Below are 57,671 nucleotides of genomic sequence, written 5' to 3'. Positions count from 1 at the left end.
CCGTCAACGAGGCACTGGAAGCGGAGTTTGAAAAGGCAGTAAAAGAATGAACGGGCTCTCGGCCATTTGTCCCTGTGCAGGCAGAGCATTTTGCTGTTTTTCACGGCTCCTGATTGGCTAAAATGTCGAAAATAATACCATATATTGACAATCCTGTAAAAATGCACTATACTGAACCCATCGAGGCAGACCACGAAGTCCTTGTATATAAAAATGTTCAACAGCATATTTGCGATATGCAATTCAACGCTGCTGCTGTTGCATTAAAAAGTTGAATTGCTATAAAACAGGTATTACAGGCACACGGCCTGTAATGATAAACATTATATGTTCGCGCATGTAGTGATTTATCTCACATAGTCTAGGGGCGAGGTTCCGCAAGGGACCTCGCCCTTGGGCTTTTTATAGGCGCTGGGCTATTGACATTGGAGAGCGATTCATCTATAATCGAGGTGCAGACCAGTCGAAGATGTATGGACTGGAAAATTATGGGAACTCCAAAACGCGAAAACTGCCCATTCTGAGATGCTCTAAAAGGCGAAAATAACGCCGAAATATAAGAAAAATGATGCATCTGCATTGTTTTCGAGAGAATGGATGAAAACGTCGGATTGCATCAGAATGCGTTAGAAAATGTCGGGCCGCCCGCCACAGCCTGAGAAGGCCGAAGCGGGCGGTCCGTTTTTATCTTTTGTATCCTTGCGCTTGACAATCCACGTACGGCTGTCTATAATAAAGATAGGGAAAGGCGCTGGCTGCACAGTGGTCAGCTCCCTCTCTCAGTGTCACATTTTGAGAAACATGACCGCCGGAGTTTGGAAGACTATGGGGGCGGTCATTTTTCTTGCCATTTTATTTTTTGATATAGTGTTTTGCGTGATGCATATCCCGAAAAAAGACTTGGGCGATCGTCCAAGTGATTTTGGCAGTGCCAAGGATGACAGTGGCCAGAAGGCCGAGCAGAGCAATAACAGTATTCAAAATTTCCATAGTGGAATCCTCCCTTAGATTTTCATGTAGAAACATTCGAACCGTCAGGAGGATGACAAAAAATTGAACTTCCTCCTGACGCGGCACAATGTGACGCGAGGGAGGGAGCATGACCGCTGCACTTGCAGGACAGCGCCTTTCTGCTAAGAGGATACCATAAAAACCGACAAAAAGCAACGCCGCGCGATGCATATCCGCGCGGCGCTGGAAGCAGAATTTGAAAAGCAGTATGATAACAGAAAAGCTCCGGGAACCAACAGATCCCCGGAGCTTTTGTATTATTTTTAAGGAAAATTACTGTTCGTTCTTGATTTTGGAAGCCGGCATCTTCTTCATGGCGGCAGAATCCAGAGCGTGGGGCAGCTGAGCGCCATAGGACTGGATGCTGTCCTGCAGCTCACCGTTCTTCATGTCGGAGAGGGCCTGTGCACGGAGGCTGTCCAGCGTGTCAGCGTCCAGCGGGTCGAGACGGACGAGCATCATCAGCGCATAGCTGGAATACTGCACGGCGGCGGCCTCGCCGGGCTTGAGGGCGCGGACGGCGTCGGCGGTGCCTTCCTCGGAGAAGGTGGAATCGATGTTGTCAGAACCCAGCAGGGCAGTGGAGAGGGAAGAAGCGTCGGAAGAGGGCTCACCGTCCAGCACAGCGTAGATGTCGGGCAGGGCAGCGGCGACGGCGGCGCTGAAAGCAGTGGTCTGGGCGCTGGCCCCATCGGGGATGGCAGCGTTGCAGCTCTCGGCGGCGGTCTGGGCCAGCTCGAGCATCTGGGCGCTCTGGGCGTCATCAGCAAAAGCGAAGGTGCTGGTGTTGTAGAGCGGAACGACCACATAGCGGATGTAGACCATTTCGTCCTCGAGGTGGCTGGTCAGCTCTGCGTCGGAGACGGGGGTCTCGCCGTCGGTGCCGTAGCACATCTCGAGCAGGTCGTTGCTCTTGATGAGGATGCGCTCGAACCGCTTGAGGGTGTCGAGGCCGATGCCGTTGGCCTTGTAGAGGTCGCCGTTCTGCTCCATCAGCTGGGAGGCGTAGCTGTCGGCCTGCATCTCCTCGTCGGGGGTCAGAACGCCGCCCAGCTCATCAAAACGGGTCTCGATGGCGGCGTAGGACTCGAGGTTCTCGAGGGTCTTCTGGGCCACATAGTCGCTGACCACGGCGGTCTCGCCGGTGGCGTCATCGACGGTGATGGTGGCCTTGAGGAAGCTGGACACCTTGGCGGCGTCCTGGTCGTCGGAAGCGAGGTCGGCGGCGGTCTGGTAGGCATCGAACTGGGCCAGCAGATAGAGGCCGGAAGAGATGTCCACGTTACCGATGGTGCCTACGGAATCCGGAGTGGAGAGGCTGCAGCCCACGAGGCCGACGGCCAGAGCGAGGGCGCAGACGAGCGCGATGAATTTCTTCTTCATAAGTGTACTCCTAGTGAAATTTATTTTTTGCCGGTGTTTTCTTCCGGCGGGGCAGCAAGGATGTCGGCCATCGCCTTGAGGATGCTTTGCAGCAGTTCCAGCGGCTTTTCGTCGGGTTGGAGAGTCACCGAGAGGTAGGGCTTGGTGCCGGCTCCTGCCGTCACCCGGCCATTGAAAGCGATGAGCAGGCCGCGTATCATGGCCACGTCCAGCGTCTCCACCTGTAACAGCAGGGTATCCTTCTTCTGGGTGACTTCATAGACGCCCACGGCGGCGGCCTGGACCCGCACCAGCGAGACGTTCACGAGGTCGCTGACGGAGGGCGGCGGGTCGCCGTAGCGGTCGATGAGTTCGTCCAGCACGTCGGCGGCATCCTCGGGGGTCTGGATGGCGGCGATGCGCTTGTAGGCCTCGATGCGGCCCGGGCCGTCGGCAATATACTTCTCCGGGATGAAGGCGTCCACCCGCAGGTCCACGAGGCATTCGCTCTTGTCCCGCTGGATGGGCTCGCCCTTGGCCCGGGCGATGGCCTGACCCAGCATCTTGACGTAAAGGTCATAGCCCACGGCCTCCATGTGGCCGTGCTGGCTGTGGCCCAGCAGACTGCCTGCGCCGCGAATTTGTAAGTCGCGCATGGCGATGCGGAAGCCGGAGCCGAAGGCTGTGAACTCCCGGATAGCCGAAAGCCGCTTCTGGGCGATGTCGGTGAGGGTCTTGTCCCGCCGGAAGGTGAAGTAGGCGTAGGCTTTCCGGCCCGAGCGGCCCACGCGGCCCCGGATCTGGTACAGCTGGGCCAGACCCATCCGGTCGGCGTCCTCGATGATGAGGGTGTTGCAGTTGCGCACATCAATGCCCGTCTCGATGAGGGTGGTGCAGACGAGGATGTCGATCTCGCCGTTCAGCAGATGCTGCCAGACAGGGTTCAGCTCTTCCTCGGTCATCTTGCCGTGGGCAATGCCCACCCGCGCCCCGGGTACCATCTGGCTGACGTGGGCGGCGCAGGACTCGATGTTGTCCACCCGGTTGTGCAGGTAGTAGACCTGACCGCCCCGGGCCAGCTCCTTTTTCATGGCTTCGGCAAGGATGACGTCATTGTACTCGAGCACGAATGTCTCCACCGGCTGGCGCTCGATGGGCGGCTGCTCGATGGTGGAGAGGTCGCGGATGCCGCTCATGGCCATGTTCAGGGTGCGGGGGATGGGGGTGGCCGAGAGGGTCAGCATGTCCACGCCGATGAAGTTCTCTTTCAGCTTCTCCTTGTGCTTGACGCCGAAACGCTGCTCCTCGTCGATGATGACAAGGCCCAGGTCGTGGAAGCGGACATCCTTGGAGAGGAGGCGGTGGGTGCCGATGACGATGTCCACGCTGCCGGCCTGCAGGCCCCGCAGGGTCTCTTTCTGCTGCTTGGCGGTGCGGAAGCGGGAGAGCAGCCCGACTTTCACCGGGAACGCCTCCATGCGGGAGATGATGCTGTTGTAGTGCTGCCACGCCAGCAGGGTGGTGGGGGCCAGAATGGCGCACTGCTTGCCGCCCATGACGCACTTGAAGGCCGCGCGGAAGGCGACCTCCGTTTTGCCGACGCCCACGTCGCCGCAGAGCAGGCGGTCCATAGGCCAGCCCTTTTCCATGTCCTTTTTGATCTCGGCGGTGGCGGTGAGCTGGTCGTCCGTCTCGTCGTACTCGAAGCGGGACTCGAAATCGCTCTGCCACTCGCCGTCGGCGGGGAAGGCGTAGCCTGTGGCCTGACGGCGGCGGGCGTAGAGCTCGATGAGCTCCTGGGCCATCTCTTCGGTGGCCTTTTTGACCTTGGCGCGGGTGCGCTGCCACTCGGTGCCGCCCAGCTTTGCAAGCTTCACCTTTTCCTCGTCGCCGGGGGCGGTGTAGCGGCTCAGCAGATCGAGCTGAGTCACCGGCACATACAGCACGTCGGAGCCGGAATACTGGATCTTCAGGTAATCTTTTATCGCGCCCTGCACCTCGAGACGCTGGATGCCCGCATACATGCCGATGCCGTGGCTCTGGTGAACCACATAGTCGCCGGGCTTGATGTCCGAGAGGCTGGACAGGGCGTTTTTGTTCTTCTTGCGCTTTTTGTTCTCGGCGGCCTCGTCGTCCAGACCGTGACGCCGGGACGAGATGACCGCCACGCGGGCGAACGGGAAGGTGCAGCCCGCCGTGAGGTGGCCGGGCAGTACCTGAACCAGACCTTTCGCGGGCCGGACGTCCCGGCTCATGCTGACGGCATAGCCCTTGTCAGCCAAATCGCGGGTGAGGGCCGCTGCACCCTTGGGCGTGCCGGCGAAAAGGGCCACGGCGTACCCCTGCTGGATCAGCGGGTCGAGGTCTTCCCGCAGGGAAGCGAGGTCGCCGCCCCAGTTGGGAGCCGCGAAGGCCTCGGCGTTGATGAGGTCTTTCAGCTTGAACTCGTTCATGCCCCGCAGGAAGTTCTCGCAGAGCAGGGTGCTCTGGTCCTGCGCCGCAATGGCGAGGTCGTCCATGGTCTGGTAGAGCACATCGAGACCGGGGCAGATGACGCCCTCCTCGAGCAGGCCGGTCAGCTCTTCGCTGCGGCGGAACTCGGTGGCTTTCTGGGCGTCCCGGATGCCGCCCACCTCGTCGAGGATGAAGATGGGGCTGCTCAGGTGGTCCAGCAGGGTGGCGGGCGTCTCGTACCGCAGACCGTAGTATTTGTCCATGGCCTCGGGCATGACGCCGCTGTCCAGCTGGGTGAGGTCGGCTTCCATGGCCTTTTCGAGGGCGGTGCGGCGCTTGCCGCGGGCTTTCTTCTGGGCGGCGCGGAGGGCCTCTGCCGTGTCGGCGGTGCTGCCGAACAGCACCTCACGGGCGGGAGAAAGATAGATCTTTTCCAGCGCACCGTCCCGCCGCTGGGTCAGCAGGTCGAAGGAGGCAAGGGAGTCTATCTCGTCGTCCCAGTACTCCACACGGGCGGGCTGGCGCATATCGGGGGCGTAGATGTCCACGATGTCGCCCCGGACGCTGAACTGTCCCGGGCCGTCCACCTGACTGCGCCGCACGTATCCGGCGGCGAAGAGCCGCTCCACCAGCGCTTCGCGGTTGTAGACCATGCCGGGCTTGAGGGTGAGGGTGTTCTTCTGGAACTCATCCTGCGGCACAGTGTATTGGAGCAGGGCCTCGGCGGGGACGCAGACGGCGTTCAGCCGTCCGCCCGCCAGCGCGCCCAGCACCGACAGACGCCGGTACTCGTACTCGCGGCCCGCGCCTTCGACGGGGCGGAGCATGAAGTCCCGGGGCGGGAACACCGCCGCCGAGAGCCCCAGCGTCTTGAGGTCGTCGGCAAAATGGGTGGCCTCGGCCTCGCCGGGGGTGACGACGCAGAGGATGCGGCCCGTGTCCTTCTGGAGCGCGGCGTAGAGCAATGCCCGGCCTGCCGGAGGCAGACCGAACAGCGCCGCCGGGCCGGGGGAGGCGAGGCTGGCCGCTGTCTTCTGGTATTCAGGGGTGTTTTTCAGGAGCGCTTCGTACATGGTGGACCTCCTTTCTGATGGGGTTAAACCTCTCCGTCACGGCTGACGCCGTGCCACCTCCCCTATCGAGGGGAGGCTTTGGCATACCGGAAAACTTTACCTCTTCGCCAGAGGCTCCCCTCGGTAGGGGAGCTGTCGAGCAAAGCGAGACTGAGAGGTTGCGTCAAGCGGAGCCTTACCCGTTATACTTGCTCTGCGCCAGACCCAGCTTGCCGTCCATGATGAGCTTTGCGGCGGCTGCGATGTCGGGGCAGCGGTCGGCGAGGGCCTTGGCGTCGTCGGGCGGGAACTTGCCCAGCACCCAGTCGGCCAAATCGTAGTCCGGGCGGGGCTTTGCGCCCACGCCGATGCGGATGCGGGGGAAGTTCTCGCCGCCGAGGCGGGCGATGATGCTCTTGAGGCCGTTGTGGCCGCCCGCAGAGCCGGAGGGCCGGATGCGCAGCTTGCCGGGATTCTGGGTGATGTCGTCGCACAGGACGATGACGTGGTCGGCAGGGATCTTGAAGAAGCCCGCCAGCGGGCCGATGGAGTCGCCCGAGAGGTTCATATAAGTCAGGGGCTTCAGGAGCACGACCTTGTGGCCGTCTACCTCGCCCTGCCCCCACAGGCCCTGAAACTTGGTCTTGGAGACGGAGATGCCCCACTTTCCGGCCAGATAGTCCAGCGCGGCAAAGCCTGTGTTGTGACGGGTGCCGTCGTATTTCGGCTCCGGATTGCCGAGGCCGGCAATGAGCCAGATGTCATTGGTGTTCATATGATATATTCTGCCTTTTTTACGTTGGATCTGTTTTCGAACAATATGTTATTATAACATACGCGCGCGCAAAAAGATACACAAAAAGCAAAAAAGCCGCCGTGCGGGCGGCACGGCGGCGTGGGGAGCGGGGGTCAGCCCTGCTCCTGTTCCAGTTTCTGCTTCTTTATAATGTACGCCTCCATTTTCGGTTCAGCCCAGCCATCGAGGTTGGTCTGACGCTCCCGGGCGATGCCAAGAGCCTGCGGGGGGACGTCCTTGGTGATGGTGCTGCCGGCGGCGGTGTAGGCCCCGTCGCCGATGGTGACGGGGGCGACAAGGTTGGTGTTGCAGCCGATGAAGCAGTAGTCGCCGATCTGAGTGCGGAACTTGTCCTTGCCGTCGTAGTTGCAGGTGACGGTGCCGCAGCCGAAGTTGCAGTACTTGCCCACATCGCTGTCGCCAATGTAGGTCAGGTGGCTGACGGTATTGCCCCGGGCGAAGTTGGAGTTTTTCGTCTCGACGTAAGCGCCCAGATGCACACCGTAGCCGGTGACGGTGTTGATGCGCACATGGGTGAAGGGACCGATATTGTTGTGGGGGCCGAGGTGGCTGCTGTAGACCTGACTGGCGTTGACGGTGGTGCCTTCGTCCACGGTGCTGTCCTCGATGAGGGTGTTGGGGCCGATGACGCAGCCTGCGCCGATGGTGGTCTTGCCGCGCAGGATGGTGCCTGCGAGGATGACGGCTCCCGGGGCAATGACCACTTCGGAGCCGATCTCCACATTGCGGCTGCGGATGTCCACGCCGTTTGCGATGTGGCGCAGCAGCATCTCTTCGCGCTGGGCCTCGGCAGCGTCGAGCTTTGCCTTTGCGGCAGCCAGTGCGGATGTATCAATATTCTGCATAGAGAAAAACCTCCTCCAAAACCGCCTCTCGCAGAAGCTGTGCAGACCCCTGCGGGAGAGGAAACGTTGTATCCAAGATAGAAGAAATTCGGAAAGATGGAAGACAAACAAGAACGGCAGCGAGTTTAATGGATAGAAAGTTGTATCCAACTGTCCAAAAACGGCATCAGAACTTGAAAATCCTCTTCAAATCTTTCCCATTTTATATTACCCAAAAAGTGAGTAAAATGCAAGGGTTTGCACAAAAAATATCAAACAAATTCGGTGATTTGCCCGATGGAATAGACGTGAAATTTTGGTATAATAGTTTAGCATTCACAGAGAAATGTTTATCGTATGACAAGACAGAGCAACGATAAGACCGCCGTGCTTCGCGCCAGCGGCTACCATTTGGGAGGTAAACACGCATGAGCAAAAAGTATCTGTACTACTTCAGCGAAGGCAACGATGCCTTTGGCGGCGACAAGGTCACCATGAAGAACATTCTGGGTGGCAAGGGCGCTGGTCTGGCTGAGATGACTGCAGCCGGTATGCCGGTGCCGCAGGGCTTCACCATCACCACCGAGGCCTGCACCCAGTACTACGCAGACGGCCGCCAGATCAACGACGAGATCACCGCTGACATCTTCGAGCATGTCAAGGGCCTCGAGAAGATCACCGGCAAGACCTTCGGCGACAACGAAAACCCGCTGCTGGTCTCCGTCCGTTCCGGCGCACGTCAGTCCATGCCCGGCATGATGGACACCATCCTGAACCTCGGCCTGAACGACGAGGCTGTCGAGGGTCTGGCCAAGAAGACCAACAACCCCCGCTTCGCATATGACTGCTACCGCCGCTTCGTGCAGATGTTCGCTGACGTCGTCATGATGGTCCCGAAGAGCCTGTTCGAGGTCGAGATCGACAAGATGAAGGAAGTCAAGGGCGTCAAGAACGACGTTGACCTGACTGCTGACGACCTGAAGGAACTGGTCGGCACCTTCAAGAAGATCTATGAGGACAACGAGGGCAAGCCCTTCCCCCAGGACCCCAAGGATCAGCTCATCGAGGCTGTCAAGGCCGTCTTCCGCAGTTGGGACAACCCCCGTGCAAACGTCTATCGTAAGATGAACGAGATCCCCTACGAGTGGGGCACCGCTGTCAACGTCCAGCAGATGGCTTTCGGTAACTCCGGCGACCGCTCCGGCACCGGCGTTGCATTCACCCGTGACCCCGCCACCGGCGCTAAGAAGCTGATGGGCGAGTACCTCATCAATGCACAGGGCGAGGACGTCGTTGCTGGTGTCCGCACTCCGTCTCCCATCAGCCACCTGCACGAGCAGATGCCTGAGGTCTACGACCAGTTCGTTGAGATCGCTACCCGTCTGGAGAACTACTTCCGCGATATGCAGGATATGGAGTTCACCATTGAGGACGGCCACCTGTATATGCTGCAGACCCGTAACGGCAAGCGTACCGCTCAGGCTGCTCTGCAGATCGCATGTGACCTGGTGGACGAGGGCATGATCACCGAGCAGGAGGCTGTCCTGCGCGTGGAGCCCAAGCAGCTGGATACCCTGCTGCATCCCCAGTTCGACGCAGCTGCCCTGAAGGCTGCTGAGGTCGTCGGCAAGGGTCTGGCAGCTTCTCCCGGTTCTGCCTGCGGCCAGATCGTCTTCACCGCCGAAGAGGCTGAGGAGATGGTCAAGTCCGGCAAGATGAAGAAGGTCGTTCTGGTCCGTCTGGAGACCTCTCCCGAGGACATCGTCGGTATGCAGGTGTCTCAGGGCATCCTGACCGTCCGCGGCGGCATGACCAGCCACGCAGCCGTTGTTGCTCGTGGTATGGGTACCTGCTGTGTCTCCGGCTGCGGCAACGACAACGACGTGAAGATCGACGAAGAGGCTAAGACCTTCGAGCTCAACGGCCACAAGTTCGTCGAGGGCGACTGGATCTCCATCGACGGCTCCACTGGTAACATCTACGGCGAGCAGGTCGCTACCGTCGCCGCCACTGGCAACAAGAACTTCAACCGCTTCATGGGCTGGGCAGACGCTGCTCGTCAGCTGCTGGTCATGACCAACGCCGATAACCCGCGCGACGCACAGCAGGCAGTTGACCTGGGTGCTGAGGGCATCGGCCTCTGCCGTACCGAGCATATGTTCTTTGCTGAGGACCGCATCAAGGCTGTCCGTGAGATGATCTGCGCACGTACCGTGGAAGAGCGCGAGGCTGCTCTGGCCAAGGTCGAGCCGTTCCAGCAGGGTGACTTCGAGGCGATGTACCGCATCATGGGTGAGCGCCCGATGACCATCCGTTATCTGGACCCGCCTCTCCACGAGTTCCTGCCCAGCAAGGACGAGGACATCAAGGAGCTGGCTGCCGACATGGGCATGACCTTCGATGACCTGAAGAACGTCGTTGCTTCTCTGCATGAGTTCAACCCCATGATGGGCCATCGTGGCTGCCGTCTGGCTGTCACCTACCCCGAGATCGCAGCAATGCAGACCCGCGCTGTTATCAAGGCAGCTCTGAACGTCTCTGCTGAGACCGGTTATATCATCACTCCGCACATCATGATCCCGCTGGTCGGCGAGGTCAAGGAGCTGAAGTTCGTCAAGGACGTTGTCGTCAAGGTCGCAGACGAGCTCATCAAGGCTTCCGGCGTTGACATGAAGTATCTGGTCGGTACCATGATCGAGATCCCCCGTGCAGCTCTGACTGCCGGCGAGATCGCCAAGGAGGCTGAGTTCTTCAGCTTCGGCACCAACGACCTGACCCAGATGACCTTCGGCTTCAGCCGTGACGATGCTGCCAAGTTCCTGGGCGCTTACTACGAGAACAAGATCTACGAGAGCGATCCGTTCCAGCATCTGGACCAGGTCGGTGTCGGCAAGCTGGTCAAGATGGCTGCACATGATGGCCGTGAGACCCGTCCCGACCTGGGTCTGGGCATCTGCGGCGAGCACGGCGGCGATCCTTCCAGCGTCGAGTTCTGCCACAATGTTGGTCTGGACTACGTCAGCTGCTCTCCCTTCCGTGTGCCTATCGCACGTCTGGCCGCTGCTCAGGCTGCGATCAAGAACCCCCGCAAGTAATTGCGTGAGAGCTTGAGAGAGCACCAATAAAGTATATGAACCGCCCCGGCTTCCGCAACAGGAAGCCGGGGCGGTTTTTTGCGCTCACGGAGGGGCAGATGAAAAAACGCAGTGTGAATATATACCATATAAAAATGAATATATGCTAAAATTTCGGGAAAATACTTGCATTTTCATTAAAATGGGTGTATTATGACACCTGCCGACGAAATGCCGACAATCAACAAGAGAGGGATCGATACTATTATGTCTTTGAAGAAGAAAATTGCTGCGGCTTTCATCGCCTGTGCGATGACACTTGCCGTTGTTCCTTCCGCCTTCGCCTGCACGGCACTCTATGTCGGCAGCGACCTCACCGAGGATGGCACCACCATGTTTGGCCGGATCGAGGATCTGGGCACTAACGATTACAACAAGCTGTTCAACATCAGCCCCGCCGGGAAGCACACCGCGGGCGAGGTGTACGAGGGCTGCTACGGCTTTACCTACACCTTCACCCACGACAGCTACCGCTACACCGCCCGCCGGGACGACAACGGTCTGGGTGTCTGCCCGGACTGCGACAGCACCCACGAGCACACCCCCTATGAGGAGGCTGGCACCAACGAGAAGGGCGTCATGGTCTCTGCCACCGAGTCTCTCTACGGCACCGACGCCGTGCTGAGCGTAGACCCCTATGTGGACAACGGCATTGAGGAAGCTGAGATCACCACGGTGCTGCTGAGCGAAGCTTCCACGGCCCGCGAGGGTGTTGCCCTGCTGACCTCCATCTATGACAACGCCGGTGCAGCCGGCGGCTCCGGCGTGTTCATTGCCGACCAGAATGAGACCTGGTTCGTGGAGAACCTGACGGGCCACACCTACCTTGCCCTGAAGCTCTCCTCCAGCGTGGTCTTCATGCAGCCCAACATCGCCGCTATGGGCAAGATCGATCTGGATGACACCGACAACGTGGTGGCCTCTGCCAACCTGATCTCCGTGGCCCAGAAAGCCGGTACCTTTGTGGGCGACGCCGCTGCCAATGTCATCGATCTGGATGCCTCCTACAACGGCGACATCGCATCGGACCGCATGGCAGCCGGCCTGAACTACCTGTACGGCACCGACACCTTTACGAAGGACAACTACAGCGAGACCGACTTTGCTATCAGCAACGTCGGCGAGAACGGTGCCATCGTCCCGGTCTACTCCAACATCCAGCTGACCAAGAAGTTCTCGGTGGAGGATTCCATCCACTTCTTTCAGACCGAGCCCATCGGCAAGACGGGCAATGTGGAGACTCATCTGTTCCAGGTGAGCGCTACCGGCGATCTGAACACCGCCATTACCGAGTGGACCGCTTTTGACGACGACGTGTACAACGCCTTCGTCCCTTACTATCCGATGCTGACCACCGACACCGCAGATGTCTACAAGGTCTCGGTCCACACGGTCACCCGCTCCGACGAGCAGCCCACCGAGGGCGTCTGGTATCAGGATGCCAAGGGCCGCTACTACACCTACCCGGACGACTGGACCGACTCCTTCTACGGCGTGCGTGACGCCCTCTCCAACCTGCTGACCTACGGCAGCAATGGCAATCAGGTCACCGCAAAAGATCGGGCAGCAGCTAAGGCCAGCTATGCCGCGCTCCAGCAGGAGATCATGGCCGACTACGCCGATATGAAGGCCGCCGTTGCCGCCGCCGACACGCTTGAGGCCAAGCAGGCTGCCGCCACCAACGCCAGCAATGCCATGAGCCAGAAGGTGTACAATACCACCCTGAAGATGTACAATAAGCTCCAGGCCAAGACGGCCGCCCGGGCATGGGTCAGCTCTCTGCTGCACTGAGGCTTTGCAGCGCCTGAGGCGTTTCCCATAAAACCGCAGCGCCCCCGGTTTCCATGACAGGAAGCCGGGGGCGGTTTGTGTATGACTGCTTCTTGCAAACGCCGCCCATTTGTTCTATATGACAAGGCAAAACTGCCGGAATTCTATTTGCAGGAAGAAAATTTGGAGAAGATCATTGCGGAGAGGGGGTAAAACACACTGGAAATTCACAAATAGCGTATCATCGTTACTCCGAACGCTCTGCAATTTTGGCACCCGCCCAGGCTGCAATCAAGAACCCGAGAGCGTAAGGATCTTGCAACGGCTCTCAGTTAAAAATCAAGTATAAAATAAGGCCCACCGTCAATTTTGGCGGTGGGCCTTGTTTGTTCATGTATGAGATGGATTGCGTTTAACACAGGGGCGCTTCCCAGAAGCATCACAGATACACCTCCACGGTCAGGTCGGTCCACGCTGCACGGCGGAACTGGTGGGGCATTTTGTTGGCTTTCCGGTAACGCTTGGCGGTTTCAAAGTCGATGGTGAAGGTGAGGATGGGCTTTTCCGATACAGCCATCAGATCGATCGATGATGCTTCTTCCCCACGTTCAAGATTGCAGAGATGGCGGTCACTGGTGTTCAGTTTTACAGCCAGTTCTTCCTGCGTCATGCCGTTGGCCTTGCGCAGGTGCTGGATATGTTTGCCAGTGGCGTAAGAATCAAAGTACATAAGCCAGCCCTCCGACCACAGAGCAGTGCAGCCAATCGCCGCACCACAGGGCCGGAGAACAGACAGACGATCGGCGGCAGCTTACTTGAGCGCCGGGGCTGGGTTTGTACTCGATCCATTTCTTTTTCAGGATTCTTCGTCCTTTCTTTGTCGATGATGGCAAGGTGGGCGGAGTATCGACCACTTCTCCATGACCTGCATCTGCTGGGGTGTAAGTACTACCGGGGCAGACTCACTTCCCTCTGCCTTTGCAAAAAACTCGGAAAGCGTGATCTGAAAAGCATTGCAGATCTTCACAAGCGAAGGAATGGACGGGATCGCAAAGGTCTAAAGTCCCCAAGCGTCCAACTTACAACAAAAATGAGACAGGCGACCCACCTTTCGGGAAGCCTGTCTCATTTTTCTGTTGGGGGCTATTTGCATTGCTGAGAAACAGCCCGGTTTGGAAACTCAGTGATCGAAGGAGAACGGGGGATCACTTAAAGGCTGATATCCTTTCCGCCATTGAGCTTGCTGAAGGCCAGCAGGGAAATGACGGTCAGGATGGTCATGATGGTGGACAATGCGGCTGCAGTGCCGTAGTTGCCGCGGATGACCTCAGTATAGATTGCTACTGTCAGGGTCTTGGTCTTGCCGGTATACAGGATGATTGCGGTAGACAGTTCACTGATCATGGTGACCCAGCTCAGGATAGCACCAGAGATGATGCCGGAAGCCATCATGGGAACCGTGATGCGGAAGAATGCCTTCATCTTGGAAGCGCCCAGCGAGATAGCAGCTTCCTCAATGCTCATGGGGATCTGCTGCAGGATGGCCACCGACGAGCGGATGGTATAGGGCAGACGCCGGATGATGAGGGCCACCACCATGATGAGCATGGTGCCGCTGATGAGGAGCGGGGGCTTATTGAAGCCGATGAGCAGCGCAATGCCAAGGACCGTGCCGGGCACGATGTAGGGGATCATCGAGAGGATGTCCACCACGTTGGTCAGGGCATTGCGGCGGCGCACCACCAGATAAGCGATGAGAACAGCCAGCAGCACGATGACGACCAGTGCCAGCAGGGGGATGATGATGGTATTCTGAATGCTGCGACCCAGCTTGCCGATGGCGGTCTGGTAGCTCTGCAGCGAGTAGCCGTCCACAAAGATCTTACCCTGCGTGTTCTTGAACGAGGTGTAGATGACGTAGGCCTGCGGCATGATGGCGATGCCCACTACAAGGTAGACGACCAGATGCACCAGAGCGTTGATGCCCTTGCGGGCCTCCCGCTCCTCCACGGGGTGCATACTGTTCAGAGCGAAGGCGTTCTTGTTGGAAACATACTTCTGGACGAGGAACACCAGCGTGGTGACGACGATAGCGATGACGGCGATAGCGGCTGCAAAGCCGTCGCTGCCGCCCACCTCGTTGATGAACTCAGTGTAAAGGACAACAGGGAAGGTACGGTAGCCCTCACCGATCAGCATCGGGGTGCCGAAGTCTGCAAAGGATCGCATGAACACCAGCAGAGCTGCAGCCAGCAGGGTGGGCATGATCAGAGGCACGACCACTTTGAAGAAGCAGACAACGCCAGAGCATCCGAGGTTCTCAGCCGCCTCGATGAGGGAGTTGTCGATATTCTTCAATGCACCCTTGGCGTAGAGGAACACCAGCGGGAACAGCTGGAGCGTCATGACCAGCACGATGCCGCCGAAGCCGTAGATGTCCGGGATGGCGATGCCGAGGTTTTTGAAGAAGGCGGTGATGACACCGCTGCGACCCAGCAGCAGGATCCATGAGTAGGCACCGATGAAGGGAGCCGACATAGATGCCACCACAATGAGGATATTCAGCACCGACTTGCCTTTGATCTTAAAGATCGTGAACAGGTATGCCAGTGGGGTGCCAATGGCGATGGAGAGCACCGTCGCTGTGATGGACACCTTGAAGCTGTTGATCAGGGTATCGAAATAGTAGCTCTTGGAAAAGAACTTCGTGAAATAAGCCAGCGTGAAACCGCCGGTGTCGGGGTCCAGCACAGACTGGCGGATCAGGTATGCCATCGGGTAAAGCAGGAACAGTGCATAGAGTGCGATGGTCCCCAGCGTAATGGCTCCCCAGACATCAAGACGGAACTTATTATTGTTTTTCATAAGCGTCGCTCCTGATGAGATTGGTACCGCCGTCCTTGGTAAAGACGTTGATCTTCTCTTTCTTGACCTTCAGCAGCACCTTCTCGCCCTTCTTGAGGCCCTCGCCAATGGAGGACTCCTCTACGATCTCCACCGAGTCGCCCTGATCGGTGTCAATGGTGTAGTGGGTGTTGAGACCGAGGTAGGTGCATTCCTGCACGGTGCCGTGGATGCCATCGGTGCCGTCCTTGCAGATAATGAACTCCTCCGGGCGGATGGAACAGCGCACATCCTGCTCGGCAGCCTTGTCCAGAGCGTCGATGTGCTCATGGTAGCCGTCGGCAAAGGTGATGATGCCGTCCTTGACGTGGGCATTCACGATGTTGGTGCGGCCGATAAAGGTGGCAACGAAGACATTCTTCGGGCGCTGGTAGATGTCACGGGGAGTGCCAACGTGCTGGATGACGCCGTCCTTCATAACGGCGATACGGTCGCTGATGGCCATTGCCTCTTCCTGATCGTGGGTGACATACACGGTGGTGATGCCAACGCTCTTCTGGGTGTGGCGGATGACGCTGCGCATCTCGACACGGAGCTTTGCGTCCAGATTGGAAAGCGGCTCGTCCATCAGCAGCACATCCGGCGAGATGACCAGTGCGCGAGCCAGTGCGATACGCTGCTGCTGACCGCCGGAAAGCTGGTTGGGCATACGGTCGGCATACTGCATGATCTGCATCAGGTTCAGAAACTCATCCGTCCGCTTCTTGATCTCGGCCTTGTCCACCTTGCGGTTTTTCAGACCGAATGCCACATTGTCCCGGACGGAGAGGTTCGGAAAGATAGCATAGTTCTGGAACACCATGCCGATGTTGCGCTTGCTGGGGTCCATATCGTTGATGCGCTTCTCGTTGAAGAAGATGTCGCCGCCCTCAATGGAGTTGAAGCCTGCGATCATACGGAGAAGAGTGGTCTTGCCGCAGCCGGAGGGACCCAGCAGGGTGAACAGCTCACCATCTCCGATCTCCAGATTCAGGTCCGGGATGACCGTATTATTCCCGTAGCGCTTTACTGCGTCTTTGACTGATATTCTGCTCATACTAGCCTCCTGCCGCCCTTTGAATTACTTGCTCTGCAGATCGGTGAAGATCTCAGTGTACTTGTCCACCAGCTCCGACTTGTGGGCGCTGACGTAGGGAATGTCCTCTTCGATGACATTGATGTCTGCCATCGGGGTCATGGCATCGTTGGTGGCAGCATCCTTCATAACAGGACGGTTGGTCAGGGTGCTGCCCCAGATGTTCTGGACTTCTTCGCTCAGGATGAAGTCAATGAACAGCTTGGCATTGTCCATGTTCTTTGCGCCCTTGATGATGGTGGCAGAAGCAGGAAGGAAGACAGTACCTTCCTTCATGTAAACGATCTTGACAGGTGCGCCGTCCAGAACCAGCTGAGCACAGGGATCCTCATAGGACAGACCCACCACATACTCGCCATCGGCAACTCCCTTGTAAACGCCGCTGGAGCTTTCGCAGATCTTGCCGTCCACATTCTCAAACAGGTCGTGGACGTACTGCCATGCCTTATCGTCCTCGTAGCCGCCCATTGCAAGCAGCATATTGGTCAGGTGTGCGAAAGCGGAAGAGGAGTTGGCGGGGTCGGCAGTGGCGATTTTGCCCTTCAGGGCCGGGTTCAGCAGATCTTCGTAGCCCTCGATCTTGATGTCACCGATGAGGTCGGTGTTGACGATGAGGACGCTGCCGTCCAGCACATTGCCGGTGATGAAGCCGCACTTGTTCTTGTAGGCGTCGATGACGTTTGCATCGTTGGCGGAAACATACGGCTCCCACAGGTCCTCGTTGGTGTACATCTGCGACCAGGAGCCGCCGAACAGGACATCTGCGTAGGGATCGTTCTTTTCGGACTGGATACGCTTGACCAGTTCGCCGGTGCCGGCCTGAATCAGCTCGACATTGACGCCGTATTTCTCCTCAAACAGAGGAATGGTGGCGTTCAGCAGGCCCTCAGAGTTGGGCGAGTAGATCACGAGGTCGCCGCCGCCCTGTGCAGCAGAACCAGAAGCGGCAGTGGAAGCAGCGGTAGAACCGGCAGAAGAGGTGCTGGCGGAGGAGCCGCCGCAAGCGCTCAGAGCAGCAGAAGCTGCGATAACACCGGTAGCCATCAGGAACGAACGACGAGAAATCTTTTTCATAGTAAAAACCTCCATTTTTTACCTGAAACCTTTCGATAATCCCATTTTAATGCTTCTAGCACAAAAATAATACTCAAATTGCAGAACAAATGGAAAAAATACCGAACAGCGGCTGTTCGGTATTTTTTCATAGACACTTATTTCAAGGTGTTCTGGTACTCCCGCACCGAGCAGCCCATGTATTTTTTGAAAACGTGGTTAAAATATTTGTACTCACCAATGCCGCACTCCCAGCCGATTTGGGAGATGGGCAGTTTTCCTTTCCGGATGAGTTCCAGAGCGTTCTGAATACGGCAGCGGTTGAGGTAGTCAATGACTGTTGTGCCAAGCTCTTTCTGAAACTTCTGGTTGATGTATCGTTCCGAGTAGTGGAACTGTTCCTGAAGGTCAGCAAGTGTTATCTTGCTCCGGTAATTCTCTTTCAGATAGGCTACGATGCGTAACACCAGCGGGTCAGTGACCTTATCTTCGCTTAATGGCGGCAGAGCTGTCCGGCTGCGGACGGCCTCTGCCTTGTCCTCCCGCTGTTGGAGGTACTGGTTATCCCCCGCAAGGCGGACAGCCTTCTCCAGCGCAGTACGCATCTCGTCCATGTCGAGAGGCTTGAGCAGATAATCCGATACGCCGTTCCGGATGGCCTGCTGGGCGTACTCAAACTCCGAGTAGCCTGTCAGGATGATGGCGATATAGTTGAATTTCTCCCGGGTGTCGGCAATCATCTCAAGACCGTTTTTTACCGGCATGGTAATGTCGGTAATGACGATGTCAGGATGCAGTTCGGCAATCTTTTCTTTACCTGCTGCCCCATTCTCTGCCTCGCCCACCACCGAGCAGCCGCACTCCTCCCACGGTACCGAGTAGCGAATGCCCTTGCGGATGATCTCTTCATCTTCTACAAGCAGAACGCGATACATGGTTTACATTCCTCCCAGCCGGAGCTTGAGTTTCACCGTGAAGCCTTCGCCCTCGGTGCTGTCGATGGTCAGTCCGCTGTCACCGCCATAGCCCAGCCAGATGCGACGGTTGATGTTCTGCAGACCATTGTGCTCGATGTTCACTTCATCCGAGCGCAGGATGTCTCGCAGCTGTTCCAGCATTGTCTCGTCCACGCCTCCGCCGTTGTCCTCTACCGTGAAATAGAGCGCATCCTCCCCCAGCCAGCCCCGTACTCTTATATGGATGCGTGGCTTCTTCTGGAATCCATATTTAATGCTGTTTTCCAGCAAGGGCTGTAAAAGCAGCTTCGGGATGATGAACTCCATGCAGGCGTCGTCGATGTCGATCTCGTAGGAAAAATTTGCACCGAAGCGGGTGGACTGGATCACAAGGTAATTCTGCAGATATTTCAGATCATCTTTAACAGGGACATTGTGCTTTGTGTTGTTGATGCTGTAGCGCAGGATGCCGATAAACCGCCCGATCAGCTGCTGGGCTCGCTGGGGGTCTGTCGGGATAAGATAGCGGATATTGTCCAGCGTATTATAAATAAAGTGGGGATTGATCTGCGCCTGAAGATTCTGCATCTCCATCCGGTTGTTCACTTCGGCAAGAGCGATGTTGCGCTGGCTCAGCTCCTGAATGCTGCGAACCATCTTGTTGACCTGACGGGCGATCTCCTCGATCTCATCGCCGGTGTCGATCTCGATGATGTGATCAGGGTCCTCCTTGCGGATGATGCGGATCTCCCGCACGAGAGTGTCCACCGACTTTACCATCTGCTCAGTCATAGCGTGCATGATACGGACGAACATTGCTGCCCAACTCAGTCCCAGCAGTACGATCAGGAGCAGACCCACGAAGAGATAACTGTAATTCGTGGGCGAGTAGATGAAGGAGTAAGCCAACACCGTGCCGTTTTCCAGCGAGCGGCTGCTGCGCAGATAGCGGTTCCCGTTCACTCGCACATACTGCGCCGCATCGGCGGGCAGATACTTGTTGGCGTTCTTCTGGGAGAGGAAGGAGGAGTTTGAACAGGTAATGACATCACCGTTGGATTTGGTGAGGATAGCATCGTACTGGTACTGGCTGAACAGTTTTGTCCAGTCGTTCTCATTCAGATAAACTGCCGCAGCACCCTGATATTCGCCATCCCGGTAGAGCGGATGGATCATAACGTATTCTGAGCTGTTGGCTCGGAAGTGGTAGACCGTGGTGTAGACGGTCCGCATAAGATGGCAGGCGTTGTCCACGGCGATGCTGTTAAATTCCTGCCGGTGGAGATTCATCTCTCCCTCCGAAAAGGTCGTGAACCGAACATTTCCCTTGGAGTCGGTAAGGATGAGCTGTATCTCCACAAGAGCCGAGACGTTGTACTGGCTGATAAGATAACGCAGGTTGTCCTGATCATTCCGCAGCTCGGAGAGGAACAGCTCGGTGTGTCCAGCGTCCAGCAGAAAGGCTGACGTGTTATCGTACACCTCATGGAAGGTGGAGGCGACACTCTCCAGATGGTCTTCCCGCCGGGCGTTCTGGCTGAGAGCATTCACAGCAGCGATTGCAATGCAGAACAAAAGACATCCCAGCAGCAGGCTTGAGATCAGCTTACGGGAGACGCTCTGCTCCAGCTCCTGCTGAAAGCGGCTCTTTTTGTAGGTGCGATCGCGGTGACTATGATCCATACTTTTTTCGCTCCTGCTCTTCGACAAACTTTGCCATACGTCGATTATAATGCCTTGAATCAGATGAGTCAACGGGCGTGCTGCTGTCATTTTTATTGCATAACACAAAAAAACTGCCCGGAACGATAGGAGAAGGTCGTTCCGGGCAGTTTTGGCAGTACATGGAAAAGAACTTTTTACAGCATTTTCACGGTCAGAGCCTCGCTGGTGAGGTCCTGCGCGGTGTTGCTATGGGCAGGGTCATCCAGCATATACCGCAGCACCAGAACTTCGCCTACATAGAGGAATGCTGCCTTGATGGGGATGCTGCCGGAGTCCAGCGGGCTTTCCTGTGCGCCGCAGAGAAGGACGACATCTGCGAGCAATGCGCCGGGGGAGTCCTCGTAATGGGTCAGCAGGATGATCTTTGCCCCGGCGGCCTTGGCGGTGCGCAGTGTCTCCATCATGTCACGGGTCGCGCCGGAGTAGGAGACGAAGAGCACAACGTCGGCCTCGTTCATCAGACTGGCAGTCAGCAGCTGTAAATGGCTGTCGCCTGCGGTGCGGAACTTGGTGGAAAGGCTGGCGAAGCGGGCGCAGATGTCGTTTGCCAGGAGCATACTGCCGCCCTGTCCGAGGCAGAACACCTGCCTGGCCTCCTGCATCAGGTGTACGGCCTCGTCCACGGCCTCGGCAGAGAGGGCGTTCTGGGTGCCGTTGATGGCGGTGAGGAAACGGGCGTATGCGTGCTCGCAAAGTTCTGCGGTGGTGGCACCGGGCTGCAGCTCCCTCTGGCTGGAGGGTGTGCCGGTGGCGTTGGCCTGCGCCAGCGCAATGCGCATCTCATGGTAGCCGTCGAACCCCAAAGCCCGGCAGAACCGGAACACGGTCGCCTCGGCGACGTTGCACTCCCGGGCCAGCGAGGAAATGGAGAGATACTGCGCTTCGTCCGCATGCTGCAGCAGGTAGTCAGCGACCGCGTGGCCGGATCTGGTCAGCTGGTCCTGTCGTTGATGCAGCAATTCCCAAAAATTTGTACCCATGGTCAAGCTCCTTCGAGCGGGCCGCAATGCCCGCACTATTCCTTATACCTTCTTTTGCCCCCTTCCGCTGCACAGGGAAGGGGGCATCTTTATAAAAAGTATAAAAGAAGTCTAGCCGCTTGACAAGTGTGCCTTTCGCCATAATTCGGAAGAAAAAGCTGTGCAGAGCATCTAAAAATCGGGGAAAAGTAGGACTTTTTGATGAAAATAAATTTCAAAATCGCGGCAGGAAGAACGAAAATGATTTTCAAACCGAAAATGACAAACGACGCAGAAATGATTACAAAACGGCTACAGCTGGCGATAAAACTAGTGAAAGTGGCTAAAATCTGGCTGGTATCCCAGATATTTGTGCGGAATATACAAGAAAACTTTCTGAAAATTGTGTATGCGACCGATGGACAAAATGAAAGAAGTTTTCTATAATAAGGCCAACAAGAGCGGTCAGGGATGAAGGACCGCCGATATGATGATAGGTAAGGAGAACTTATTATGAAGAACGCCATTTCTCGTCGCTCCTTCTTGAAGGCCGTTGGTATTATGAGCGCAGCGGGTGCGCTGGCTGCCTGCGGCGGCAAGTCCGCTTCTACCAGCACGGCAGCTTCTACTGCTGCTTCCACTGCCGCTTCCGGCTCTGCATCCGGCGCAAGCATCAAGCTGTGGACATACCCCATCGGCGGCTGGGGCAAGGACGAGACCGTGCAGGAGCTCATCGCCAGCTTCAACGCAAAGTATCCTGACATTAAAGTGGCCGTTGAGTATCTGGACTACACCAACGGCGATGACCAGGTGAACACCGCCATCGAGGGCGGCAGCGCACCCGACCTCATCATGGAAGGTCCCGAGCGTCTGGTGGCCAACTGGGGCGCAAAGGGTGTCATGGCTCCGCTGAACGATTTGTGGACCGACGACGCCAAGAAGGACATTTACGAGTCCGTCAACTCCGCCTGCCACAACGACAAGGGCGACTACTACGAGTACCCCCTGTGCATGACCGCACACTGCATGGCCGTCAACATGACCAAGGTCAAGGAAGTGGGCGCTGACAAGTATCTCGACACCGATAAGCACACCTGGAGCACCGAAGGCTTCCTGAACACCGTTGATGCTCTGTACAAGGGCGGCTACGAGAATGTGGCAGCCGTCTACTGCGGCGGTCAGGGCGGCGACCAGGGTACCCGCGCTATTATCAATAATATGTACGGCGGCACCTTCACCGACGACGCTCACACCAAGTACACCGCAGACTCTGCCGAGAACATCAAGGCCATCCAGACCCTGTACGACACCGAGGGCATCAACTTCGACGCTTCCATCGCAGGCGGCGACGAGATCACTCTGTTCCGCAACGGCACCCTGCAGATGGCTTTCTGCTGGAACATCGCTCAGCAGCTGAACGCCGACAACAACGACGCTGGCCTGACCAACGACGGCGACGAGATCATGCCCATGGCATTCCCGACTGCAAGCGGCGACCCGAAGCTCTGCGGCGGCATCTGGGGCTTTGGCGTCTTCGATAATGGCGATGAGGCCAAGGTCAAGGCAGCCAAGACCTTCATCGAGTTCATCGCTGCTGACCCTGACCAGGTGAAGGACAGCGTCCTGGCTTCCACCTACTTCCCGGTTCGCGCCAGTGTAGGCGACATCTACGCCGACAACGCCATCATGAGCGAGTACACCAAGTTCATGGCCTATCTGGGCGACTACTACCAGATCACTCCGGGCTGGGCAACTGCCCGCACCGAGTGGTGGAACATGCTCCAGCGTGTAGGCACTGGCGAAGACGTTGCCACTTCCGTTGCAACCTTTGTCCAGAACGCCAACGCAGCCGCCGAAGCCTGAGCTTTTCCGCCTGAGGGCAAATAAGTAATGACTGCCCCTCCCTCGAACATCCCGGCGAGGGAGGGGCTTTTTGTGTAAGACAAGCACCCAATCCGAACGAAAGGTCTGGTGATTTCTTTGGCTGCAAAGACTGCAAGCATCAAAGAGCCGAAGCGCAGCAGCGCACTGGTTCGGCAGGAGACCATCGCTTCCTACCTGTTCCTTCTGCCCAGCCTCATCTTTTTTCTCGGCTTCGTCATTTACCCCATGATACTCTGCGTGGTCACGAGCTTTTTTGACTCGACCATGAACCGTGCCGACATCTTTGTGGGTTTTGCCAACTACGCAGAGCTGTTCGCAGACCCCATCTTCATCGGCGCTTTGCGCAACACTTTCATCATCGTGGTCGTCTCGGTGCCTGTGACCTGTGCGTTCTCGCTGTGGGTCAGCTCGGCCATCGTCGATCTGCCCGAGTGGGCCACCAGCCTCTTCCGCTGCGTGTTCTACCTGCCGGTGGTCACCGGCTCGGTGGCTGTCACCGTCGTGTGGAAGTGGATGTACAACAACTACTACGGCATCTTCAACTATCTGGGCAAGGCTGTGGGTCTTATCGATAAGAACATCAACTGGCTGGGAGATGAAAAATACGCTCTGGGCTGCATCATCCTCATCCTGCTGACTACTTCTGTCGGCCAGCCCATCGTGCTGTACGTTTCCGCACTGGGCAACGTAGACCAGTCCATCGTGGAAGCCGCTGAAGTGGACGGTGCCACCGATTTCCAGTGCTTCTGGCGCATCAAGTGGCCCGCCATCATGCCCACCACCCTGTACATCCTGGTCATCACGACCATCAACTCCTTCCAGTGCTTCGCACTGATCCAGCTGCTGACCTCCGGCGGCCCGAACCACAGCACCGATACCATCATGTACTACATCTACTACACTGCATTCAAGCTCTACCGCTATGGTTACGGCAACGCAATGGGCGTTGTGCTGGCCGTTATCATCGCCATCCTGTCGGCTGTCCAGTTCAAGTTTGGCAGTCAGGATCATTAAAGGAGGTGCCGGGCAATGACTGCAACTGCAAAAAAACAGAAACCGTTGAAGCGTCACCCCAGCAAGCTGAAAAAGATGAGCGCTTACATGATACTGACCCTCATCCTTATCAGCATCGTGGCCGTGCTGTTTGCATTTCCGCTGTACTGGATCATCACCGGTTCCTTCAAGACCGGCGCGGCCATCAACTCCACGACCCCCGAGTGGTGGCCCAGCCAGTGGGTGCTGACCAACTACCAGAAACTTTTCGCAGGCAAGAGCGCACCCCTGTGGCAGCTGGCCGTGCCCTTCAGCCACTCTTTCAGCGCGGATGGAGAGCCGATCTATTTCTCCGTCGGCCCGACCGCTCCGGCCGCGCTGCGCTGGATGATCAACACCGTGTTCATGGCCGTCATGTCCATGATCCTCACCTGCATCACCGCCGCAATGGCAGGCTATGCGCTGGCAAAAAAGCGCTTCGTCGGCCGCAAGCTGCTCTTCACCCTCATCGTCTGCGCAATGGCTCTGCCTAAGCAGGTCATCCTCATCCCGCTGCTGCGTGAGATGAGCGCACTGAACCTTTACAATACCATCTGGGCCGTCATTTTCCCCATCGTGGGCTGGCCCTTCGGCGTCTTTTTGATGAAGCAGTTCAGTGAGGGTATCCCCACTGAGATGCTGGAGGCGGCCCGTATCGACGGCGCCAGCGAGGCGCGCACCTTTGTCAGCATCGTGCTCCCGATGGTCAAGCCGGGCATCGGCGCGCTGGCCATCTTCACCTTCATCAACAGCTGGAACGATTACTTCATGCAGCTCATCATGCTGTCCAGCACCAGCAACCTGACGATCTCGCTGGGCATCGCAAAGCTGCAGGCGGAGAACAGCACCGACTTCGGCCTTATCATGGCAGGTGCCGCTCTGGCCGCTGTGCCGATCATCATCATCTTCCTTATCTTCCAGAAGTACTTCACCAAGGGCATCGCAATGGGTGCGGTCAAAGGCTAAAATCCCGACCGCCGCCTGCGAGCAAAGACTTCCCCCGGCTGGGGGAAGATGTCACGAAGTGACAAAAAGGGGAGTACAGGGAGGGATTTTTGGCGCCGCGGTCAGCAGGATGCGAGGCCCGCCCAAGGGCCGAAGCAGACGCTGGGAACCGCAAGAGGGCGCTGCTGCCGTTTCCCGAACGGAGAGCGTGCAGGGCTTGAATCATCAGAAAGGACATGGACAAATGAAAGACATTACCAAGTATCAGGGTGTTATCCCGGCCTTCTATGCCTGCTACGACGCAGAGGGCAATATCTCTACCGAGGGCGTCAAGGCACTGACCCGCCATCTGATCGCAAAGGGCGTCAAGGGCGTGTATGTGGGCGGCTCCTCCGGTGAGTGCATCTATCAGCACGTCGATGAGCGCAAGGCCGTGCTGGAAGCCGTCATGAGTGAAGCCAAAGGCAAACTGACCGTCATCGCACACGTCGGCTGCAACAACACCGCCGACAGCGTCGAGCTGGCCCGCCACGCCGAGAGCGTGGGCGTGGATGCCATTGCATCGATCCCGCCCATCTACTTCCATCTGCCGGAGTACGCCATCGCCAAGTATTGGAACGAGATGTCGGCGGCAGCTCCCAACACCGAGTTCGTCATCTACAACATCCCCCAGCTGGCCGGCACCGGCCTGACCATGAGCCTGCTGCGCGAGATGCTCAAGAACCCCAACGTCGTTGCCGTCAAGAACAGCTCCATGCCCACCCAGGACATCCAGATGTTCAAGGATGCCGGCATTGCCGCCCGTGGTGAGGGCAATTTCGTGGTCTTCAACGGCCCGGATGAGCAGTTCGTCTCCGGCCGCGTCATCGGCGCGGACGGCGGCATCGGCGGCACCTATGCCGTCATGCCGGAGCTGTATCTTGCCATGAACGAGCACATCAACAAGGGCGAGATCGAAGCTGCCCGCGCCATTCAGTACGACGCCGACCGCATCATTTATAAGATGTGCGAAGCCCACGGCAACCTCTACGCGGTGCAGAAGGAGATCCTGCGCCGGATGTACGGCCTTGAGCTGGGCGGCGTCCGCGAGCCGATGCCCGGCCTCATCCCGGAAGATGAGCCCATCGTCGCCGAAGCACAGGCCATGATCGAAGCCGCCATCGCAAAACTCTGAAAAATCAAAAAGCGCCCCCTCTCCGTCTCTCAATGAGGGGGAGAGGGCAGGCGCTCTTTGTGCTTCTGTTAAAAAAACACTTGGTTAGGAGAAAATCAACATGATCTGCGACGCACTGGAGCACCTGAACCGTTATCGCGGGCTCCACCGGAATCTTGACACCGCCATCGACTATCTTACCGCCTACCATGTGGCCCACGATTTGTACGATCTGCCGCTGGGCCGCACCGAGGTGGACGGCGAGAACGTCTTCATCAACGTGATGGAGGCCGATTTGAGCCCCGACAGCACCCGCTTCGAATACCACAAAAAGTACGCTGACCTTCAAATCGATTTGACCGGCGGCGAGGGCTGGGGCTATACGAATCTGCCCGGCGAAGAGGCAGGGGAGTTTACGGGAGATATTGGTTTCAGGACCAGTCCGGATGCCGTCAGCGGCACGCTGGGCGAGGGGAGATTCGTCCTGTTTTTTCCCGGCGAGCTGCACAAGCCCGGCGTGGCACGCCCCGGCTGTGCTCATGTGCGCAAAGTGGTCATCAAGATCAGGATGGAGGATTGATGGATATGGAGAAAGAAAAACTGTTTGAGCAGATCAAAGGCGGCCTCATCGTCTCCTGTCAGGCACTTGAGACGGAGCCTCTTTACACCAAAGAGGGCGGCGTCATGCCCCTGATGGCGAAAGCCGCCGCCATGAGCGGAGCCGTGGGCATCCGCGCCAACACCGTCCGCGACATCACCCAGATCAAACAGGTGGTGGACCTGCCGGTCATCGGCATCATCAAAAAGGATTACCCCGGCACCCCCATGTACATCACCGTCACCATGAAGGAAGTGGACGAGCTGGTGGCCTGCGGCGTGGACATCCTCGCCGTGCAGGGTACGGGTGCGCTGCGCCCCGACGGCTCTACTTCGGCCCAGTTCATCCGCGCCATCAAGGCGAAATATCCCGACCAGCTGCTTATGGCTGACTGCGACAATTTCGAGAACGCCATGCTCTGCGCCGAGGCCGGTGCTGATTTTGTGGGCACCACCATGCGCGGCTACACCCCCGAGACGCAGGGGATCAACGATATTGATTTTGAGTTTGTCCACAAGCTGGCCGCGGAATGCCCGGCGAAGATCATCGCCGAGGGTCATATCCATTACCCTGAGCAGGCAGTCAAGGCGCTGGAAGCCGGAGCTTTCGCCCTCGTCGTCGGCGGTGCCATCACCCGCCCGGCGGAGATCACCGCCCGCTTCACCGGTGCCATCAACGCCATGCACAAATGATACGGAGATACGACTATGAAACAGTATCTTGCCATTGATATTGGCGGCACTGCCGTCAAGCTGGGCATCGTGGACGAAGAGGGCCGTGTGCTCTCCAAAACGGAGCAGAGCGTCTGCTTCGATAACTACGAGACGCCCATCCTCACCACGGTGCTGTCTGCTGCCGAACAGTTCCTCAAGGAGCAGGCTGTTGGACCGCAGGGCCTTGCGGGCATCGGCGTTTCCGCCGCAGGACAGATCGACACCCGAAAGGGCATCGTGGCCGGGACCTGCGGCAGCCTGCCCAACTACATCGGAAGCCCCATTAAAGCGGAGCTGGAAGCAAAGTTCGGCCTGCCGACCACCGTCGCCAACGACGCCAACTGCATGACGCTGGGTGAGGTCTGGGTCGGCGGCGCGAAGGGCTACACGGACGTCATCGGTGTCACGCTGGGGACCGGCGTCGGCGGCGGCATCCTCACCGGAGGCCGCCTGCTGGAAGGTGCGCGGGGTCTCGGCGGTGAGCTGGGACACTTCCGCACCCACGCGCTGGATGGCGTGTTCTGCACCTGCGGCGCGTCGGGCTGCTGGGAGCGGTACGCCGCAACCACCGCTCTGGTGCGGGGCGCACAGCCCCGGAACCCGAAGTGGAAGGATGGCCGCGCTATCTTTGAATCGGCCCATGCAGGCGACCCCACCATCCTGGCGCTTCTGGACGACTGGACGGATGAGATCGCCCAAGGCCTTGCGGGCATGGTGCATATCTTCAACCCGCAGCTCATCCTCATCGGCGGCGGCGTCAGCGCACAGCAGGAGCTGCTGATAGACCCCGTCGCAAAGAAAGTGCGGGCCTCCGTGATGCCCGCTTTTGCGGAAGGACTGGAGATCCGTGCCGCCCAGCTCCACAACGACGCCGGCATGGTGGGCGCAGTTTACTATTTCCGCCAGTCGCGGGGCGAGATCTGAAAGGGGAAGAGACGATGAAAAAACATATCCTTTGTCTGGGCGACTCCAACACCCACGGCTACTGCGCCGACCCGGCGGACTGTGCCGACCACGGCATCCGCTTCAATGAGGACGAGCGCTGGACCTGCCGCCTGCAGACGGCGCTTGGCAGCGACTATCTCGTGACGGAAGAGGGCCTTTCGGGCCGGACGACCGTTTTCGTGGACCCCATCCATGAGTCGATGGACGCTCTGAGCGTGGCTTATTCGCTCCTCAAGAGCCATGAAGTCATCGATCTGCTCATCATCATGCTGGGTACCAACGACGTCAAAGAGCGGTTCAACGCCAATGCCGCCTGCATCGGCGCGGGTATGGAACGGCTGATCCTCAAGGCCAGGAGCGTGGACTGCTGGGGGACCAAGGCTCCCAACATCCTCGTCGTGGCCCCGCCCCGCATCGGCGACGGCTTCCATGATGCCGTCATGGGCGAGGGCTGTGTGGAAAAGTCGAAGGGTGTGGCTGAGCAGTTCCGTATCGTCGCGGAACGTCAGAACGTCCATTTCCTCAATGCTGCCGACTGCGAGTTCAATCAGGTGGACTTCATGCATCTGACCCGTAAGGGCCACGCACAGCTGGCGGATCTGCTGGCAAAGGAAGTGCCGACGCTTTTATAATAGCATAACGAGCCGCCCCGGCTTCCTGTTACGGAAACCGGGGCGGTTTTGCTGTTTTGGGACTCTGACTTCCGCAGGGATGTGCTTCCTGAACGTGATGATAAATCTGCACAAAAGAGCCCGGACAAGTTGTTCAAGACGCTGAAGTTTTATGGAAGCGGAAAGCCGAAAGCAGCACTCCGGGGGATTTTTGCAGATGGGAAGGAAACGATTTCGAACTTCTCCGTTGCATTTCGCACCAAAGTATGTTTCAATAAAAAGCAGCAAATGGAATGGAACGGAGAAGGGAGGAGACTGCGGGATGCTGAAAATTGCTGTCGTCGAAGACCAGCAGGAAGTGCGGGACGAGCTGTGCCGGTTCATCCGGCAGTACGCCGCCGAGAACAGCCTGCAGGTCGAGGTGCTTCCCATCGAGGATGGAGCCGTCATCGCGGAGCACTACGAGCCGGGGTATGACATCATCTTTATGGATGTGGAGATGCCGGGACTGGACGGCTTCGGCGCGGCGGAGAAGATACGGGCCGTAGACGCAGACGCCGTGCTGGTGTTCGTGACCAACATGGCGCAGTACGCCATCAAGGGCTACGAGGTGGACGCACTGGACTATGTCCTCAAGCCGGTGAACTACTACCAGTTCTGCACCAAGCTCTCCCGGGCTGTTCAGCGGGTACAGCGCCGCCGGGGCGGACAGGTCGTTTTACAGCTGGCCGGAGGCGGGATGCAGGTGCTCTCCACCGGCGACATCTACTATCTCGAGACCCATGACCGGCTGCTCTGGTATCACACCACCAAGGGTGAGTTTTCCGTCCGTGCCAGCCTCGCCAGCGCCGAAAAGCAGCTGGCGCAGTACCATTTCTCCCGCTGCAACCAGTGCTATCTGGTCAACCTGAAATATGTAAAGGCTGTGGAGAACGACTTTGTCCATGTCAACACCGACCACCTGGAGATCAGCCGCCGCCAGCGTGCGGCTTTCCTGACGGCGGTGGCGTCCTACATCGGAGGTGTGCTGTGAATCTTCTTGCACGCCATGTCATCTTCCGGGCATTGCTGCGGTGGACTGCTGCGGTGGCGTTCTGCATCCCGCTCAAGCACCGGCCTCACGCCCGCCTGCGGGCGCTGGGGATGCTGCTGCCGCTGCTGGGGCTGACCTATGTGCTCGACCCCGCGGCCCAGAGCACCAGCCTCCACGAGCTGCAATTCTCTCTGCTGACGCTCTATGTCGCGTTTTTCGTCCTGCTGGGCATGATGATATACGCCTGCGTTGAGATAGACAAAAAGAGTGCGCTCTACTGTGCCGTATGGAGCCTGCTGGCCTCCCAGACCGCTTACGAGTGCTGGCATCTGGTGGAAGTATTCTTCGAGTGGCGGGGAACGCCCCTTGACCTCAGAAGCCTGCCGGTCATGCTGGCGCAGCTGGCCGCTGGTGCATTCTTTTATTTTGTTATCTGCACCACCCTCTCCCGGAAGATGTCTTATAAAGGAGTGTATAACATCGGCCCGCGCCAGCTGACCAGCGCCTTTTTCATCGGAATCCTCTTCATGTTCCAGGCTGCGCTGCTGAGCGGCGGGCAGGTGGTGGTGCTGGATCGCAGTCTCGTCATGACGATGTTTGTCGGGCAGTTTTACTTCCTGACCCTGCTCTACTTCCAGACCGAGGTGTTCAAGCTCTCGGCCATGCAGAAGGAGATGGCCACCCTCAATCTATTATATGAGCGCCAGCGGGAGCAGTACCAGGTGGCGCGGCAGAACGTCCAGATCATCAACAAGCGCTGCCACGAGCTGAAGCTTCAAATCGCCGCGCTCCGCCAGATGTCGAGCACCCCGGCAGACCCGGAGCTGAAAGCCCACATCGACGAGGCCGAAAAGGCCGCTCAGCTCTACGACGCCAGCCGAAACACCGGCAATGAGGTGCTGGACGTGGTGCTCACGGAAAAGAGCCTGCTCTGCGAGTCCCGCCGCATCCAGCTCAACGCGGTGACGGACGGCAGCTGTCTGAGCTTTTTTGAGGCCGGCGACCTCTACGCCCTTTTTGCCAATATGCTGGACCACGCCATTGAAAGTGCAGTGAAGGTGCCGGAACCGGAGCGCCGCTGCATCGACCTGCTGGTCTGCACCCGGCAGAGCTTCGTGGTGGTGAACGTCATCAGCCCCGACCGCCCGGCGGAGTCTGCCGACACCCGTGCCGCCCATTACGCCGTCAAAGTGACCAACCGCATCGTTCAGAAGTATAAAGGTACCCTGACCACAGAGAGCCAGAATGGGTTCTTTGCGGTGAAAATTATTTTTCCGAGCGCCCTCTCGTAAAGGCTCTCCCCTTGGGAGAGCTGGCGCGTGAGCGCCTGAGAGGGCAAGGCCGCTGCCCGTGAGCATAGTGCGCAGCGATGCTCTCCCTCTGCCAAAGGCTTTTGCTCATCGCTGTATCGAGACTCTTTTACAACAGGCTTGCCCTCTCCGTCAATGCAAGCATTGCCACCTCTCCCAAAGGGAGAGGCTTTTTTGTTGTCCCGCAAGCTTTCATTTGACTCTCGTTGTATCCAACTGTTTGTGAGAGATGCACAAATATATCAGCTTCGATTTGTGAGAGCAAAACCGAATATCCACACCATTCGACCGATTATCGCAACGGTCTTGCGAAAGAAAAAGTCTTTGATAAAATAATAGCGAAAGACAGAAAAACGACCGCACAACAGAGAAAACGCTACAGATACACGGGAGGAAAACGAATGCGAAGCATCGCCAAGCTCATGCAGGACTGGCAGTTCACCGGGCCGGACGGCAAGACCACTCTGGTGGAGCTGCCCCACACTTGGAACGCAAAAGACGGCCAGGACGGCGGCAACGATTATTGGCGCGGCACCTGCACCTACAGCACCACCTTTGCCGCTCCGGCGTTCGACGCAGCTTCGCAGGAAGTCTGGCTGCAGTTCGAGGGCGTCAATTCCAGCGCCAAAGTTCTGCTGAACGGCAGGAACATCTGCACCCACGACGGCGGCTACTCCACCTTCCGTGTCCATGTCTCCGACCTGCTGGCAAAAGACAACCAGCTCACCGTCGAGGTGGACAACAGCATCAACGACCGCATCTACCCCCAGAAGGCCGACTTTACATTCTACGGCGGCATCTACCGCGACATCAGCCTGATGGTGGTCAGCAAGAACCACATCGCGCTGAGCCACTTCGGCGACACCGGCGTGAAGATCACCCCCGCCCTCAAGGACGGCAAGGCTGACATCCGGGTCGAGACCCTCGTGGAAGGCGAGGGCGCTGTCTCCGTCGAGCTGCAGGACGCAGCCGGCAGCATCGTGGCCAGGGCTGAGGGCGCAGACGCTCAGCTCCACCTCGACGCTCCCCACCTCTGGGACGGCGTGAAGGACCCCTACCTCTACACCTGTGTCGTCCGTCTGAGCATCGACGGCACCGTGGTGGACGAAGTTTCCACCCGCGTGGGTCTGCGCACCTTCTCGGTGGACTCCAGGAACGGCTTCTTCCTCAATGGCCGTCCCTATCCGCTCCACGGCGTCTCCCGCCATCAGGACCGCAAGGGTGTGGGCAACGCCATCACCCGCGAGATGCACGACGAGGATATGGCCCTCATCCGGGAGCTGGGTGCCAACACCGTCCGGCTGGCCCACTACCAGCACGACCAGTACTTCTACGACCTCTGTGACCAGTACGGCATGGTGGTCTGGGCTGAGATCCCCTACATCTCCGAGCACCTGCCCAATGGCCGCGCCAACACCATCAGCCAGATGAAGGAGCTCATCTACCAGAACTACAACCACCCCTGCATCGTCTGCTGGGGCGTCTCCAATGAGATCACCATCTCCACCAAGGACAAGGCCGACATGCTCGACAATCACCGCGAGCTGAACGACCTGTGCCACAAGATGGACTCCACCCGCCTGACCACGCTGGCCTGCTACGCCATGTGCGGCCCCTTCAACCCGGTGGCCCACATCACCGACCTCGTCAGCTGGAACCTCTACCTCGGCTGGTATGTGCCGGGCCTGTTCCTGAACGACCTGTGGATGGATTTCTTCCATCTGGTCTACCCGCGCCGTCCTCTGGGCTTTTCCGAGTACGGTGCCGAGGGTATGCCGAACCTCCACAGCTCGAAGCCCCGCCGCGGCGACCACACCGAAGAGTATCAGGCAAAGTATCACGAGTACATGCTCCGCTGCTTCGACCGGCATAAGTGGATGTGGGCGACCCACGTCTGGAATATGTTCGACTTTGCAGCCGACGCCCGCGACCAGGGCGGCGAGCCGGGCATGAACCATAAGGGCCTCGTCACCTTCGACCGGAAGACCCGGAAGGACAGCTTCTACCTCTACAAGGCATGGTGGAGCGACGAGAACTTTGTCCACATCTGCTCCAAGCGGTTCACCGACCGCACGGAGAGCGAGATGGAAGTGAAGGTCTACTCCAACCAGAAGTCCGTCGCCCTCTACGTCAACGGCGAGAAGGCCGGCGAGCAGACCGGCGAGCACGTCTTCAGCTTCCGTGTGCCGCTGACCGGCGAAATCGAAGTCAGGGCTGTGGCCGGTGACTGCACCGACACCGCTTCCTTCCGTCATGTGGACACCCCGAACCCCAGCTACAAGCTGGTCAAGACCAAGTCCAAGAGTGCAAACTGGGTCTGATTTGTGAAACATTCCGCCGACCGGCGGTTGTTATAGAAAAAAGGAGGAGAATCCGTGAAAAACACCAAACCGAAAGTACGGCTGTGGTCTGTTCTCACCGGCCTGACGGCGATCCTGACCGTCGCTGCCATTGTGGGCAACATCATCGCAAACCAGTACGCTACCACCCTCAACGTCGCTCTGAATGCATCTACCTATAAGATCATCCACGGCGAGAATACCGGCGATACCGAATACTTCAAGAAGGGCTTTGCTTCCGATGAGGAGCGCGAGGCTTACGAGGCCGAACTGTGCGCGACGGTCGAGGCCGAGGGCGCAGCTCTGCTGAAGAACGAGAACAATGCCCTGCCTCTGGCCAGCGGCGCTAAGGTCAGCCTGTTCGGCCACGGCTCTGTGGACCTGATGTACGGCGGCACCGGTTCCGGCTCTGTCGATACCAGCAAGGCTCCCAACCTCAAGCAGGCTCTGGAAGCTCAGGGCATCACCATCAACCAGACCCTGTGGGACCTGTACAGCTCTGACTCCATGATGAGCAAGTACAGCCGCATGACCCCCGCTTCCATCTCCGATACTCTGGAGGCGAACACCCAGTACGCTGTCAACGAGGCTCCCTGGAGCGCTCTGTCCAGCGCTGAGTCCAGCTTTGCTGAGTACGGCGACGCTGCGATCGTGGTCCTCTCCCGCTCCGGCGGTGAGGGCGCAGACCTTCCCAGCGGCGAGAATGGCACCAGCGACAGCTGGATCTCCGGCCAGGAGGGCGACGGCAACTACCTCGCTCTGTCCGCTGAAGAGATCGAGCTGCTGCAGAACCTGAAGGCTCTGAAGGACAACGGTACCTTCAAGAACATCGTCGTCCTCATCAACAGCTCCAACGCCATTGAGCTGGACTTCCTCAACCCCGAGATCTGCGGTGAGGACTACGGCATCGACGCTGCGATGTGGATCGGCGACGTGGGCCAGACCGGCATCAACGGTGTGGGCCAGCTGCTGTCCGGCGCTGTCACTCCCTCCGGCTCTCTGGTCGATACCTATCTGTACGACAACATGGCAAACCCCGCTATGTACAACTTCTACACCCAGGCTTACCCCAACGCAGCAGAGTACAACCTGCTGACCGAGGGCGCTGACGTGCAGGGTATGTACAGTGTCTATCAGGAAGGCATCTACCTGGGCTACCGTTACTTCGAGACCCGTTACGAGGATGTCGTCATGGGCACCGCCAAGGCTGGCGATTACAACTGGGCGACCACCGTTGCTTACCCCTTCGGTTACGGCGACAGCTACACCACCTTCGCATACTCCAACTTCAACGTGACCGAGTCTGACGATGCCTTCACCGTCACCCTGAAGGTCACCAACACCGGCAAGACCTTCTCCGGCAAGGAGACCGTTCAGATCTACTTCCAGTCTCCCTACACCGCTTACGACAAGGCAAACGGCATCGAGAAGGCTGCTGCTGAGTTGTGCGGCTTCGCAAAGACCGACGTGCTGGCTCCCGGCGCTTCTGAGAACGTGACCATCACTGTCCCGAAGAGCGAGCTGCGCACCTACGACGCGAACAACGCCAAGACCTACATCGTGGACGCCGGTGACTACTACTTCACCGCTGCCACCGATTCCCACAACGCAGTCAACAACATCCTGGCTGCCAAGGGCTACACCGTCGAGAACACCAATGGCCGCATGACCGAGAACGGCAGCACCGACCTCGTCTGGAAGTGGACCAACGACACCCTCGACACCACCACCTTCTCCACCGGCGCAAATGGCACCGCCATCACCAACCTGTTTGACGAGTCCGACCCCAACAAGAGCAGCGATGCTCCCGGCAGTGTGACCTGGATGAGCCGCTCCGACTGGACCGGCACCATCCCCACCGCTCCCGCACAGCTGACCGCCAACGAGACTCTGGCTGCAAGCCTCGCCTTCACCCAGTACGACGGCTCTGAGGCCAACAGCGTCGAGATGCCCACTCTGGGCGCCAAGAACGGCCTGACCCTCGCTTCCATGATCGGCAAGGACTTCGATGATCCCGAGTGGGATACCCTGCTGGACCAGCTGACCTACAGCGAGATGGTCAACACCATCACCCTCGGCTTCCACAACACCGCAGCCGCTGCCTCCATCGGCAAGACTGCTACCAAGGACGAGAACGGCCCTCAGGGTCTGACCGCTGCCCTGACCGGTGGTGCATCCGCAATGTGCTACACCTCCGAGGACGTCATGGCTGCTACCTTCAATGTTGACCTCATCAACGAGGTCGGCCGGTGCATCGGCGAGGACTGCCTGGCCATGGGTTACTCCGGCCTGTACGGCCCCGGCATCAATATGCACCGCACCGCTTACTCCGGCCGTAACTTCGAGTACTACTCCGAGGACCCGTTCGTGGCTGGCACCATCTGCGCTGCTGAGGTGAAGGGCATCCAGTCCAAGGGTGTCTACGTCTACCTGAAGCACGTCGCCCTGAACGACTCCGAGACCAGCCGCCGCGGTGTCAACACCTGGCTGAACGAGCAGACCGCTCGTGAGATCTATCTGGAAGTCGCTGACAAGGCCATCACCGATGGCGGCGCCTGGAGCGTCATGACCGGCTTCAACCGCTGGGGTGCTACCTGGTGCGGCGCGAACGCCAACCTGCTGACCGGCTTCCTGCGCGGCGAGCTGGGGATGCGCGGCATGTGCATCACCGACTTCTCCGGTTCCAGCCAGTACATGGACCTGGTGGACGGCCTCATCGCCGGCTCCGACATCTGGGACAGCCCGATGCCCAAGATCCACACCACCAAGGCTGCAAACTATGAGAACGATGCTTACATCGTCACCCAGATGCGCAATGCGATGCACCACATCCTCTACACCGTGGTCAACTCCAACGCCATGAACGGCTGGGCTTCCACCGATACCCTGAAGACCATCACCCCGTGGTGGCAGACCGCCATCTATGCGCTCATCGCAGTGCTGGCCGTCCTGACCATCCTGTGCGCATGGCAGCTGAGCAAGGCCCTCAAGGCGAAGAAGAGCATGGTCGATACCGCTCCCGCAGCTGACCAGAAGTAATTCCGGCGCAGATTTCCGCAACTGTGAAGAACGAATGGCAGCCTGTCCCCCAGAACGGCGGGCAGGCTGCCGTTTTTTGTAAGAAAAAAGGAGACACCGCAAATGGGTGAACAAACCGCAAAGGCGCCGGGCCTGAACCGCGCCAAGACCTACCAGCTGGTGCTGTTCCCGCTGAACAACGGCGCAACGAACGTGTACTATGTGCTGGTGCTTTCCTACATCGCCACCTTCGGCAGCAAGGTGCTGGCCCTGTCCATGATCTTCGCTTCGGTCATGGTCACCGGTATGCGCCTGTTCGACGCGATCACCGACCCCATCATCGGCGCCCTGATGGACCGCACCAACGGCAAGTTCGGCAAGTTCCGGCCCTTCATGGTCATCGGCAACCTCATCATGGCAGCCAGCATCCTCGTGCTGTACTGCCTGACCCCGCTCATCCCCGCCGGCTCGATGTTCCTGCGCTATGCGGCTTTCGCGGCTCTGTACGCAGTCTGGGTCATCGGCTACACCTTCCAGACCAGCTGCACCCGTTCCGGCCAGACCGTTCTGACCAACGACCCCAAGCAGCGCCCCCTGTTCACCATTTTCAACACCGTCGGCTCTCTGCTGGGCATGGGCGTGATGCAGTTCTTCGCCCCCATCCTCGCCAAAAACTATGAGGGCGGCTATGCCTCTGCCGGTTTCTTCCGCACCCTGGCTCCTGTGGGCATCGTCATCTCCATCCTCCTCACCGTTCTGGCCATCATCGGCATCTGGGAGAAGGACCAGCCCAAGTACTTCGGCATCGGCGGCGAGGTCAGCGAGAAGGTCAAGCTGCACGAGTACGTCCAGATCATCAAGAACAATAACCCCATGCAGCGTCTGATGGTGGCTGGTGCCGGCTGCAAGCTGGCTCTCTCCATCGCCACCAACACCACCGTCCTGTGTATGCTGTACGGCTGCATGATGGGCAGCTATGACGGCCTGTACCTGCCCATGATGGTGCTGGGCTACGTCTTCAGCGTGCCCTTTTTCCTGCTCACCGTCCGCACCAGCCAGAAGGAGGGCCAGAAGGCCAGCCTGATGAAGTACGTCAGTGTGGCATTCATCTGCTACATCGGCGTGCTGGTGCTGCTGCTGCTCTGGGGCCGCAGCGACGCCTTCACCCTGTCCATCATGGGTGACAACGGCCTGTCCATCAACCTCTACACCATCCTCTTCATCGCATTTTTCGGCATCGGCTACGGCGCATACTACGCCACCGCCGATATGCCCATCCCCATGGTCGCCGACTGCTCCGACTACGAGACTTACCGCAGCGGCAACTATATCCCCGGCATCATGGGTACGCTGTTCAGCCTGGTGGACAAGCTGGTGTCCAGCCTGTCCGCTACCGTCGTCGGCATCGCTGTGAGCTTCATCGGCCTCGAGAGCCTGCCCACCCAGTACGACCCCTACACCCCCGGTATGAACTGGGTGGTCATCGTGCTGTTCTGCATCATCCCGATGGTGGCCTGGGCCGCTACCCTTATCGCCATGAAGGGCTACACCCTGACCGGCGAGAAGATGAAGGAAATCCAGGCGGTCAACGCCTGCCGCCGCGACGCTGTGGCCAACGGCATGAAGCTGGAAGAGGCCATGACCAAGTGGCAGAGCATGGACCAGCTGCCCGCCGAGTACCGCAGCTGAGCCTGTAAAGAGGAAGAACATGGAACAGAATGTACTGAACACTGACCTGACCGGCAAGGTGGCCGTCGTCACGGGCGCAAGCGGCACCCTGTGCTCCATTTTCGCCAAGGCTCTGGCCCGGGCAGGCGCAAAAGTCGCCCTGCTGGGCCGCAATATGGAGAAGCTCAAGGCTCTGGCCGACGAGATCGAGGCCGAAGGCGGCATCGCCAGGGGCTACACCTGCAACGTCATGAACAAGGCCAACTGCCTGCAGGTGGCTGAGGACGTGATGGCAGAGCTTGGCCCCTGCGATATTCTGGTGAACGGTGCAGGCGGCAACAACGCCCGCGCCAACACCGACAAAGAGTATTTCGAGATGGCCGACCTCGAGGACGATACCGTGACCTTCTTCGACCTCGACGAGAGCGGCGTAGAGATGGTGTTCGACCTGAACTTCATCGGCACCCTGCTGCCCACCCAGGCCTTCGCCCGCCAGATGGTGGGCCGCCCGGGCTGCAACATCCTCAACATCTCCAGCATGAATGCTTACCTGCCCCTGACCAAGATACCGGCCTACTCCGGCTCCAAGGCTGCTGTGACCAACTTCACCCAGTGGCTGGCCGTCCATTTCAGCAAGGTCGGCATCCGGGTGAACGCTATCGCCCCGGGCTTCTTCGCCAGCGAGCAGAATGCCAGCCTCCTCTACAATGAGGACGGCACCCCGACGGCCCGTACCAACAAGATCCTCGCTGCGACCCCCATGGGCCGCTTCGGCGACAGCGAAAAGGACCTTGTGGGCGCACTGCTGTTCCTGCTGAACAATGACGCTGCCGGTTTCATCACCGGCATCTGCCTGCCCATCGATGGCGGCTTCTCCGCCTATTCGGGCGTGTAAAAACACAAGAAAAAGCTCCGGCTTTCGTACGAAAGCCGGAGCTTTTTTGTGCTTTTCAGGACTCTTTTTCTACATTCTGTTGTTTCTGCTCGATTTTTTCCATATAACGCCAGAGGGTCGTGCGGCTGATGCCCAGCTGACGGGCAGCGGCGGCGCGATTTCCGCCGTGGGCGGCGACGGTCTGCTGGACGACATCGCGGATGACCTCTTCGAGGGTCTGCTCACTGGGCTTGCGGGCAGAAGCCGGCTGCGGCATGGCCCGCAGAGTCCGCTCTTTGGAGAGCATATCGGCCACCGTCCCGGCCCGGATGTAGGGGCCGTCCGACAGGGCGGCGAGGGCGCGCAGGACGTTCTTGAACTGGGTGTAATTGTTGGGCCAGGGGTACTGGCGGAGCATCTCGATGGCCCGGGGCTCGAAGCCCGAGAGCTGCTTGCCCAGCTCGAGGTTCAGGCTGTTGAGGTAGAGGCTGGACAGAGACGGGATCTCGTCGGAGCGGCTGCGCAGGGAGGGCAGGGGAAGGGCCAGTGAGCCCAGCCGCTCACTGAAATGCCGCAGCACCTCCGGCACCGGCTCCCCCTCGACGATGGAGCAGGAGAAGATGAGCCGCACCCGGCGGGCAAGACCGGTTTCTTCAATGGCGGCAAGAAGCTCTGAACTCCACTGGGGCGGGATGGACTCGAAATTCTGGAAGTAGATGGTGTTTCCGGTGGCGCTGAGAGGGGAGTTGTAGTGGTTGAGCAGGAAATCCCAGGTCTTCTCATTCAGCAGCGCACAGTTCACCACGATGAAGGGGTGGTTTGCAAGGGAGCTGTGCAGATAGAGGTAGCGTGCGATCTGCTCTTTGCCGGTGCCGGGCTCGCCGTAGATGAATACCGGCTGGCGCAGCAGGGCGAGGGAGCGTATCTCGGCCGCCTGAGTGCCCATCGCGCCGCTGAGGCTGTAGAAGCTGTTGGCGAAGAGGTATTCGCACTCGCCTTTGTTCAGGGGGCGCAGGCCGGGACGGCTGGAATGGAGCGGGATGCGGGCCGGAACACAGTAGAACAGACATCGCTGGACGTTGTTCATCAGCAGCTGCTGGGCGGTGATGCTGTAGAGCTGGTCCCGCTCGGTGTAGTAAAAGCGGAGGTTGCCGCTGGCCGGTATCTCCCGGATGTGAGACTGAAGGACGCTGCTCAGCTCCGCCGGGACCTCGGAGATGCTGCTGTAGAAGAGGTCGCCGTTGGACTCCATGACGATGACGCGGCCATTCTGGCCCTGAGTGATGCTGCGGAGGAACAGGTTCTCCTGCCGCAGATGGCCGAACCAGGAGCTGATGTTCACGGCCTGGTCGATGGCGGCGTGGAGGCTTTCGACGCCGGAGGTGATGAGGAAGGCGTCGAAGCCCATCTCCCGGGCGATGGTGTGGGTGACCATGTCACAGACCACCATCCGGTAGCCGCCCTGCTGCAGGCGTTCCAGGGTGTGGCGCACCTCAGCGGCGTTGTTCACGGTGAGGATGTCGAGGTTGAAGTCCAGCAGGCTGCACAGGGTGTGGGCCGGCTCGGTGATGGAGGGGAAGCCCACGATGGCGTAGAGGCTGGAATAATTCTCGGCCAGCTTCATGGTGCGCAGCACGTCGTACACCGAGATGTGGATGTCCACCACCGGCAGGTCGGTCACCTGCCGGATGAGGGCGGCGGTGCCGCCGCGGGAGATGATGCAGTCGTAGGAGTTGGGGGGCATCTGCTGCACGATGGCCTGCCCGTCTTCCAGGTCGCCGGTGTAAATGTCCATTTCAACATTGGGATAAGCCTGCGCCGCCTGCTCCATCGCAGTGCGCATTCCGTCGTAGGGGGCGATGCCCAGAATACGGGTGTGAGTCTCTATCACAACAGACACCTCCGTTCATATTTGCTACTATTCTAGCAAATAAACTTCCAAAAATCAAACAAAGACTGTTCTGATTTGAAATGGTTTAAGACTTTATAACCAAAAAACTTAATTGATGTTTCAAATTAAAACGGAAAAGACCGCTCGTTTCCATGCACGCCGTGTCAAAATAAGGCATAATGGTATCAAGAGAATAAATCATGAGAGGAGGAGCAACCTATGCTGCTTCTGCTGATCCTTGCAGATGACTTTACAGGCGCGCTGGACACGGGCGTCCAGTTCGCCGCCTGCGGCATCCCCACCCGCGTCGTGGTCGGAGAGCAGGTGGATTTTGCAGCCAATGATGCCGCTGTGCTGGTGGTGGACACCGAGACACGCCATCTGTCCGCTGCAAAGGCCTACGCCGTCATCGCAAAACTGACCCGGAAGGCGATGAGTGCGGGCGTTTTCAGCATCTATAAAAAGACAGACTCCGCGCTGCGCGGAAACATCGGCGCAGAGCTTTCGGCCCTGCTCAAAACCAGCGGGGAGCGCCGGCTGCCGTTCCTGCCGGCCTTCCCCCAGATCGACCGTGTGACCCGGGACGGAGTACATTATATCAGCGGCGTGCCTGTGACCGAGAGTCCCTTCGGCATCGACCCCTTCGAGCCGGTGCGCCACGCCAGGGTGACGGAGCTCATCGGGGAACAGACCGATGTGCCTGCCTACAGCTTCCCGACCCTGAAAGAGGGTGAGGCTGTGCCGGAGCAGGAGGGCATCCTGGTCTTTGACGCCGGGAGCCTCGACGACCTTGCGTCCACGGGCCGCGCCCTGTTCCGGAATGGCAGGCCCCGCCTGATGGCAGGCTGTGCCGGCTTTGCGGCGCTGCTGCCCGACCTGATGAAGATGACCGAGCGCAGGACGGTCACCATGCCGAAGCTGGACCATCGCCTGCTGGTGGTCTGCGGAAGCGTCAACTCCATCACCCTGCGCCAGCTGGATGTGGCCGAACAGAACGGCTTCTCCCGCCTGCGCCTGACCCCGCGCCAGAAGCTCGACCCCGGCTATTGGGAGAGCGAGAACGGCAAAGAGGCCCTGCAGGGCATCAACGAGATGCTGGCCGCGAATCCCCGCTGCATCATCGAGACCAACGACGAGGGCGGCAACCAGCCCACGGCGGATTACGCCGCCGCCCGGGGCCTCGACCTTGAGGGCCTGCGGGTCGGCATCGCCAGCAGCATCGGCCATATGCTGGGCAAACTGTTCACCAGCCCCGCGCTTGGGACCCTGCTGCTCACCGGCGGCGACACGCTGTTACAGTGCATGAACTGCGTGGGCATCAAGGAGCTTGAGCCGGTGTGCGAGATGGAAAAGGGCGTCGTGCTGGCCCGCTTTACCTACTGCGGCTGCACCCGCTACGTTATCACCAAGTCGGGCGGCTTCGGCCACGAGAAACTGCTGCTCGACCTTGCAGACCGCATTGCAGCAGAGTAAATTTATAGCAGTTTGCGTTTTTAATGCACAAGCAACATCCGCAAACTGCATATCGCAAATATGCCGGTTTGAAAGGCATTGCTTTTGAAAACTGCGATAGAACGATTGATTTTTTTGGAGGACACTATGACATATAAAAAACTTCCCGGCCTGACTTGGGACGGCACGATCTACGAAAACGAAGAGATGGGTACGCTGGAAGCCCTGCTGCCCACCGGCGGCTATCCCACCGCCCATGCACCTGCCATGGTAGAGCTGCCCGACGGCACGCTGCTGTGCTGCTGGTTCGCCGGTACTTATGAGGGCAGCGCAGACATCCGCATCATCTGCTCTGTCCTGCCCAAGGATGGTGCCCAGTGGCTGCCGCCGGTGGACATCTCTGGCGACCCCACCCGCAGCGAGCAGAACCCTTCGCTGTTTTACGGCCCGGACAACGCGGTGTGGGCCATGTATACTGCACAGCTCGACCGACAGGCTGGCAAGGACAATATGCAGTACACAGCGGTCGTCCGCTGCCAGAAAAGCACCGACGGCGGCAAAACGTGGGGACTCTATGAGACGATCTTCCCCGAGGAGGGCACCTTCTGCCGCCAGCCCATTCAGGTGTTGAGCAATGGCCGCTGGATCTTCGCCAACTGGCTCTGCACCGACTCGGCTGAGGGCCTGTCCGGCGACCCCACTGCTTTCCGCATTTCGGACGACGAGGGCAAGACCTGGCATATGGTCATGATGCCGAAGAGCAATGGTCATGTCCATGCCAACGTCGTAGAGCTTGAGCCGGGCCATCTGGTGGCTTTCATGCGCAACCGCGAGGCCTACCGCATCCACCGCAGCGAGTCCTTCGACTGGGGCGAGACGTGGAGCGAGCCGGTGGCTACTCCGCTGCCCAACAACAATTCCAGCATCAGCGCCCTTAAACTGCAGAGCGGCCGCATTGCAATCGCCTACAACCCCACCTGCACCCCGACCCCTCAGCCGGGCAAAGCTGCATGGCCCGGCCTGCGCTGCCCGGTGGCTGTGGCCCTCTCTGAGGACGGCGGCAAGACCTTCCCGATGATCCGCTGGATGGAGCGCGGCGAGGGCTTCATGGGGGACGAGAATAAGACCAATAATAAGCAGTACGAGTATCCCTACCTGATGCAGAGCCGCGATGGTGCCATGCACTTGACCTACGCGGCCCGCACCCGTCAGGGCATCAAATACATCCGCTTCCGTGAAGAAGATGTCATGGGCGCGAAGCGCGAGACAGTGGGGCTGTACAACCCCACCGCCGCCCAGACCCGCTGATTTTTTTTTGAAGGAGGAAATTTGTTATGCTGACCCAGTACAATCTGAAGATGCCGCACGCAGTTTACGGCGGCGAGAACGCAATGGACAACATCACCGCCATCATCAAGGCCCGTGGTGCAAAGAAGGTGGCAATGTTCACCGACAAGGGCATTGAGGGCGCTGGCCTGTTCGCCCTGCCCGAGGAGGCTGTGAAGGCTTCCGGCGCAGAGTATTATGTTCTGGACGAGCTGCCTCCCGAACCCAGCTACATGGCTGTCCAGAAGCTGGTGGATGAGTTCAAGGCTTCCGGCGCTGACCTCATCGTGGCCTGCGGCGGCGGCTCCGTCATGGACGCAGCCAAGCTGGCAAGCGTGCTGGTGACCGATGACTACGGCGTCAAGGAGCTGCTGGACAACCCCGGTATGGCGCAGAAGTGCGTCCCCATCGTCCTCATCCCCACCACCGCCGGCACCGGCGCTGAGGTCACTCCCAACGCCATCGTCGCTGTCCCCGAGAAGGAGCTGAAGGTCGGCATCGTCAACGGGAACATGATCGCGGACTACGTCATTCTCGACGCCCGTATGATCAAGAACCTGCCCCGCAAGATCGCAGCGGCTACCGGCGTTGATGCTCTGGCACACTGCATCGAGTGCTTCACCGGCAACAAGGCCAACCCCTTCAGCGACCTGTACGCTCTGGAGGGCCTCGACCTCATCCTGAACAACATTGAGAAAGCCTGCGATGACCCCGATGCCATGGCCGAGAAGAACCGGATGCAGATTGCAGCTTACTACGGCGGCCTGGCCATCACCGCTTCCGGCACCACCGCAGTCCACGCTCTGAGCTATCCTCTGGGCGGCAAGTACCACATCGCACACGGCGTCTCCAACGCCATCCTGCTGGCTCCTGTCATGCGCTTCAACAGCGGGCATCCGGCTGTCAAGGAGCGTCTGGCTGTGGCTTATGACCGCTGCTGCCACGAGAACAAGACCTGCACCACCGTGGAGGAGAAGGCTGCATGGATAATCGCCCGCCTCGAAGCGATCGTCAAGCATCTGGACATCCCCACCAGCCTGAAGGAGTTCGGCGTCCCCGCTGAGGACCTCGAGGGTCTGGTCGAGTCCGGTATGCAGGTGCAGCGTCTGCTGGTGAACAATATGCGCCCCGTCACCGCTGACGACGCCCGCAAGCTGTATCAGGAGATCATGTAATAGAAAAGGAGAACACATTATGAAGACCAGCGACATCAAAGGCATTATCCCTCCGGTAATTACCCCGATGAACAACGATGACGAGCAGACCGTCAACCACGAGGCTCTGCGGCAGCAGGTCGAGCGCCTGCTGGCAGGCGGCGTCCACGGCATGTTCCCTCTGGGTACCAATGGCGAGGCTTACGCCCTCTCTTTTAAGGAGAAGGAAGAGATCCTGGCTGCCGTCATCGACCAGGTAAAGGGCCGCGTCCCCGTTTACGCAGGCACCGGCTGCATCACCACCGCCGAGACCATCCGCATGAGCAAGCGCGCCGAGGAGATGGGCGCAGATGCCCTGTCCATCATCACCCCCAGCTTCGCACTGGCCTCCCAGAAGGAGCTGTACGACCACTATGTAGCCGTGGCAAAGCAGGTCAACATCCCCATCATCCTCTACAACATCCCCGCCCGCACCGGCAACAAGCTCCTGCCCGAGACCGTGCAGGCACTGTGCCGTGACGTGGAGAACATCGTAGGCGCAAAGGATTCCAGCGGCGATATCGAGAACCTGAAGGCTTACATCCGGCTGACCCGTGAGCTGGACAAGGATGTGGCCATCCTCGCCGGCAACGACGGCGCGATCCTGACCTGCCTGAAAGAGGGCGGCGCAGGCGGCATTGCAGGCCGCGCCAACATCTGGCCGGCCACTGTTGCAAAGATCTACGACTGCTTCAAGGCTGGCGACCTCGAGGGCGCACAGGCCGCTCAGGACGCGATCGCCATCCTGCAGCAGACCTTCAAGTACGGCAACCCCAACACCATCATCAAGACCGCTGTCGCCCTGCAGGGCCACAACGTCGGCAAGTGCCGCGCCCCCTTCAACTACGTCCCCGAAGAGGGTCTGGAAGCCATCAAGAAGGTCCTGGCCGAGAACGCTGCCAAGGGCCTGAACTGAGAAGAGCAAGGAGAGCGCTGCTATGAATAAACCTATCGTTGGCATTACGATGGGCGATCCCGCCGGCTCCGGCCCGGAGATCACCATCAAGGCTCTGGCAGACCCGGAGCAGTACACCTACTGCCGCCCCATCGTTGTGGGCGACGTGAAGGTGTTCGAGCAGGCCAGGAAGTTCGTTGGCCGTGAGGACATCGTCATCCACCGCTGCGACAAGGTGTCGGATGCCCTGTTCACCCCCGGGACCATCGACGTGCTGCACCTCGACCTCATCGAGAACATCAACAAGTTCGAGATGGCAAAGGTGAGCGTGGAGGGCGGCAACGCAGCCTTCCAGTGCGTCAAGAAGGTCATCGAGCTGGCCATGGCCGGTGAGGTGGATGCTACCTGCACCAACGCCCTGAACAAGGAAGCCATGAATAAGGCTCTGGAATACTATCACGGCGAGAAGTCGGACGGCTACACCCATTTCGACGGCCACACCGAGATTTACGCCACCTACACCCACACCAAGAAGTACACCATGATGCTGGCCCACCACGACCTGCGCGTGGTCCACGTCTCTACTCATGTGTCCCTGCGCGAAGCCTGCGACCGGGTCAAGAAAGAGCGTGTGCTGGAGGTCATCGAGATTGCCAATAAAGCCTGCAAGGATATGGGCATCGAGACCCCCCGCATCGCCGTGGCCGGCCTGAACCCCCACTGCGGCGAGAACGGCCTGTTCGGCCGCGAGGAGATCGAGGAGATCACCCCGGCCATCGAGGCTGCCAAGGCCGAGGGCATCACCGGCGTTGTCGGCCCCTGCCCGCCGGACAGCGTTTTCTCGCAGGCCATCGGCGGCTGGTACGACATCGTGGTCTGCATGTACCACGATCAGGGACATATCCCCCTCAAGACCGTGGGCTTCGTCTACGACCGTGAGAAGCAGGAGTGGAAGGCTGTGGAGGGCGTCAACGTCACGCTGGGCCTGCCCATCATCCGCGCCAGCGTGGACCACGGCACCGACTTCTACCATGCAGGGAAGGGCAACGGCAATGAGCTGAGCCTTGTCAACGCTATCAAGTATGCCGTCAAGATGACCGGCCGCGAGGCGTAAATCTTCCAATAGCTCCTTACACGCCCGCTTTTGCAGTTCCTGCTGCAAAGGCGGGCGTTTTTTAACTTAACGGACGGAAAGAAAAGTTCTATCCTGAAACGTGTGAATTTGAGTAAGACCGTCAAAGCGTTCTAAAATGTTACGATTTTAATAGAACATTCATGAAATATCCTGGAAATGTTTCAGAATGAAACGAAAACAAGGCGGTTTAGCCGTTGTAAGGGTCTGCCATTTTAAATATAATTTAGACAACAAAAACGAACAAAGACTGTGAGAAGCGGCGACGCCGCAGATGAAGGCATGAAGTACACAGTCCGGTTCGCTACACGAGAACCCCAAGAGAAAAGGAGAACAAGATTATGAAAAAGATTTCTCGTCGCAGCTTTCTGAAGGTTTCTGGTACTATGGCAGCGGCTGGTGCTCTGGCAGCCTGCGGCGGCTCTTCCTCCACCAGCACCGCAGCTTCCAGTGAGGCAGCTCCTTCCGTTGAGGCAAAGGCTGTGGACGGTCTGCCCGATATGAGCAAAGAGACTCTGAACTTCAGTTCCGATAAGGTCGGTTCTGGCTCTTACAATATGATCGTTGCAATGTCCAAGGTGCTGGAGAAGGCTGGCGGTTTCCAGACTGTCAACGTCAACCCTGACTCTCCGGGCGGTATGGGTGCTCCTTATCTGTTTGCTTCCGGCAACACCGATCTGGCCTTCATCAACGGTGCTCCTGCAAAGTGGGCAATGGAGGAAGGCACTCTGGGCAAGCCTGCTACCAGCGGCTATGCAGCGATCATCGGCGGCCTGACTGCTGTCTGCTACATCAACTGCGTGTCCAACTCATTCCTGCAGAAGTACAATGTCTCCACCATCGAGGAGATCTTCGAGCAGAAGCTGCCCCTGCGCATCGGCTGCTCCGCAAAGGGCTCCATGGATGCTGAGGGCGCTTACCTGCTGCTCGAGTACTTCGGCGTGACCGAGGACGAGCTGAAGAGCTGGGGCGGCTCCATCACCAACCAGGGCGGTGATGCCAACGCAGACGCCATCTCGGACGGCCAGATCGACTTCTACATCGACCACACCTCTGCTGCTTCTTCCACCATGGCTCAGATCGCGACCAGCGTGGATGTCACCTTCCTGCAGTGGGGCGATGACCTGTGCAGCTGGTTTGTCAGCGAAAAAGGCTTCGACCTCATCACCATCCCGGCCAACTCCTTCAAGGGTCAGGATAAGGAGCTGACGCTGCCCGGCACTCCCGACTGCGTCTTCTGCAAAGAGAGCCTGAGCGAGGACGTCGTCTACGCCATCACCAAGAGCCTGAGCGAGAACCGCGACGCTCTGGTGGCTGAGTATAATTCCCTGTCTCCGTGGGAGCCTGAGACCGCTTGGGAAGAGATGAAGCGCGGCGGCTGCCCGCTGCATCCCGGTGCTGAGAAGTACTACAAGGAAGCAGGCTACATGAAGTAAGTTCCGGCTTTGAAAGCTTTCGGCGGAGGCGCTCCGCACGACATCAGATCTATCCTTTGACCGTAGGCAGAGGCCGGACGCTTTGCGGTGTCCGGCCTCTGCTTTCACAAGGGATAATACGGAGGGAAATATGAGCAACGAAAAAGAAACCAAGGTATCGGCTCTCGACGCCAAGGCCAAGGCTCTGGCAAACGAAGAGGACGAAGATACCAAAATCGCCAAGCTGCTGAAGAATATGCCGAAATGGCGCTTCTATTCGCTGGCAGTTCTTACCGTTATCTGGACGGTGTTCCAGCTCTACATCAAGCTGGTCAAGCCCCTTGACCCGTGGTTCCAGCTGCCGCTCCATATGTGCCTTGCACTGGTCGTGGTGTGGCTGTACAATCCGATGGCCGAGAAATCCAAGAGCCACAATAAGCTGTGGTGGATCTACGACATCTTCCTCATCGCGTCCAGCTGCTTTATCTGCTGGTTCTTCCTGAGCCACGCAGAACAGCTCAACTACCGCATCTTCAATGTTGACGTTATGACCACCACCGAGGTCATCGTAGCGGTGCTTCTGGTCATCAATGTCATGGAGGCTGTCCGCCGCGTGGTCAGTATGTCCCTGTTCGGGGTCATCTGCTTCTTCCTTGCTTATGCATGGTTCGGCCAGTACATCCCCGGCCTGTTCCGCTTCTCCGGCATCAGCTTCCCCAAACTGATGGAAGTCCTGATGTACGGCGAGAATGGCATCTTCGGCTCTCCGCTGGTCACTTCTCTGAGCACCCTGTTCTACTTCCTCGTTTTCGGTACCTTCTTCTCCAACTGCGGCGGCGGCGGTGTCCTGATCGACGGCGGCATGAAGCTCAGCGATAAGACGGTCGGCGGCCCCGCAAAGGCAGCTGTCATCTCTTCCGGCCTGCTGGGCATGGTTTCCGGTTCTGCCATCGCAAATGTTTCCACCACCGGCGTTCTGACCATCCCCCTGATGAAAAAGACCGGTTATGACCCCGAAGAGGCGGCAGCAGTCGAGTCTGTTGCTTCCACCGGCGGCCAGATCATGCCCCCCATCATGGGCGCTGGCGCATTCATCATGGCCGAGATCATCGGCGTGCAGTATGCGCAGATCGCGGCGGCAGCCGTCCTGCCCGCTGTGGCCTACTTCCTCGCCGTGTTCATCCTTGTCCACATGATCGCAAAGAAGAAGGGTCTGGGCAAAGACTCCGGCGTACATTACGAAGGCAAGCCCATCCTGCCCCGCGTGTACCGTCTGTTGCCCATCATCGTTCTGGTCATCATGATCATCATGGGCTACTCTCTGCCCCGTTCCGCGATCTACTGCACCATCTTCTCCATCGTCATCGCAGCGATCTCTCCTGAGACCCGCATGGGTCCCCGCAAGCTGCTCCAGACCCTGATGGACGGCGTCCGTCAGGCCGCAAACATTGCGATCCCCACCGCTGCCTGCGGCATCATGATCGGCATCGTGGTCAACTCCGGCGTTGCCGTCAAGATCGCAAAGCTCATCGGTACCTCTGGTGAGGGCAGCCTGTTCATCGCACTGCTCATCGCCGCTCTGGGCTGCCTGCTGCTGGGCATGGCACTGCCTACCGTGGCCGCTTACCTGATCGCTGTCACTCTGTTCGCATCGGCTATCCAGGGTCTGGGCATCTCCGCTCTGGTCACCAATATGTTCATCTTCTACTTCGGTGTCGTGGCTCAGATCACTCCTCCCGTCTGTCTGGCATCCTTTACTGCGGCAGGCATCGCGGGTGCAAGCGCATGGAAGACCGGCTGGAAGGCATTCTCCTTCGCCATCACCGCTTTCATCGTCCCCTTTGCATTCGTGTATCGTCCCGCTATCCTGCTGGAAGGCACGATGGTGGAAATCATCATTGCATACTGCATCGTCGTTGCAGCCACCTATCTGCTGGCCTGCGGCATCGCTGGCTACCTGTTCCGTCCCCTGAAGATGTGGGAGCGCATCGCCTGCTATATCGTGGCCTTCATCTTCATCCTGCCCAGCTCCATGTCTGATATTATCGGCATTGCTGGATGCGCGCTCATCATGGCTTACTGCTTCATGACGGGCAAGAAGAACGCCAACAAGGCACAGCCTGCCTGATAAGCGGTCCTTCCGAAAACCTTCTTCATAAATCACAGCTCGGCGAAGCCCCCGCCTCCGGTACTCCCGGAGGCGGGGGCTTTTTTGTCCTTTTTGGGGCGGGAAGAAAAGAAAAACGGGCAGTTCGGATGTGAAAGATGACGGAACAGTTGTGTTTGGGGACGATTTGAGGTATTATAAAATAGTTGAAGTGTACCCTCCGGCCGATCGGAGGACGTACCTATAAGAGAACAAAAAGGAAACTGCGGATGAGATCAGCGCGGAAAGAACCGAATCAGAGGGTCTGCAAGGCCAGCCCGGAAAAGACATCCGGGCGTGGCTCTGCGCCCGCGCGCCATGCCGCAAAGCACGCGAAGAAGCGCTCGCTCTTTGGCCGGGCAAAGCAGGAGGACCTCGTCCCGGAGACTGCGGCCCCGGCTCCGCAGCCCGAGGCGGCAGAAGAGGAGCATACCTATACCGCGCCCGCTGCGCCGCCGTCTGCCATCCCGCCGGTGGAGCCTGTCCTGACGCCTCCGGCCCCGCCGAAGTCTGTGAAGCGGAAGCTCAATGTCCTTCAGCCGACCAGTCGGCCCGAGGCGGCTGCGCCCCAGCCGGCGGAGCAGGACGACTCTGCGGCAGCTCTGGATCCCACCGGAGCAGCGGTGCCGGAAGGGGATGAAAGCGCAGAAAAGCCCGCTCCGGCAGAGAAGAAGTCCTCCCGCAGCAGGCGTGGATCCCGCCGTGAGGAACGGGAGTCGGTGCTTACGGCAGATTACCGTATCAATGCGACCTCGCTTATGAAAAAACTCCCCTCCGGCGGGAGGGGAGCGGAAAAATCAAGATCAATCGTCGTCGCTGTCGAGCTTGAGCACGGCGGTGAACGCCTCGCTGGGCAGGGAGACGCTGCCGAGCTGGCGCATCTTCTTTTTGCCCTCTTTCTGCTTTTCCAGCAGTTTTTTCTTGCGGGAGATGTCGCCGCCGTAGCACTTGGCCAGCACATCCTTGCGCATGGCCTTGACCGTCTCGCGGGCGATGATCTTGCCGCCGATGGCCGCCTGAACGGGGATCTCGAAGAGGTTGCGCGGGATGTTGTCCCGCAGCTTCTCGCAGATGCGGCGGCCCTTGGCGTAGGCGTTGTCGCGGAAGACGATCATGGACAGAGCATCCACGGGGTCGCCGTTGAGCAGGAAGTCCAGCTTGACCAGGTCGCTCTCGCGGTACTCCTTGAACTCGTAGTCGTAGCTGGCGTAGCCGCGGCTCCGGCTCTTGATGGCGTCGAAGAAGTCATAGACGATCTCACCCAGCGGCAGGGCGTAGTGCAGGTCCACACGCACGTCGTCCATATACTTCATGTCGATGAGGACGCCGCGCTTGTTCTGGCACAGGTCCATCAGGCTGCCGACGTATTCATTGGGGGTGTAGAGGTGGACGTCCACGAAGGGCTCCTCCTGCTTGACGATGTTGGAGGGGTCAGGGTAGCTGGACGGGTTGTCTATCATCTCCACGGTGCCGTCGGTCAGGGTCAGACGATAGCGGACGCTGGGCGTGGTGGTGATGAGGTCGAGGTCGAACTCGCGCTCCAGACGCTCGGTGATGATCTCCATGTGGAGCAGACCGAGGAAGCCGCAGCGGAAGCCGAAGCCCAGCGCGGCACTGGTTTCCAGCTCAAAGGTCAGGGAGGCGTCGTTGAGCTGCAGCTTTTCCAGCGCGTCCTTCAAATCGGGGTACTTTGCGCCGTCGGCGGGGTAGATGCCGCAGAAGACCATGGGCTTGACCTGACGGTAGCCGGGCAGAGCCTCGGGGGTGGGGTTATTCGCCAGCGTGACGGTGTCGCCGACGCGGGTGTCCTGCACGGTCTTGATGCTGGCGGTCAGATAGCCGACCTCACCGGCCTGCAGCTGGTCGCAGGGGGTCAGGCTGGTAGCGCCCATGTGGCCCACTTCCACCAGCGTGAACTGTGCGCCGGTGGCCATCAGGCGGATGGTGTCGCCGGGCTTGACCGTACCTTCAAAGACGCGGATATAGACGATGACGCCCTTGTAGCTGTCGTAGATGCTGTCGAAGATGAGGGCCTTGAGGGGGGCGTCCGGGTCGCCGGTGGGGGCGGGGATGTCGCTGACCACACGCTCCAGCACCTGGTCGATGTTCAGGCCGGTCTTGGCCGAGACGCGGGGCGCGTCGAGGCAGGGCAGGCCGATGACGTCCTCCACTTCCTGTGCCACCTCGTCCGGGTGGGCGGAAGGCAGGTCGATCTTGTTCAGGATAGGCACCAGCTCGAGGTCGTGTTCCAGCGCCATATAGGTATTGGCGAGGGTCTGGGCCTCCACGCCCTGGGTGGCGTCCACCACGAGGATAGCGCCCTCGCAGGCGGCGAGGCTGCGGCTGACTTCGTAAGCGAAGTCCACGTGGCCCGGGGTGTCGATGAGGTTGAACTCGTACACTTTGCCGTCCTTGGCAGTGTAGTTCATGGTGACGGCGCGGGCCTTGATGGTGATGCCGCGTTCCCGCTCGATGTCCATGTTGTCGAGGATCTGGTCCTCCATCGTCCGCTCGTCCACGCTCTTGGTCAGCTCGAGGATGCGGTCGGAGAGGGTGGATTTGCCGTGGTCGATGTGCGCGATGATGCAGAAGTTGCGGATGTTGTCTCTTGCCATGTAGTTCCTCCGAAATTTATAGGATCCAGTCCTCGACGGCCTTGATGCCGCCGTTTTCCAGGTAAACGCGGGGTACCCGGCGGGAAACGCCGCAGAGCACCTCGTAAGAAATGGTATCGGTCTTGTGGGCGATGGTCTCGGCGCTGTCGCTCACTTCGCCGCCCCACAGGATGGCTTCTTCCCCTTCCTGCACGTCGGGCAGGGCGGAGACATCCACCATGATCTGGTCCATGCAGACCCGGCCCAGAACGGGGCAGGGCATGCCCTTTATCTCCACGATGCCCTTGCCGCAGCTCAAAAGGCGGGGGTAGCCGTCGGCGTAACCGGCACAGAGGGTGGCGACCTTGGTGGGCTTTTCCGCGGTGAAGCGGCGTCCGTAACTGGCCGACTGACCGGGCTGCATCTCCTTGACCATGCTGACGATGGTCTTGAGCTTCATCACCGGGCGGAAGATGCCGAAACGCACCTCGTCGCTGGGGTCGAAGCCGTAGAGGATGATGCCGGGGCGTGCCATGCAGTGGGTGCGGGGCAGTCCGGCGGGCCAGTCGGGGTGGAGCATCACCCCGGCGGAGTTGTCGCAGTGGACGACGGCAGGCTCAAAACCGGCCTCGGCAAGGCCCTGACAGGCCCGGACGAAGAGCTCATGCTGCTGGCTGGTATAAGCTACGCTGTCGGCGCTGTCGTCGTCGGCCACAGCAAAGTGCTGGAACAGGCCGGTCACGTCCAGACCCGGCAGGCGGCAGGCATCCAGCATCCCGGCCAGCGCCGCGTCAAAGTCGGTGCGGAGCGCAAAACCGATGCGGCCCATGCCGGTGTCGGCCTTGAGGTGGACTTTGACCTTCCCGCCGACGGCACAGGCGGCCTCGCTGAGGGCCTTGGCCTGAGGCAGGGAGTAACAGGCTGCGGTGATGTCCTCCTGGATGAGGACGGGCGTACGGCTCGGCTCCACATGGCCCAGAATGAGGATGGGCAGCGTCAGCCCGGCTTTGCGCAGCTGACGGGCTTCCGCCAGACAGCTCACAGCCAGCCATGCGGCCCCCTCTTCGGCAAAGACCTTGGCGCACTCTACGGCACCGTGGCCGTAGCTGTCGGCTTTGACGACAGCGCACAGAGGCATCTCCCCGGCCCGGGCCTTCACGGCGCGGAAATTGTGGCGCAGGGCGTCAAGGTCTATCTCGGCCCAGACGTGTTTTTCAAATGCAGGCATCTGCATGGGCTGTGTCCTCCTTTTTTGATGTACGGGCCGGGTGCAAAGGACGCCAGCCGTCGATGCCGCTCTCCTGCAGAGCGTGAAGGGTCTTCTGCCGGAAAGCCCGGTCGGTGCGGCACCGCTCCCGGACAAAGTTTTTCGTGTCCTCCCGGGTGGTCACGCCGTCGGCCGGGCAGCGGCTCTTGACGATGGGAAAGCCTTCTTCCTTCACTGCACAGCGCACCTCCTGCTCTGTGGCGAGTAGCAGAGGCCGGATGAGGGTCAGCCCCCGGTCGGACAGCTCTGTCACCGGCGAGAAACAGCCGATGCGGCCCTCCCGCCAGAGGTTCATGTAAAACGTCTCGATGGCGTCGTCCAGATGATGCCCCAGCGCCACCTTGTTGCAGTCCAGCTCTTCGGCAGCGGCGTGGAGCGCACCCCGGCGCATCTTGGCGCAGAGGGAGCAGGGATTCTTCTCGTTCCGGTGGTCGAAGACGATGGGGCCGATAAGGGTGCGGCGCACCTCATAAGGCACATCGTACCGCCGGAACAGCGCTTCCAGCGCGGAGTAATCCACCGGCTTGCCGCCAAACTGGGGGTCGAGGGTGACGGCCACGACTTCGAACGGAAAGCCGAGGTACTGCCGCAGCCGCGCGAGACCGATGGTCAAAGCTACGCTGTCCTTGCCGCCCGAAACGCCCACCAGAACGCGGTCGCCGGGGGCCAGCATCTCGTACTGTTGGACGGCTTTGCGCATCAGGCCGCAGAGCCGCTGCATCGCTTTCGTGTCGCTCATGACAGGCTCACGCTCTCCACGAGGTTGACGATGTCGCTGATGGAGGCCAGCTTGGTCAGGCCAGAGACATAGATGACGTCGCCGTTGTCGTACTCGATGGTGGCCAGCACGGCGTAGTAAGCCTGAATATCACAGCGCACGGCGGTGACGGCGGCACCGTCGATGCTCAGATTGACTTTTCGGGGGCTGATGACGCCGTAAGCCTGCTTGAGCTCTTTTTCCGACTGGCCGATGAAGTCCTCATAGGTGTCTTTCGTGCCTTTCTGGAAGAGCACGACCTGATAGTTGGCGTCGTCGCTGCTCTGGGCGGAGGCCAGTTCCAGCGCACGGCCAAGGGTGGCGTCCTCGGTCATCTCGCACACCGGCCAGACGGCAGACTCATAGTAGACGGAAATGCCGTTCTCGGCGGTGTAGCGGGTGTCGGGCGAAGCGGGGGTGCGGCGGTTGACCACGAGGGTCAGCACAAAATAGGCCAGTGCGCCCAGCAGGACGATGATGCCCATGGCCAGCAGCAGGCGGGAAGAGCGCTGCTGCGCGGTGTCGCGCTGGTGGATGTCTTTCGGCATGAAGGAAAGTCCTCCTTATAAATGTAAGGCTCAGCCCTGGGGGTGGGGCTGCATCTTTATTAGTATAACATACTCGGGGCTGAAATTGTAGCGCTCTGCCGCAAAAACAGAAACGAAAATGTGATTTCAGAAAACGAGAGATTTCAAGAGAAAACAAGAGAAAACAAGAGATTTAAAAAACTGAGCTGAAAAAATCGAAAAATGATGTTGACAGGGACGTTCTTGTGATGTATACTGACACTCGCGCCCCAAAAGGTGCATTGAACCGTTGAAACACTTATCAGGAGGAAATAGATATGAGCACTACTCTCGTCAAGCCCGCTGAAGTCGAGCGCAAGTGGTATCTGCTCGACGCTGCCGGCAAGAGCCTGGGCCACGTCGCTGCTGAGGCTGCTGTTCTGCTGCGCGGCAAGCAGAAGGTCGATTATACCCCCAATGTTGACTGCGGCGATTTCGTCGTCGTCATCAACTGCGACAAGGCTGTTCTGACCGGCAAGAAGGCCGAGCAGAAGTTCCACATCACCCACAGCAAGTTCATCGGCGGCCTGAAGAAGGTCCAGTACAGCAAGCTGATGGCTGAGAACAGCGACCTGGCTATGACCTACGCTGTCAAGGGCATGATCCCTTCCAACACCATCGGTGCTAAGGCTCTGACCCGCCTGCACTGCTACCAGGGTGCCGAGCACGCTCACGCAGCTCAGAAGCCCGAGAAGATCGAGTTCTAAGAAGGAGGCAATCGAACATGTACGAAACCAAACCTTATTTCTACGGCACTGGTCGTCGTAAGGATTCCGTTGCCCGCGTGCGCGTCTACCAGGGCACTGGCAAGGTCACCATCAACGACCGTGACATCGACAACTACTTCGGTCTGGAGACCCTGAAGCTGATCGTCCGCTCTCCGCTGGTCCTGCTGGGCCTCGAGGGCAAGTATGACGTCGTCGTCCGCGTTTCCGGCGGCGGTGTTTCCGGCCAGGCTGGCGCTATCCGCCACGGCCTGAGCCGCGCCCTGCTGCAGCAGAGCGATGAGAACCGCGCTGCTCTGAAGAAGGCTGGCTTCCTGACCCGCGATCCTCGTATGAAGGAGCGCAAGAAGTACGGTCTGAAGGCTGCACGTCGTGCTCCCCAGTTCAGCAAGCGCTGATTTTACCGTATTACGGCTTTTACGGCTCTGCTTCGGCAGAGCCGTTTTTGTTTAGCAGGAGTTTCCCAGCGAACTGGGGAGCACGACTGCGCATATCCGGCGGTTGAGATTCCTTCATCTCCCTCTTGACAAAAACTGCAAAAGAGACTATTATACTAGTTAGACAGACAATGGAGCCTGGGGTGTGTTCACCCTAGGCTTTTTTCTTTGGAATGTCTTGGGAAATGCATCGCTGCGGGCCGATAGAGGGGGTCCGCAGCGGAAAATTGGGATGCGGGCTGCGGAAGAATGGTGTCTGCCGGGCCGCAAAAGAGAAAAAGGAGAAGGTATCATGAACGAGAATGTTGACGGTATGATGATTCGTCTGGTCGGCCTTGCACTGGCTGTCCTGATGATGGCTGGCATGACCATCTACACGGACCTTTTCAAAAAGACATCCGACATGGATGCCCGCGCCGCTGTCATCAGCGTACAGGACGGCCATGTGGCCGCAGAGGACGTTCAGCAGAACGTCTGAGCAGTTCGTTCTTTAAAATAAGAAAGGCGCACCCTGAAGCAGCTCGCTTCAGGGTGCGCCTTTTTTGCGGCAAAGAGAGAGCTTTGCTTTGTGGAAGTTCCATAAAAATCAGAGATTATTTTTTCACTTCCTGCGTGAATGGGGGTGAAATCTGCGTGAATGAGGATTGCCGGGGGGG

General features: G+C 58.9%; 45 protein-coding genes (1 of these 45 running past the window's edge). 27 read left to right on the top strand and 18 right to left on the bottom strand.

Features of this window, described 5'->3' with window-relative positions; translation table 11 throughout:
• A protein-coding gene (locus F3G95_RS04070; RefSeq protein WP_149793932.1) for a sugar-binding domain-containing protein crosses the window boundary here: on the top strand, positions 1–50 show its end. It extends 1,723 nt beyond the left edge of the window; the window shows 50 of its 1,773 coding nt (coding positions 1,724–1,773); its start codon lies beyond the left edge, outside the window; its stop codon occupies positions 48–50.
• Positions 51–852: 802 nt separating this feature from the next.
• Here the strand turns inward: F3G95_RS04070 and F3G95_RS13725 are convergent.
• The 5 genes from F3G95_RS13725 to F3G95_RS04050 form a co-directional block, all read right to left on the bottom strand.
• On the bottom strand, positions 853–990 hold the full coding sequence (locus F3G95_RS13725) for a hypothetical protein (protein ID WP_187156296.1): 138 nt from the start codon (positions 988–990) through the stop codon (positions 853–855).
• Between the two features lie 294 nt (positions 991–1,284).
• Positions 1,285–2,394, bottom strand: coding sequence for a foldase (locus F3G95_RS04065; protein WP_149793931.1), 1,110 nt, complete (start codon positions 2,392–2,394; stop codon positions 1,285–1,287).
• Positions 2,395–2,414: 20 nt separating this feature from the next.
• A complete protein-coding gene (mfd, locus tag F3G95_RS04060) occupies positions 2,415–5,900 on the bottom strand; it encodes a transcription-repair coupling factor (RefSeq protein ID WP_149793930.1) in 3,486 nt (1,161 codons plus the stop codon).
• A 175-nt stretch (positions 5,901–6,075) separates the two neighbouring features.
• Positions 6,076–6,654: an aminoacyl-tRNA hydrolase gene (gene pth / locus F3G95_RS04055; RefSeq protein WP_149793929.1), complete on the bottom strand. Its 579-nt coding sequence runs from the start codon at positions 6,652–6,654 to the stop codon at positions 6,076–6,078.
• A 134-nt stretch (positions 6,655–6,788) separates the two neighbouring features.
• Positions 6,789–7,541 (bottom strand): DapH/DapD/GlmU-related protein, encoded by a 753-nt coding sequence (locus F3G95_RS04050; protein ID WP_149793928.1) that lies wholly within the window; start codon positions 7,539–7,541, stop codon positions 6,789–6,791.
• A 407-nt stretch (positions 7,542–7,948) separates the two neighbouring features.
• Between F3G95_RS04050 and ppdK the strand changes: the two genes are divergently transcribed.
• A complete protein-coding gene (gene ppdK, locus F3G95_RS04045; protein ID WP_149793927.1) occupies positions 7,949–10,615 on the top strand; it encodes a pyruvate, phosphate dikinase in 2,667 nt (888 codons plus the stop codon).
• 246 nt (positions 10,616–10,861) lie between these two features.
• Positions 10,862–12,445 (top strand): C69 family dipeptidase, encoded by a 1,584-nt coding sequence (locus F3G95_RS04040; protein WP_243130262.1) that lies wholly within the window; start codon positions 10,862–10,864, stop codon positions 12,443–12,445.
• A 418-nt stretch (positions 12,446–12,863) separates the two neighbouring features.
• On the opposite strand, the gene F3G95_RS04035 is transcribed toward F3G95_RS04040, so the two are convergent.
• The 7 genes from F3G95_RS04035 to F3G95_RS04005 all read right to left on the bottom strand — a co-directional run bounded on the left by F3G95_RS04035 (position 12,864) and on the right by F3G95_RS04005 (position 21,117).
• Entirely contained in the window at positions 12,864–13,154 is a 291-nt protein-coding gene (locus tag F3G95_RS04035; RefSeq protein WP_149793925.1) for a helix-turn-helix transcriptional regulator, read from the bottom strand.
• 479 nt (positions 13,155–13,633) lie between these two features.
• The gene (locus F3G95_RS04030) at positions 13,634–15,289 is read right to left on the bottom strand and encodes an iron ABC transporter permease (RefSeq protein WP_149793924.1); all 1,656 of its coding nucleotides are present in this window, start codon (positions 15,287–15,289) and stop codon (positions 13,634–13,636) included.
• Positions 15,276–16,364, bottom strand: a complete 1,089-nt coding sequence (locus F3G95_RS04025; protein WP_149793923.1) for an ABC transporter ATP-binding protein — start codon at positions 16,362–16,364, stop codon at positions 15,276–15,278. The genes F3G95_RS04030 and F3G95_RS04025 overlap by 14 nt, the downstream gene beginning before the upstream one ends.
• Before the next feature lie 24 nt (positions 16,365–16,388).
• A complete protein-coding gene (locus F3G95_RS04020; protein WP_149793922.1) occupies positions 16,389–17,477 on the bottom strand; it encodes an extracellular solute-binding protein in 1,089 nt (362 codons plus the stop codon).
• Between the two features lie 137 nt (positions 17,478–17,614).
• A complete protein-coding gene (locus F3G95_RS04015; RefSeq protein WP_149793921.1) occupies positions 17,615–18,391 on the bottom strand; it encodes a response regulator in 777 nt (258 codons plus the stop codon).
• A gap of 3 nt (positions 18,392–18,394) precedes the next feature.
• Positions 18,395–20,095, bottom strand: a complete 1,701-nt coding sequence (locus F3G95_RS04010) for a histidine kinase (protein ID WP_149793920.1) — start codon at positions 20,093–20,095, stop codon at positions 18,395–18,397.
• Positions 20,096–20,271: 176 nt separating this feature from the next.
• Complete coding sequence (locus F3G95_RS04005) at positions 20,272–21,117, bottom strand: MurR/RpiR family transcriptional regulator (RefSeq protein WP_149793919.1); 846 nt, start codon at positions 21,115–21,117, stop codon at positions 20,272–20,274.
• A 492-nt stretch (positions 21,118–21,609) separates the two neighbouring features.
• Between F3G95_RS04005 and F3G95_RS04000 the strand changes: the two genes are divergently transcribed.
• The 14 genes from F3G95_RS04000 (at position 21,610) to F3G95_RS03935 (ending at position 39,240) form a co-directional block, all read left to right on the top strand.
• The gene (locus F3G95_RS04000; protein ID WP_149793918.1) at positions 21,610–22,959 is read left to right on the top strand and encodes an extracellular solute-binding protein; all 1,350 of its coding nucleotides are present in this window, start codon (positions 21,610–21,612) and stop codon (positions 22,957–22,959) included.
• A gap of 108 nt (positions 22,960–23,067) precedes the next feature.
• Positions 23,068–23,994: a sugar ABC transporter permease gene (locus F3G95_RS03995; protein ID WP_188117506.1), complete on the top strand. Its 927-nt coding sequence runs from the start codon at positions 23,068–23,070 to the stop codon at positions 23,992–23,994.
• Between the two features lie 15 nt (positions 23,995–24,009).
• Positions 24,010–24,978 (top strand): carbohydrate ABC transporter permease, encoded by a 969-nt coding sequence (locus F3G95_RS03990; protein WP_149793917.1) that lies wholly within the window; start codon positions 24,010–24,012, stop codon positions 24,976–24,978.
• Positions 24,979–25,201: 223 nt separating this feature from the next.
• Positions 25,202–26,131 carry a dihydrodipicolinate synthase family protein gene (locus F3G95_RS03985; RefSeq protein ID WP_149793916.1) on the top strand — a complete coding sequence of 310 codons (930 nt, stop codon included), beginning with the start codon at positions 25,202–25,204 and terminating at the stop codon, positions 26,129–26,131.
• A gap of 100 nt (positions 26,132–26,231) precedes the next feature.
• Entirely contained in the window at positions 26,232–26,690 is a 459-nt protein-coding gene (locus F3G95_RS03980) for a YhcH/YjgK/YiaL family protein (protein ID WP_149793915.1), read from the top strand.
• A gap of 5 nt (positions 26,691–26,695) precedes the next feature.
• Positions 26,696–27,400 (top strand): N-acetylmannosamine-6-phosphate 2-epimerase, encoded by a 705-nt coding sequence (locus tag F3G95_RS03975; protein ID WP_149793914.1) that lies wholly within the window; start codon positions 26,696–26,698, stop codon positions 27,398–27,400.
• Positions 27,401–27,415: 15 nt separating this feature from the next.
• Positions 27,416–28,345: an ROK family protein gene (locus tag F3G95_RS03970; RefSeq protein WP_149793913.1), complete on the top strand. Its 930-nt coding sequence runs from the start codon at positions 27,416–27,418 to the stop codon at positions 28,343–28,345.
• 14 nt (positions 28,346–28,359) lie between these two features.
• Positions 28,360–28,998, top strand: coding sequence for a GDSL-type esterase/lipase family protein (locus tag F3G95_RS03965; RefSeq protein WP_149793912.1), 639 nt, complete (start codon positions 28,360–28,362; stop codon positions 28,996–28,998).
• A 301-nt stretch (positions 28,999–29,299) separates the two neighbouring features.
• Complete coding sequence (locus F3G95_RS03960; RefSeq protein WP_149793911.1) at positions 29,300–30,010, top strand: LytTR family DNA-binding domain-containing protein; 711 nt, start codon at positions 29,300–29,302, stop codon at positions 30,008–30,010.
• Positions 30,007–31,302 (top strand): GHKL domain-containing protein, encoded by a 1,296-nt coding sequence (locus F3G95_RS03955; RefSeq protein WP_149793910.1) that lies wholly within the window; start codon positions 30,007–30,009, stop codon positions 31,300–31,302. Before F3G95_RS03960 ends, F3G95_RS03955 begins: the two co-directional genes overlap by 4 nt.
• 419 nt (positions 31,303–31,721) lie before the next feature.
• The gene (locus F3G95_RS03950; RefSeq protein WP_149793909.1) at positions 31,722–33,641 is read left to right on the top strand and encodes a glycoside hydrolase family 2 TIM barrel-domain containing protein; all 1,920 of its coding nucleotides are present in this window, start codon (positions 31,722–31,724) and stop codon (positions 33,639–33,641) included.
• Between the two features lie 54 nt (positions 33,642–33,695).
• The gene (locus F3G95_RS03945) at positions 33,696–36,698 is read left to right on the top strand and encodes a glycoside hydrolase family 3 protein (RefSeq protein WP_149793908.1); all 3,003 of its coding nucleotides are present in this window, start codon (positions 33,696–33,698) and stop codon (positions 36,696–36,698) included.
• Between the two features lie 102 nt (positions 36,699–36,800).
• Positions 36,801–38,366: an MFS transporter gene (locus F3G95_RS03940; protein WP_149793907.1), complete on the top strand. Its 1,566-nt coding sequence runs from the start codon at positions 36,801–36,803 to the stop codon at positions 38,364–38,366.
• A 19-nt stretch (positions 38,367–38,385) separates the two neighbouring features.
• Complete coding sequence (locus F3G95_RS03935; RefSeq protein ID WP_149793906.1) at positions 38,386–39,240, top strand: SDR family oxidoreductase; 855 nt, start codon at positions 38,386–38,388, stop codon at positions 39,238–39,240.
• Positions 39,241–39,295: 55 nt separating this feature from the next.
• On the opposite strand, the gene F3G95_RS03930 is transcribed toward F3G95_RS03935, so the two are convergent.
• Entirely contained in the window at positions 39,296–41,110 is a 1,815-nt protein-coding gene (locus tag F3G95_RS03930; RefSeq protein WP_149793905.1) for a sigma-54-dependent transcriptional regulator, read from the bottom strand.
• A gap of 219 nt (positions 41,111–41,329) precedes the next feature.
• Here F3G95_RS03930 and F3G95_RS03925 point away from each other — a divergent pair, with 219 nt between their 5' ends.
• From F3G95_RS03925 to F3G95_RS03895, 7 genes are all read left to right on the top strand, one after another.
• Positions 41,330–42,583: a four-carbon acid sugar kinase family protein gene (locus F3G95_RS03925; RefSeq protein ID WP_149793904.1), complete on the top strand. Its 1,254-nt coding sequence runs from the start codon at positions 41,330–41,332 to the stop codon at positions 42,581–42,583.
• 126 nt (positions 42,584–42,709) lie between these two features.
• Positions 42,710–43,870 (top strand): sialidase family protein, encoded by a 1,161-nt coding sequence (locus tag F3G95_RS03920; protein WP_149793903.1) that lies wholly within the window; start codon positions 42,710–42,712, stop codon positions 43,868–43,870.
• 26 nt (positions 43,871–43,896) lie between these two features.
• Positions 43,897–45,063, top strand: coding sequence for an iron-containing alcohol dehydrogenase (locus tag F3G95_RS03915; RefSeq protein ID WP_149793902.1), 1,167 nt, complete (start codon positions 43,897–43,899; stop codon positions 45,061–45,063).
• Positions 45,064–45,082: 19 nt separating this feature from the next.
• On the top strand, positions 45,083–45,997 hold the full coding sequence (gene dapA / locus F3G95_RS03910; protein WP_149793901.1) for a 4-hydroxy-tetrahydrodipicolinate synthase: 915 nt from the start codon (positions 45,083–45,085) through the stop codon (positions 45,995–45,997).
• Positions 45,998–46,019: 22 nt separating this feature from the next.
• Positions 46,020–47,090 carry a 4-hydroxythreonine-4-phosphate dehydrogenase PdxA gene (gene pdxA, locus F3G95_RS03905; protein WP_149793900.1) on the top strand — a complete coding sequence of 357 codons (1,071 nt, stop codon included), beginning with the start codon at positions 46,020–46,022 and terminating at the stop codon, positions 47,088–47,090.
• A gap of 359 nt (positions 47,091–47,449) precedes the next feature.
• Positions 47,450–48,544, top strand: a complete 1,095-nt coding sequence (locus F3G95_RS03900) for a TAXI family TRAP transporter solute-binding subunit (protein ID WP_149793899.1) — start codon at positions 47,450–47,452, stop codon at positions 48,542–48,544.
• A 130-nt stretch (positions 48,545–48,674) separates the two neighbouring features.
• Positions 48,675–50,651, top strand: a complete 1,977-nt coding sequence (locus F3G95_RS03895; RefSeq protein WP_243130260.1) for a TRAP transporter fused permease subunit — start codon at positions 48,675–48,677, stop codon at positions 50,649–50,651.
• Positions 50,652–51,472: 821 nt separating this feature from the next.
• Here the strand turns inward: F3G95_RS03895 and lepA are convergent.
• The 4 genes from lepA to F3G95_RS03875 are packed head-to-tail and all read right to left on the bottom strand — an operon-like array spanning position 51,473 to position 55,835.
• The gene (lepA, locus tag F3G95_RS03890; protein ID WP_015564296.1) at positions 51,473–53,284 is read right to left on the bottom strand and encodes a translation elongation factor 4; all 1,812 of its coding nucleotides are present in this window, start codon (positions 53,282–53,284) and stop codon (positions 51,473–51,475) included.
• Positions 53,285–53,300: 16 nt separating this feature from the next.
• The gene (gene alr / locus F3G95_RS03885; protein WP_149793898.1) at positions 53,301–54,497 is read right to left on the bottom strand and encodes an alanine racemase; all 1,197 of its coding nucleotides are present in this window, start codon (positions 54,495–54,497) and stop codon (positions 53,301–53,303) included.
• Complete coding sequence (locus tag F3G95_RS03880; protein ID WP_149793897.1) at positions 54,478–55,269, bottom strand: tRNA 2-thiocytidine biosynthesis TtcA family protein; 792 nt, start codon at positions 55,267–55,269, stop codon at positions 54,478–54,480. Before F3G95_RS03880 ends, alr begins: the two co-directional genes overlap by 20 nt.
• Positions 55,266–55,835, bottom strand: a complete 570-nt coding sequence (locus tag F3G95_RS03875) for a hypothetical protein (RefSeq protein WP_149793896.1) — start codon at positions 55,833–55,835, stop codon at positions 55,266–55,268. The genes F3G95_RS03880 and F3G95_RS03875 overlap by 4 nt, the downstream gene beginning before the upstream one ends.
• Positions 55,836–56,131: 296 nt before the next feature.
• Here F3G95_RS03875 and rplM point away from each other — a divergent pair, with 296 nt between their 5' ends.
• The 3 genes from rplM (at position 56,132) to F3G95_RS03860 (ending at position 57,493) form a co-directional block, all read left to right on the top strand.
• A complete protein-coding gene (gene rplM / locus F3G95_RS03870; RefSeq protein WP_015564292.1) occupies positions 56,132–56,560 on the top strand; it encodes a 50S ribosomal protein L13 in 429 nt (142 codons plus the stop codon).
• A gap of 17 nt (positions 56,561–56,577) precedes the next feature.
• Positions 56,578–56,976 (top strand): 30S ribosomal protein S9, encoded by a 399-nt coding sequence (gene rpsI, locus F3G95_RS03865; protein WP_015564291.1) that lies wholly within the window; start codon positions 56,578–56,580, stop codon positions 56,974–56,976.
• A gap of 331 nt (positions 56,977–57,307) precedes the next feature.
• Positions 57,308–57,493: a hypothetical protein gene (locus F3G95_RS03860; protein ID WP_149793895.1), complete on the top strand. Its 186-nt coding sequence runs from the start codon at positions 57,308–57,310 to the stop codon at positions 57,491–57,493.
• Here F3G95_RS03860 and F3G95_RS13880 read toward each other — a convergent pair.
• On the bottom strand, positions 57,478–57,671 hold a 194-nt coding region (locus F3G95_RS13880), incomplete at its 5' end, for a hypothetical protein (protein WP_207706438.1). The two genes, F3G95_RS03860 and F3G95_RS13880, sit on opposite strands and share 16 nt — an antisense overlap.

The sequence above is a fragment of the Faecalibacterium sp. Marseille-P9312 genome (assembly GCF_902497445.1).
GTDB classification, from domain to species: Bacteria; Bacillota; Clostridia; order Oscillospirales; family Ruminococcaceae; genus Faecalibacterium; species Faecalibacterium longum.
The sequence above is the reverse complement of the archived record's forward strand: the minus strand, read 5'-3'. Positions and strand labels throughout refer to the sequence as shown.

Bases quoted from the DNA above. Each gene is read 5' to 3' on its own strand.
- F3G95_RS03940 (WP_149793907.1), top strand. From the start codon at position 36,801: ATGGGTGAACAAACCGCAAAGGCGCCGGGCCTGAACCGCGCCAAGACC.
- F3G95_RS03860 (WP_149793895.1), top strand. From the start codon at position 57,308: ATGAACGAGAATGTTGACGGTATGATGATTCGTCTGGTCGGCCTTGCA.
- pdxA (WP_149793900.1), top strand. From the start codon at position 46,020: ATGAATAAACCTATCGTTGGCATTACGATGGGCGATCCCGCCGGCTCC.
- pth (WP_149793929.1), bottom strand. From the start codon at position 6,654: ATGAACACCAATGACATCTGGCTCATTGCCGGCCTCGGCAATCCGGAG.
- F3G95_RS04015 (WP_149793921.1), bottom strand. From the start codon at position 18,391: ATGTATCGCGTTCTGCTTGTAGAAGATGAAGAGATCATCCGCAAGGGC.
- F3G95_RS03965 (WP_149793912.1), top strand. From the start codon at position 28,360: ATGAAAAAACATATCCTTTGTCTGGGCGACTCCAACACCCACGGCTAC.
- F3G95_RS03990 (WP_149793917.1), top strand. From the start codon at position 24,010: ATGACTGCAACTGCAAAAAAACAGAAACCGTTGAAGCGTCACCCCAGC.
- rpsI (WP_015564291.1), top strand. From the start codon at position 56,578: ATGTACGAAACCAAACCTTATTTCTACGGCACTGGTCGTCGTAAGGAT.
- F3G95_RS04030 (WP_149793924.1), bottom strand. From the start codon at position 15,289: ATGAAAAACAATAATAAGTTCCGTCTTGATGTCTGGGGAGCCATTACG.
- F3G95_RS04025 (WP_149793923.1), bottom strand. From the start codon at position 16,364: ATGAGCAGAATATCAGTCAAAGACGCAGTAAAGCGCTACGGGAATAAT.
- F3G95_RS04035 (WP_149793925.1), bottom strand. From the start codon at position 13,154: ATGTACTTTGATTCTTACGCCACTGGCAAACATATCCAGCACCTGCGC.
- alr (WP_149793898.1), bottom strand. From the start codon at position 54,497: ATGCAGATGCCTGCATTTGAAAAACACGTCTGGGCCGAGATAGACCTT.
- F3G95_RS03915 (WP_149793902.1), top strand. From the start codon at position 43,897: ATGCTGACCCAGTACAATCTGAAGATGCCGCACGCAGTTTACGGCGGC.
- F3G95_RS04020 (WP_149793922.1), bottom strand. From the start codon at position 17,477: ATGAAAAAGATTTCTCGTCGTTCGTTCCTGATGGCTACCGGTGTTATC.
- F3G95_RS03875 (WP_149793896.1), bottom strand. From the start codon at position 55,835: ATGCCGAAAGACATCCACCAGCGCGACACCGCGCAGCAGCGCTCTTCC.
- F3G95_RS03960 (WP_149793911.1), top strand. From the start codon at position 29,300: ATGCTGAAAATTGCTGTCGTCGAAGACCAGCAGGAAGTGCGGGACGAG.
- rplM (WP_015564292.1), top strand. From the start codon at position 56,132: ATGAGCACTACTCTCGTCAAGCCCGCTGAAGTCGAGCGCAAGTGGTAT.
- ppdK (WP_149793927.1), top strand. From the start codon at position 7,949: ATGAGCAAAAAGTATCTGTACTACTTCAGCGAAGGCAACGATGCCTTT.
- F3G95_RS03925 (WP_149793904.1), top strand. From the start codon at position 41,330: ATGCTGCTTCTGCTGATCCTTGCAGATGACTTTACAGGCGCGCTGGAC.
- F3G95_RS04005 (WP_149793919.1), bottom strand. From the start codon at position 21,117: ATGGGTACAAATTTTTGGGAATTGCTGCATCAACGACAGGACCAGCTG.
- F3G95_RS04040 (WP_243130262.1), top strand. From the start codon at position 10,862: ATGTCTTTGAAGAAGAAAATTGCTGCGGCTTTCATCGCCTGTGCGATG.
- F3G95_RS04010 (WP_149793920.1), bottom strand. From the start codon at position 20,095: ATGGATCATAGTCACCGCGATCGCACCTACAAAAAGAGCCGCTTTCAG.
- F3G95_RS03975 (WP_149793914.1), top strand. From the start codon at position 26,696: ATGGAGAAAGAAAAACTGTTTGAGCAGATCAAAGGCGGCCTCATCGTC.
- F3G95_RS03895 (WP_243130260.1), top strand. From the start codon at position 48,675: ATGAGCAACGAAAAAGAAACCAAGGTATCGGCTCTCGACGCCAAGGCC.
- dapA (WP_149793901.1), top strand. From the start codon at position 45,083: ATGAAGACCAGCGACATCAAAGGCATTATCCCTCCGGTAATTACCCCG.
- F3G95_RS03985 (WP_149793916.1), top strand. From the start codon at position 25,202: ATGAAAGACATTACCAAGTATCAGGGTGTTATCCCGGCCTTCTATGCC.
- F3G95_RS03880 (WP_149793897.1), bottom strand. From the start codon at position 55,269: ATGAGCGACACGAAAGCGATGCAGCGGCTCTGCGGCCTGATGCGCAAA.
- F3G95_RS04065 (WP_149793931.1), bottom strand. From the start codon at position 2,394: ATGAAGAAGAAATTCATCGCGCTCGTCTGCGCCCTCGCTCTGGCCGTC.
- F3G95_RS03950 (WP_149793909.1), top strand. From the start codon at position 31,722: ATGCGAAGCATCGCCAAGCTCATGCAGGACTGGCAGTTCACCGGGCCG.
- F3G95_RS13725 (WP_187156296.1), bottom strand. From the start codon at position 990: ATGGAAATTTTGAATACTGTTATTGCTCTGCTCGGCCTTCTGGCCACT.
- F3G95_RS04050 (WP_149793928.1), bottom strand. From the start codon at position 7,541: ATGCAGAATATTGATACATCCGCACTGGCTGCCGCAAAGGCAAAGCTC.
- F3G95_RS03980 (WP_149793915.1), top strand. From the start codon at position 26,232: ATGATCTGCGACGCACTGGAGCACCTGAACCGTTATCGCGGGCTCCAC.
- F3G95_RS03920 (WP_149793903.1), top strand. From the start codon at position 42,710: ATGACATATAAAAAACTTCCCGGCCTGACTTGGGACGGCACGATCTAC.
- lepA (WP_015564296.1), bottom strand. From the start codon at position 53,284: ATGGCAAGAGACAACATCCGCAACTTCTGCATCATCGCGCACATCGAC.
- F3G95_RS04000 (WP_149793918.1), top strand. From the start codon at position 21,610: ATGAAGAACGCCATTTCTCGTCGCTCCTTCTTGAAGGCCGTTGGTATT.
- F3G95_RS03900 (WP_149793899.1), top strand. From the start codon at position 47,450: ATGAAAAAGATTTCTCGTCGCAGCTTTCTGAAGGTTTCTGGTACTATG.
- mfd (WP_149793930.1), bottom strand. From the start codon at position 5,900: ATGTACGAAGCGCTCCTGAAAAACACCCCTGAATACCAGAAGACAGCG.
- F3G95_RS03935 (WP_149793906.1), top strand. From the start codon at position 38,386: ATGGAACAGAATGTACTGAACACTGACCTGACCGGCAAGGTGGCCGTC.
- F3G95_RS03970 (WP_149793913.1), top strand. From the start codon at position 27,416: ATGAAACAGTATCTTGCCATTGATATTGGCGGCACTGCCGTCAAGCTG.